The organism is Novosphingobium sp., from assembly GCF_037133355.1.
Classification (GTDB): Bacteria; Pseudomonadota; Alphaproteobacteria; order Sphingomonadales; family Sphingomonadaceae; genus Novosphingobium.
This window is the reverse complement of record NZ_JBAXOI010000001.1, coordinates 1-55,397: the sequence shown is the minus strand read 5'-3', so window position 1 is coordinate 55,397 and position 55,397 is coordinate 1. Positions and strand designations below refer to the sequence as shown.

At 64.2% G+C, this 55,397-nt stretch carries 58 protein-coding genes and 1 tRNA gene (1 of these 59 running past the window's edge); 33 read left to right on the top strand and 26 right to left on the bottom strand.

Annotation, left to right across the window (positions count from 1 at the left end):
- Positions 1-1,217, top strand: the 3' portion of a protein-coding gene (locus WCL10_RS00295; protein ID WP_336893612.1) for a M64 family metallopeptidase. 541 nt of this gene lie to the left of the window's left edge; the window shows 1,217 of its 1,758 coding nt (coding positions 542-1,758); its start codon lies beyond the left edge, outside the window; the stop codon is at positions 1,215-1,217.
- 7 nt (positions 1,218-1,224) lie between these two features.
- Here WCL10_RS00295 and WCL10_RS00290 read toward each other — a convergent pair whose 3' ends face one another.
- Complete coding sequence (locus WCL10_RS00290) at positions 1,225-1,848, bottom strand: HNH endonuclease (RefSeq protein WP_336893611.1); 624 nt, start codon at positions 1,846-1,848, stop codon at positions 1,225-1,227.
- A 212-nt stretch (positions 1,849-2,060) separates the two neighbouring features.
- Positions 2,061-3,485: a M20/M25/M40 family metallo-hydrolase gene (locus WCL10_RS00285; RefSeq protein ID WP_336893610.1), complete on the bottom strand. Its 1,425-nt coding sequence runs from the start codon at positions 3,483-3,485 to the stop codon at positions 2,061-2,063.
- Between the two features lie 162 nt (positions 3,486-3,647).
- On the opposite strand from WCL10_RS00285, the gene gyrB reads away from it, so the two are divergent.
- From gyrB to WCL10_RS00265, 4 genes are all read left to right on the top strand, one after another.
- Complete coding sequence (gene gyrB / locus WCL10_RS00280; protein ID WP_336893609.1) at positions 3,648-6,185, top strand: DNA topoisomerase (ATP-hydrolyzing) subunit B; 2,538 nt, start codon at positions 3,648-3,650, stop codon at positions 6,183-6,185.
- A complete protein-coding gene (locus WCL10_RS00275) occupies positions 6,185-6,439 on the top strand; it encodes a hypothetical protein (RefSeq protein ID WP_336893608.1) in 255 nt (84 codons plus the stop codon). Before gyrB ends, WCL10_RS00275 begins: the two co-directional genes overlap by 1 nt.
- Before the next feature lie 166 nt (positions 6,440-6,605).
- Complete coding sequence (locus tag WCL10_RS00270) at positions 6,606-6,995, top strand: DUF3592 domain-containing protein (RefSeq protein WP_336893607.1); 390 nt, start codon at positions 6,606-6,608, stop codon at positions 6,993-6,995.
- A 742-nt stretch (positions 6,996-7,737) separates the two neighbouring features.
- Positions 7,738-8,103: a DUF559 domain-containing protein gene (locus WCL10_RS00265; protein ID WP_336893606.1), complete on the top strand. Its 366-nt coding sequence runs from the start codon at positions 7,738-7,740 to the stop codon at positions 8,101-8,103.
- 79 nt (positions 8,104-8,182) lie between these two features.
- Here the strand turns inward: WCL10_RS00265 and WCL10_RS00260 are convergent, their stop codons facing one another.
- From WCL10_RS00260 to WCL10_RS00245, 4 genes are all read right to left on the bottom strand, one after another.
- Positions 8,183-9,241 (bottom strand): ribonucleotide-diphosphate reductase subunit beta, encoded by a 1,059-nt coding sequence (locus WCL10_RS00260; protein ID WP_336893605.1) that lies wholly within the window; start codon positions 9,239-9,241, stop codon positions 8,183-8,185.
- A 132-nt stretch (positions 9,242-9,373) separates the two neighbouring features.
- Positions 9,374-9,877 (bottom strand): PepSY domain-containing protein, encoded by a 504-nt coding sequence (locus WCL10_RS00255; protein WP_336893604.1) that lies wholly within the window; start codon positions 9,875-9,877, stop codon positions 9,374-9,376.
- A 33-nt stretch (positions 9,878-9,910) separates the two neighbouring features.
- Positions 9,911-10,324, bottom strand: a complete 414-nt coding sequence (locus WCL10_RS00250) for a membrane protease subunit (RefSeq protein WP_336893603.1) — start codon at positions 10,322-10,324, stop codon at positions 9,911-9,913.
- 35 nt (positions 10,325-10,359) lie between these two features.
- Complete coding sequence (locus WCL10_RS00245) at positions 10,360-12,279, bottom strand: ribonucleoside-diphosphate reductase subunit alpha (RefSeq protein WP_336893974.1); 1,920 nt, start codon at positions 12,277-12,279, stop codon at positions 10,360-10,362.
- Between the two features lie 753 nt (positions 12,280-13,032).
- Between WCL10_RS00245 and WCL10_RS00240 the strand changes: the two genes are divergently transcribed.
- The gene (locus WCL10_RS00240; protein ID WP_336893602.1) at positions 13,033-13,275 is read left to right on the top strand and encodes a GlsB/YeaQ/YmgE family stress response membrane protein; all 243 of its coding nucleotides are present in this window, start codon (positions 13,033-13,035) and stop codon (positions 13,273-13,275) included.
- A gap of 22 nt (positions 13,276-13,297) precedes the next feature.
- On the opposite strand, the gene nadB is transcribed toward WCL10_RS00240, so the two are convergent.
- Positions 13,298-14,926, bottom strand: a complete 1,629-nt coding sequence (nadB, locus tag WCL10_RS00235) for an L-aspartate oxidase (RefSeq protein ID WP_336893601.1) — start codon at positions 14,924-14,926, stop codon at positions 13,298-13,300.
- A 216-nt stretch (positions 14,927-15,142) separates the two neighbouring features.
- Here nadB and WCL10_RS00230 point away from each other — a divergent pair, with 216 nt between their 5' ends.
- Positions 15,143-15,331 (top strand): hypothetical protein, encoded by a 189-nt coding sequence (locus WCL10_RS00230; protein WP_336893600.1) that lies wholly within the window; start codon positions 15,143-15,145, stop codon positions 15,329-15,331.
- Positions 15,332-15,354: 23 nt separating this feature from the next.
- Here the strand turns inward: WCL10_RS00230 and WCL10_RS00225 are convergent, their stop codons facing one another.
- Positions 15,355-16,311: an ABC transporter ATP-binding protein gene (locus WCL10_RS00225; RefSeq protein WP_336893599.1), complete on the bottom strand. Its 957-nt coding sequence runs from the start codon at positions 16,309-16,311 to the stop codon at positions 15,355-15,357.
- 114 nt (positions 16,312-16,425) lie between these two features.
- Between WCL10_RS00225 and WCL10_RS00220 the strand changes: the two genes are divergently transcribed.
- From WCL10_RS00220 to WCL10_RS00180, 9 genes are all read left to right on the top strand, one after another.
- Positions 16,426-16,623 (top strand): zinc-finger domain-containing protein, encoded by a 198-nt coding sequence (locus WCL10_RS00220; RefSeq protein ID WP_336893598.1) that lies wholly within the window; start codon positions 16,426-16,428, stop codon positions 16,621-16,623.
- A gap of 47 nt (positions 16,624-16,670) precedes the next feature.
- Complete coding sequence (tldD, locus tag WCL10_RS00215) at positions 16,671-18,098, top strand: metalloprotease TldD (protein WP_336893597.1); 1,428 nt, start codon at positions 16,671-16,673, stop codon at positions 18,096-18,098.
- 160 nt (positions 18,099-18,258) lie between these two features.
- Entirely contained in the window at positions 18,259-18,681 is a 423-nt protein-coding gene (locus tag WCL10_RS00210; RefSeq protein ID WP_336893596.1) for a hypothetical protein, read from the top strand.
- 18 nt (positions 18,682-18,699) lie between these two features.
- Positions 18,700-19,242 (top strand): DUF924 family protein, encoded by a 543-nt coding sequence (locus WCL10_RS00205; RefSeq protein ID WP_336893595.1) that lies wholly within the window; start codon positions 18,700-18,702, stop codon positions 19,240-19,242.
- Positions 19,243-19,275: 33 nt separating this feature from the next.
- On the top strand, positions 19,276-19,836 hold the full coding sequence (locus tag WCL10_RS00200) for a GNAT family N-acetyltransferase (protein ID WP_336893594.1): 561 nt from the start codon (positions 19,276-19,278) through the stop codon (positions 19,834-19,836).
- Positions 19,837-19,844: 8 nt separating this feature from the next.
- Complete coding sequence (gene ispG / locus WCL10_RS00195) at positions 19,845-20,978, top strand: flavodoxin-dependent (E)-4-hydroxy-3-methylbut-2-enyl-diphosphate synthase (RefSeq protein ID WP_336893593.1); 1,134 nt, start codon at positions 19,845-19,847, stop codon at positions 20,976-20,978.
- 53 nt (positions 20,979-21,031) lie between these two features.
- Positions 21,032-21,556 carry a TIGR02281 family clan AA aspartic protease gene (locus WCL10_RS00190; protein ID WP_336893592.1) on the top strand — a complete coding sequence of 175 codons (525 nt, stop codon included), beginning with the start codon at positions 21,032-21,034 and terminating at the stop codon, positions 21,554-21,556.
- A 34-nt stretch (positions 21,557-21,590) separates the two neighbouring features.
- Positions 21,591-22,097 (top strand): GNAT family N-acetyltransferase, encoded by a 507-nt coding sequence (locus WCL10_RS00185; protein ID WP_336893591.1) that lies wholly within the window; start codon positions 21,591-21,593, stop codon positions 22,095-22,097.
- Positions 22,098-22,183: 86 nt separating this feature from the next.
- The gene (locus WCL10_RS00180) at positions 22,184-22,741 is read left to right on the top strand and encodes a murein L,D-transpeptidase catalytic domain-containing protein (RefSeq protein WP_336893590.1); all 558 of its coding nucleotides are present in this window, start codon (positions 22,184-22,186) and stop codon (positions 22,739-22,741) included.
- 143 nt (positions 22,742-22,884) lie between these two features.
- On the opposite strand, the gene WCL10_RS00175 is transcribed toward WCL10_RS00180, so the two are convergent.
- Together WCL10_RS00175 and WCL10_RS00170 are read right to left on the bottom strand one after the other, a co-directional pair.
- On the bottom strand, positions 22,885-23,202 hold the full coding sequence (locus tag WCL10_RS00175; RefSeq protein ID WP_336893589.1) for a GIY-YIG nuclease family protein: 318 nt from the start codon (positions 23,200-23,202) through the stop codon (positions 22,885-22,887).
- 216 nt (positions 23,203-23,418) lie between these two features.
- Positions 23,419-24,843, bottom strand: a complete 1,425-nt coding sequence (locus WCL10_RS00170; protein ID WP_336893588.1) for a L,D-transpeptidase family protein — start codon at positions 24,841-24,843, stop codon at positions 23,419-23,421.
- A gap of 142 nt (positions 24,844-24,985) precedes the next feature.
- Between WCL10_RS00170 and WCL10_RS00165 the strand changes: the two genes are divergently transcribed.
- Positions 24,986-25,894, top strand: coding sequence for a DMT family transporter (locus WCL10_RS00165; RefSeq protein WP_336893587.1), 909 nt, complete (start codon positions 24,986-24,988; stop codon positions 25,892-25,894).
- A 7-nt stretch (positions 25,895-25,901) separates the two neighbouring features.
- Here the strand turns inward: WCL10_RS00165 and WCL10_RS00160 are convergent, their stop codons facing one another.
- The gene (locus WCL10_RS00160) at positions 25,902-26,072 is read right to left on the bottom strand and encodes a hypothetical protein (RefSeq protein WP_336893586.1); all 171 of its coding nucleotides are present in this window, start codon (positions 26,070-26,072) and stop codon (positions 25,902-25,904) included.
- Between the two features lie 256 nt (positions 26,073-26,328).
- On the opposite strand from WCL10_RS00160, the gene acnA reads away from it, so the two are divergent.
- Positions 26,329-28,998, top strand: coding sequence for an aconitate hydratase AcnA (gene acnA / locus WCL10_RS00155; RefSeq protein WP_336893585.1), 2,670 nt, complete (start codon positions 26,329-26,331; stop codon positions 28,996-28,998).
- 96 nt (positions 28,999-29,094) lie between these two features.
- On the opposite strand, the gene WCL10_RS00150 is transcribed toward acnA, so the two are convergent.
- The 9 genes from WCL10_RS00150 to WCL10_RS00110 form a co-directional block, all read right to left on the bottom strand.
- Positions 29,095-30,042: a PEP-CTERM sorting domain-containing protein gene (locus WCL10_RS00150; protein WP_336893584.1), complete on the bottom strand. Its 948-nt coding sequence runs from the start codon at positions 30,040-30,042 to the stop codon at positions 29,095-29,097.
- A 220-nt stretch (positions 30,043-30,262) separates the two neighbouring features.
- Positions 30,263-31,303 (bottom strand): Holliday junction branch migration DNA helicase RuvB, encoded by a 1,041-nt coding sequence (ruvB, locus tag WCL10_RS00145; protein ID WP_336893583.1) that lies wholly within the window; start codon positions 31,301-31,303, stop codon positions 30,263-30,265.
- Positions 31,300-31,596, bottom strand: a complete 297-nt coding sequence (locus WCL10_RS00140; protein WP_336893582.1) for a type II toxin-antitoxin system RelE/ParE family toxin — start codon at positions 31,594-31,596, stop codon at positions 31,300-31,302. Before WCL10_RS00140 ends, ruvB begins: the two co-directional genes overlap by 4 nt.
- Positions 31,589-31,837: a type II toxin-antitoxin system ParD family antitoxin gene (locus WCL10_RS00135; RefSeq protein WP_336893581.1), complete on the bottom strand. Its 249-nt coding sequence runs from the start codon at positions 31,835-31,837 to the stop codon at positions 31,589-31,591. The genes WCL10_RS00140 and WCL10_RS00135 overlap by 8 nt, the downstream gene beginning before the upstream one ends.
- 53 nt (positions 31,838-31,890) lie before the next feature.
- On the bottom strand, positions 31,891-32,511 hold the full coding sequence (gene ruvA / locus WCL10_RS00130) for a Holliday junction branch migration protein RuvA (RefSeq protein ID WP_336893580.1): 621 nt from the start codon (positions 32,509-32,511) through the stop codon (positions 31,891-31,893).
- Between the two features lie 55 nt (positions 32,512-32,566).
- On the bottom strand, positions 32,567-33,121 hold the full coding sequence (locus WCL10_RS00125; RefSeq protein ID WP_336893579.1) for a DUF4337 domain-containing protein: 555 nt from the start codon (positions 33,119-33,121) through the stop codon (positions 32,567-32,569).
- 65 nt (positions 33,122-33,186) lie between these two features.
- Positions 33,187-33,663 (bottom strand): crossover junction endodeoxyribonuclease RuvC, encoded by a 477-nt coding sequence (gene ruvC, locus WCL10_RS00120; protein WP_336893578.1) that lies wholly within the window; start codon positions 33,661-33,663, stop codon positions 33,187-33,189.
- A 124-nt stretch (positions 33,664-33,787) separates the two neighbouring features.
- Positions 33,788-34,138: a DUF3147 family protein gene (locus tag WCL10_RS00115; protein WP_336893577.1), complete on the bottom strand. Its 351-nt coding sequence runs from the start codon at positions 34,136-34,138 to the stop codon at positions 33,788-33,790.
- A 13-nt stretch (positions 34,139-34,151) separates the two neighbouring features.
- Entirely contained in the window at positions 34,152-34,916 is a 765-nt protein-coding gene (locus tag WCL10_RS00110) for a YebC/PmpR family DNA-binding transcriptional regulator (RefSeq protein ID WP_336893576.1), read from the bottom strand.
- A 118-nt stretch (positions 34,917-35,034) separates the two neighbouring features.
- Here WCL10_RS00110 and WCL10_RS00105 point away from each other — a divergent pair, with 118 nt between their 5' ends.
- Positions 35,035-35,721, top strand: coding sequence for a CPBP family glutamic-type intramembrane protease (locus WCL10_RS00105; protein WP_336893575.1), 687 nt, complete (start codon positions 35,035-35,037; stop codon positions 35,719-35,721).
- Here WCL10_RS00105 and WCL10_RS00100 read toward each other — a convergent pair.
- The 5 genes from WCL10_RS00100 to WCL10_RS00080 form a co-directional block, all read right to left on the bottom strand.
- Positions 35,718-36,215, bottom strand: coding sequence for an arsinothricin resistance N-acetyltransferase ArsN1 family B (locus WCL10_RS00100; protein ID WP_336893574.1), 498 nt, complete (start codon positions 36,213-36,215; stop codon positions 35,718-35,720). The genes WCL10_RS00105 and WCL10_RS00100 overlap by 4 nt on opposite strands.
- Positions 36,216-36,219: 4 nt before the next feature.
- Positions 36,220-37,548, bottom strand: coding sequence for an amidohydrolase family protein (locus tag WCL10_RS00095; RefSeq protein ID WP_336893573.1), 1,329 nt, complete (start codon positions 37,546-37,548; stop codon positions 36,220-36,222).
- 65 nt (positions 37,549-37,613) lie between these two features.
- Complete coding sequence (locus WCL10_RS00090; protein WP_336893572.1) at positions 37,614-37,850, bottom strand: DUF2312 domain-containing protein; 237 nt, start codon at positions 37,848-37,850, stop codon at positions 37,614-37,616.
- Positions 37,851-37,929: 79 nt separating this feature from the next.
- Entirely contained in the window at positions 37,930-38,601 is a 672-nt protein-coding gene (locus tag WCL10_RS00085; RefSeq protein ID WP_336893571.1) for an RlmE family RNA methyltransferase, read from the bottom strand.
- Entirely contained in the window at positions 38,598-39,872 is a 1,275-nt protein-coding gene (locus WCL10_RS00080) for a Ppx/GppA family phosphatase (protein WP_336893570.1), read from the bottom strand. The genes WCL10_RS00085 and WCL10_RS00080 overlap by 4 nt, the downstream gene beginning before the upstream one ends.
- 156 nt (positions 39,873-40,028) lie before the next feature.
- Here WCL10_RS00080 and WCL10_RS00075 point away from each other — a divergent pair.
- From WCL10_RS00075 to WCL10_RS00060, 4 genes are all read left to right on the top strand, one after another.
- Positions 40,029-40,102: transfer RNA gene (locus WCL10_RS00075), tRNA-Gln, on the top strand.
- Between the two features lie 102 nt (positions 40,103-40,204).
- Positions 40,205-41,941, top strand: coding sequence for a DUF6538 domain-containing protein (locus WCL10_RS00070; protein ID WP_336893569.1), 1,737 nt, complete (start codon positions 40,205-40,207; stop codon positions 41,939-41,941).
- A 54-nt stretch (positions 41,942-41,995) separates the two neighbouring features.
- On the top strand, positions 41,996-43,183 hold the full coding sequence (locus WCL10_RS00065) for a hypothetical protein (RefSeq protein ID WP_336893568.1): 1,188 nt from the start codon (positions 41,996-41,998) through the stop codon (positions 43,181-43,183).
- 113 nt (positions 43,184-43,296) lie between these two features.
- The gene (locus WCL10_RS00060; RefSeq protein ID WP_336893567.1) at positions 43,297-43,944 is read left to right on the top strand and encodes a recombinase family protein; all 648 of its coding nucleotides are present in this window, start codon (positions 43,297-43,299) and stop codon (positions 43,942-43,944) included.
- Here the strand turns inward: WCL10_RS00060 and WCL10_RS00055 are convergent.
- Positions 43,941-44,285: a helix-turn-helix transcriptional regulator gene (locus tag WCL10_RS00055; RefSeq protein WP_336893566.1), complete on the bottom strand. Its 345-nt coding sequence runs from the start codon at positions 44,283-44,285 to the stop codon at positions 43,941-43,943. The genes WCL10_RS00060 and WCL10_RS00055 overlap by 4 nt on opposite strands.
- A 180-nt stretch (positions 44,286-44,465) precedes the next feature.
- Between WCL10_RS00055 and WCL10_RS00050 the strand changes: the two genes are divergently transcribed.
- The 10 genes from WCL10_RS00050 to WCL10_RS00005 all read left to right on the top strand — a co-directional run bounded on the left by WCL10_RS00050 (position 44,466) and on the right by WCL10_RS00005 (position 54,856).
- Positions 44,466-45,053 (top strand): hypothetical protein, encoded by a 588-nt coding sequence (locus WCL10_RS00050; RefSeq protein ID WP_336893565.1) that lies wholly within the window; start codon positions 44,466-44,468, stop codon positions 45,051-45,053.
- A gap of 137 nt (positions 45,054-45,190) precedes the next feature.
- Positions 45,191-45,679: a DUF488 domain-containing protein gene (locus WCL10_RS00045; protein WP_336893564.1), complete on the top strand. Its 489-nt coding sequence runs from the start codon at positions 45,191-45,193 to the stop codon at positions 45,677-45,679.
- Positions 45,680-45,930: 251 nt separating this feature from the next.
- Positions 45,931-48,654 (top strand): DEAD/DEAH box helicase family protein, encoded by a 2,724-nt coding sequence (locus tag WCL10_RS00040; RefSeq protein WP_336893563.1) that lies wholly within the window; start codon positions 45,931-45,933, stop codon positions 48,652-48,654.
- Between the two features lie 265 nt (positions 48,655-48,919).
- On the top strand, positions 48,920-50,083 hold the full coding sequence (locus tag WCL10_RS00035; protein WP_336893562.1) for a hypothetical protein: 1,164 nt from the start codon (positions 48,920-48,922) through the stop codon (positions 50,081-50,083).
- A complete protein-coding gene (locus WCL10_RS00030; protein WP_336893561.1) occupies positions 50,080-50,679 on the top strand; it encodes a hypothetical protein in 600 nt (199 codons plus the stop codon). The genes WCL10_RS00035 and WCL10_RS00030 overlap by 4 nt, the downstream gene beginning before the upstream one ends.
- A 12-nt stretch (positions 50,680-50,691) precedes the next feature.
- A complete protein-coding gene (locus WCL10_RS00025) occupies positions 50,692-51,699 on the top strand; it encodes a hypothetical protein (RefSeq protein ID WP_336893560.1) in 1,008 nt (335 codons plus the stop codon).
- Positions 51,700-51,714: 15 nt separating this feature from the next.
- Positions 51,715-53,166 carry a class I SAM-dependent DNA methyltransferase gene (locus tag WCL10_RS00020; protein WP_336893559.1) on the top strand — a complete coding sequence of 484 codons (1,452 nt, stop codon included), beginning with the start codon at positions 51,715-51,717 and terminating at the stop codon, positions 53,164-53,166.
- A 95-nt stretch (positions 53,167-53,261) separates the two neighbouring features.
- On the top strand, positions 53,262-53,630 hold the full coding sequence (locus WCL10_RS00015; RefSeq protein ID WP_336893558.1) for a hypothetical protein: 369 nt from the start codon (positions 53,262-53,264) through the stop codon (positions 53,628-53,630).
- Between the two features lie 120 nt (positions 53,631-53,750).
- Complete coding sequence (locus WCL10_RS00010) at positions 53,751-54,275, top strand: hypothetical protein (RefSeq protein ID WP_336893557.1); 525 nt, start codon at positions 53,751-53,753, stop codon at positions 54,273-54,275.
- On the top strand, positions 54,272-54,856 hold the full coding sequence (locus WCL10_RS00005) for a hypothetical protein (protein WP_336893556.1): 585 nt from the start codon (positions 54,272-54,274) through the stop codon (positions 54,854-54,856). The genes WCL10_RS00010 and WCL10_RS00005 overlap by 4 nt, the downstream gene beginning before the upstream one ends.
- The last annotated feature ends 541 nt before the right edge of the window (positions 54,857-55,397 follow it).

Below are 55,397 nucleotides of genomic sequence, written 5' to 3'. Positions count from 1 at the left end.
TGGACAGCGTCCACGTCGCCGCGACCAATGATCCGGCCAAAGTGCCCTGGAAGGAATGGCTCGGCTTCAAGGACGGGCTGGGCACAGTGGGTATCTATGAAGGCGGCTACTACCGCTCGACGGGCGTATGGCGCGCGACGCAGCAATCGAAGATGCTCTACCTCGGCACGGCGTTCAGCTCGCCCGAAAAGGAAGCCTTCATCGACCGGTTCTACGCGGTGACGAGCGGCCTTGTGGCATTGCCGAGGCAGAAGCTGCTGACCACGGCGCTGGCCTCCACGCCGAACAACAGCCTCTTCGCTTTCGCCTGGACCTTGGGCGGCAAGGCGGCGGGCGGCAATGCCGCGACGCTTGATCTCAAAAGTACGATCAAGGGCTCGGCAGACGGGACCGTGACGCTCGACCTCGGCGTCACGATCAAGGACGCCACCGGCCTGGTGCGCAAGGCATCGGTGCTGGCGGACAGCCAGGAGACGGTGACCGGGCAACTCGTGTTCACCAAGACCACGCTCGACAGCGCGCACACCGCGTTTTCGGCCAGCGATACCGGGAACCACTACGTTGTCGGCTCGGGCCTTGCCGACACGATTTCGCTCGCCGGAACGCTCGGCACCTTGACCTGGGTCGAGGCCGGGAGCGGCAACGACAGCATCACCGGCAAGGGTGGTGCCGATCTTTTCAGCGGCGGCAACGGCAACGATCAACTCTCGGGCGGGGCGGGCAACGACCAGTTGCTCGGCGGCGCGGGCGACGACCGGCTCGACGGCGGCGACGGCACGGACCTGCTCGACGGCGGTGCCGGAGCCGATCAGCTGAACGGCGGGGCGGGAAGCGACACGCTGCTCGGCGGAACCGGGCGCGATTTCCTCACCGGAGGCGCGGGCAACGACCGCTTCGTGTTCCGTGGCGGCGATTTCGGCGGAGCGACCAAAACCACCGCTGACGTGATCATGGACTGGAATGCGGGCGACCGCATCGACCTTTCCAAAGTCGATGCCGATATCCGCGCTGTGGCCGATGCGGCGGGCAATCAGGCTTTCGCGTTTCTCGGCACGGCCGCCTTCAATACCGCCGACAGCAAGATCGGCGAGCTGCGCTATGAAACGAGTGCGACGGGCGTGATCGTTTATGGCGACCAGAACGGCGATGGGGTTGCCGATTTCGCGCTGCGGGTAGACGGGGTTTCCAGCCTCTCGGCTGGCGACTTCCTGCTCTGAGCTCGCCTCAGGTTTCGAGCTCGACGTCCCAGTAAAGCCAGTCGCGCCAGCTTTCATGAAGGTGGCCCGGCGGGAACAGGCGGCCGCGTTCCTGCAAGTGCCACGAGGTGGGCCGGATCGGCTGTGTGATGAGGTGCATCTGCGCCTGCGCCGGGGTGCGCCCGCCTTTGCGCATGTTGCAAGGTGCGCAAGCCGCCACGACGTTTTCCCAGGTCGTGCGCCCGCCAAGGCGGCGCGGCACGACGTGGTCGAAGGTCAGCTGATCGGGGCTGCCGCAGTACTGGCACTGGAACTTGTCGCGCAGGAACAGGTTGAACCGTGTGAAGGCCGGAAACTCGCTGGGCCGCACGAATTGCCTCAGCGCGATGACCGACGGGATCTTCATGTCGAGCGAGGCACTGTGCACCTCACGCTCGTAAGTCGCGACAATATCCACGCGTTCGAGGAATACCGCCTTGATCGCGGTCTGCCATGGCCAGAGGCTCAAGGGATAGTAGCTCAGCGGCGTGTAATCCGCATTCAGCACGAGCGCCGGGCAATTCGAGAGATGGCGGTCATGGCCAAGGATGGCGGTATCACCGCCGTGGGGCCTGGCCGCAGCCGCCCGCTCGATCAGCGCCTTGTGAAGCATGCTCCGATATGGCCCTTTCGCGTCCCTGCGTCCCGGCTCGTGCCTGGAGCCGTTTGGGGGACGCGGATGACCACTTCGTGACGCATGCCAGGGAGTGAACACGAGCGCGACTCGCGCGTCAAGAGGCGGATGCGAGTCCTGTCCACAGGTGGATGGCCTTGTGGACAGGACCGGGATAAAATTGTGGAAAGCGCATGATTACAGTAAGATGACTACTTGGTGTAGGCCTTCACCAGTTCGTAGAGATAGGCGCGCCCGGTCATCAGCGACTTGACCTCCATGTACTCGTTGAGGCCATGCGCCCCGTTGAGATTGGGATCGATCCACGCTCCCGGCGCGCCATACGTTGGGATGCCCACGGCGGCGAGGAAGATGCCGTCGGTACCGCCGGTCGACATTGTCGGCACCACCGGCACCCCGGGGAAGTACTTGGCCGAGAGCTTTTCCATCGGCCCGAGGATCGCCGGGTCGAGCGGCGGCGTCTTGGCGGCCGGGCGCAGCGGCGGGGCGAGCGTGATGGCGACGCCGGTATCGGCGACCACCGCCTGCAGTTCCTGCTGCACTTCCTCCACCGTGTGGCCGGGGAAGATGCGGCAGTTGATGTTGGCGCCCGCGCGCTGCGGCAAGGCGTTGTTGGCATGGCCGCCATCGATCAGCGTGGCGACGCAAGTCGTGCGCAGCATCGAGTGGAACGTGCGGTCCTGGTTGAGCACGGCTTCGGCCGCGCTGTCGGCGGGGTTGGCGGCGATTGCCTGCATCGCCTTGCCCATCGCGTCGCCGCGCACTGCACCGGCCTTGGCAAAGAAGGTGCGGGTGGTGTCGGACATCTCGAGCTTGAAATCGTAGGCCTGCAGCTTCACCAGCGCGGCCGCCAGCTCATAGATCGCGTTGTCGCGCACCGGCACCGAGCTGTGACCGCCCTCATTGCGTGTTTCGAGCCGGAAGTTCTGCACGCCCTTCTCGCCGACGTGGATCGTCTGGGTGACCAGCTTCCCGCCCTGGGACAAGCCCTTGCCATCGGTGCGCCCGCCGCCGCCTTCATTGAGCGCGAAGGCTGCATCGATCAGATCGCGCTTGTTGTTGGCAAGGTATTGCGCGCCGTTGAAGGCGTAAGTTGTCTCCTCGCCGCAGGTCAGCGCAAGCTTGAGCGTGCGCCTGGGCTTGTAGCCCTCCTGCTTGAAGCGGATGAGTGTATCGACCCAGACCGAGGCCATCGCCTTGTCGTCAAAGCTGCCGCGGGCGTAGAAGTAGCCGTTTTCCTCGACCAGCTTGAACGGATCGCGCACCCAGTCCTCGCGCTTGGCCTCGACCACGTCGATGTGCGCGAGCAGGAGGATCGGCTTCTCCGTTTTCGAGATGCCGGGCATGACGGCGACGAGGCCGCCTTCCTTGGGCTTTTCGGGCACCGCGAAGATCGTCAGCTGATCATCGGTGAAGCCCGCAGCCTTGAGGCGCGCGGCCATGCGCTCCGCCGCCAGGGTGCAGCTGCCGGACGACAGCGTAGTATTGGTTTCAACGAGTTCCTTGTAGAGGCCGCGAAACGCGTCCTCGCCGGCATAGGGATCGGCCGCCGGCGCGGCGAGCGCCGGAGTGGCCAGTACGGCGGCACAGACGGCGCCGGTCAGCAGCTTGCGCATGGGGCAGAAAGTCCTTCGCATGGGGTACGCCCGCGCGTTTCAGCACGATTGCGCATGGTCCGCCAGCCCCGCGCCGTTCAGGGGGTGAAACAGGGCTCTCCCTTGTGCAAAACAGGCCGGATTCGCTTGGGAAAACTGCGCCGAATGCCTATGCGTGACAGCATGGCCAGTACGAACGAAAACATCCCCAACGCCAACGAATATGGCGCCGATTCCATCAAGGTCCTGCGCGGGCTCGATGCGGTGCGCAAGCGCCCCGGCATGTACATCGGCGATACCGACGACGGCTCGGGCCTGCACCACATGGTTTTCGAGGTTTCCGACAACGCGATCGACGAGGCGCTGGCCGGGCACTGCGATCTCGTGCTCATCGAATTGAACCCGGATGGTTCGGTCTCGGTGGAAGACAACGGGCGCGGCATCCCCACCGGCATCCACGCGGAGGAAGGCGTTTCCGCCGCCGAAGTGATCATGACCCAGCTCCACGCGGGCGGAAAGTTCGAGAACACCAGCGAGGACAACGCATACAAGGTTTCCGGCGGCCTCCACGGCGTCGGCGTCTCGGTGGTCAACGCGCTTTCGGAATGGCTCGAGCTTACGATCTGGCGCGATGGTCAGGAGCACTGGATGCGCTTCGAGCATGGCGATGCGGTCGCCCCGCTCAAGGTGAACGGCCCGGCTCCGGCGGACGGCAAGGGCGGCGTCAAGAAGGGCACGCGGGTGACCTTCTCTGCGAGCCACGACACCTTCAAGAACGTCACCGAGTTCGATTTCGACAAGCTGGAGCACCGGTACCGCGAGCTCGCGTTCCTCAATTCGGGCGTGCGCATTCTGCTGCGTGACAAGCGGCACGAGGATGTGAAGGAGCACGACCTCTATTACGTCGGCGGCATCGCGGCCTTCGTGAAGTACCTCGATCGCAACAAGCAGCCCCTGATGCCCGATCCCATCGCGATCAATGCGGACAAGGACGGCATCGGCATCGACGTCGCGCTGCAGTGGAACGACAGCTACTACGAGAACGTCCTCACCTTCACCAACAACATCCCCCAGCGCGACGGCGGCACGCACCTCGCCGCCTTCCGCGCGGCGCTGACGCGCACGCTGAACGGCTATGCCGACAGGTCCGGGATGCTCAAGAAGGAGAAGGTCAGCCTCACCGGCGACGACATGCGCGAAGGCCTCACCGCGATCGTCTCGGTCAAGCTGCCGGACCCCAAGTTCTCCTCGCAGACCAAGGACAAGCTGGTCAGCTCCGAAGTGCGCCAGCCGCTCGAGGCCCTGATGGCCGACAAGATGAGCGAATGGCTGGAGGAAAACCCTGCCCACGCCCGCTCCGTCATCCAGAAGGTGATCGACGCCGCCGCCGCGCGCGAGGCCGCCAAGAAGGCCCGCGAGCTCACCCGGCGCAAGGGTGCGATGGATATCGCCAGCCTGCCCGGCAAGCTGGCCGATTGCCAGGAACGCGATCCCGCCAAGTGCGAGCTGTTCCTCGTCGAGGGCGATTCCGCAGGCGGCTCGGCCAAGCAGGGGCGTGACCGGCACTTCCAGGCGATCCTGCCGCTGAAGGGCAAGATCCTGAATGTGGAGCGCGCGCGGTTCGACCGGATCATCGGCTCGAAGGAAGTCGGCACGCTGATCCAGGCCATGGGCACCGGCATCCGTGACGAGTTCAACCTCGCCAAACTGCGCTATCACAAGATCGTGATCATGACCGACGCCGACGTCGACGGCGCGCATATCCGCACGCTGCTGCTGACGTTTTTCCACCGCCAGATGCCCGAGATCATCCGCGAGGGGCACCTCTTCATCGCCCAGCCGCCGCTCTACAAGGTGACCAAGGGGCGCAGCGAGGTCTACCTCAAGGACGGCCCGGCGCTTGATCGCTACCTCGTCGAGGCGGGCCTCGCGGGCCGCGTGCTGGAGACGGCGGGCGGGGCGCGCAGCGGGGCGGATCTGGCGGGGCTTGTCGAGCATGCGCTGCGGTTCCGCAACCTCATGGCCTTCGCCCCCAAGCGCTATGATCCCACGATCATCGAGGCGCTGGCGCTGGCCGGCGCGCTTGAGCCCGAGCTTGGCACCGAGGCGCGCGCGGCAGCATTGGCCGCCAGCGTGCGCTGGATGGACCGCGGCGAGCGCGAGGCGCGCTGGACCGCCGAAGTGGCGGCCGACGGCGGCTACCGCATCCAGCGCCTGTGGCGCGGGGTAACCGACCAGCACGCGATCGAAGTGGGTTTCCTCTCCAGCGCCGAGGCGCGCAAGCTCGCCCGCCTCGCCGGGGAGCATGCCGATGTCTATGCCACGCCCGCGCGTCTGGTGCGCACGAGCGCGGCGGTGGCCGAGCCCGAGCCCGAAGTGGTGGTCGAAGAGCAGGAAGGCGAGGCTGAAGCCGCCGCGCCAGTGCGCTCCACCGGCAAGGAAAGCGCCGGGATCACGCGCCCGTCCGAACTCCTCGCGCAAGTGCTGGCGGCTGGCCGCAAGGGCCTCGCCATCGCGCGCTACAAGGGGCTGGGCGAGATGAACGCCGATCAGTTGTGGGAGACGACGCTCGATCCCTCGCAGCGCTCGCTGCTGCAAGTGAAGATGGAAGACGCCGACGTGACAGACGAGATCTTCACGCGCCTGATGGGCGACGTGGTCGAGCCGCGCCGCGACTTCATCCAGGAAAACGCGCTCAACGTGGCGAACCTGGACGTCTGATGGCCGGCGCGACCTTGGCCGGGATCCCGTGGGATCAGGCGGCAACGATGATCGATCTGGAAGGGCGCGTGCCGATCATCGGCACGATCCGCGAATGTGCGCTGCACTTCACGCTCTACAAGCCGCATGCGCGGGAGAATGCGAGGCTGCTGCTGACTGTCCCGGTCCACCGCGAAGGCCGCGCGACGCGGACGTGGCTGCTCGAGCCGGGGGAGATCGCGGTGCTGGCGGCGAGGCTGAAGGAAGAAGAGTAGGCAGGGGTCAGCGGCCCCTGCGCCCCGTTCGTTTGGGGTTTTCCGCCCCTCGTTCGTGTCGAGCGAAGTCGAGACACCACACACCGCGCATGGTGTCTCGACTTCGCTCGACACGAACGGGGAGGGGGAAACGCGGACTTAACCCGCCCCTGCCATCCTCCCAGCGATGGAATTGTTCTTCCTCCTCGCGGGGCAGGCCTTGTGCCTCTTCAGCCTCTGGGCGCTGGCGCACCGCGACTGGGTGCGGATGACGCGGCCCGCCATGCGGGTGAGCGCCGTGGTGACGGGCTATCGCTCGACATGGAACGAAGGCAGCCGCAGCTACGCGCCGGTCTACCGCTTCACCAGCGAGGGCGGCGAGCACGAGGTGGTGGAGGCGGTCTACAGCGGCGCGCAGAAGCCGGATCTGGGGACCTTGGTGGCGCTCAGCCATCCGGCCGGGCGGCCTGATCTGGCGCAAGTGCCACGGCCGCTGATGTGGCTGGCGGTTTATGGTCTGCTGGCCTTCATGGAAGGCATGCTGCTGGCGAAGATGATGGGGTGGATCGGAGGCTGACCTTGCGGCGCACGCTTGCCCTCCTCCCCTCGTCATTCCCGCGAAGACGGGAATCCAGGGCGGCGCAGCGCTGGGGGGCTCTGGATCCCCGCCTTCGCGGGGATGACGAAGGTGGGGAGGCGGGCGCTGTTGGATTTGGCGGCGCGGTGGCAGAGCATCCGGGCAAGCCCGGCCGTGGGGGGAGATCGCGCGGCCGGTGCGGCGCCTGCATAACCCTCCGGGAGGGACTGCGGGGCGGCACGCCAAAAGCTGCATCGCTTGCGAATGGCCGGATGGGGCAGGACCTGACCCGGCTCGACCTTATGCCGTCAGTGTCCGGACCCGGGGGCGGCTCGCATACCAGCCGGGATCCTGCAGCGCTTGCGCCGCTGGGCACTGAACGGTGCTGGCGTGGTTGATGCCTGGCCAAGGTGTTCGGGACTGGTCCCGCCTTGAACCCGCAGCCCACACCGGCCGCGCTGGCCTTCTGCGCGCCAGAATGATCTGGGGGGCTTCGGGCCAGAAGAGCGAGGGCGAGGCTGGCCTTGCCGGCTCCCGATCTGGGCGGGGTGCATAACCTATTTGGTTTGTTTTGTCAAGGCGGCGATGGTGCGGTGGTCTGAAGCGTTGCTGGCCCATCCCTGACCCCTCCCGCAAGCGGGAGGGGGAATGTTTCCGATAGAGCCACGGTGGATGCAGTCAGCGCGGCGCTTGGCCCCCCTCCCGCTTGCGGGAGGGGTTGGGGGTGGGCATTCTCGGTGCGATGGCAAAGTTCAAACCTCGCGATACCGAGCGGGCGCGTGCGTTGCGCAACCAGGTGACCCCGGTAGAACGGTTGTTGTGGCGCTCTTTGGCACGGGGGCAGCTAGGCGCGAAGTTCAGCCGGCAGATGCCGGTGGGGCCATACTTTGCCGATTTCCTGTGCCGTGAACTCATGCTGGTCGTCGAGATCGACGGGTTCAGCCATGAAATGCGGCAGGAGGTCGATGCGGTTCGGACTCGCGCGATCGAGGCGGCGGGTTATCGGATAATCCGGTTCACCAATGCCGATGTGCTGGGGAATGTCGAGGGGGTGGCTCGTGCCATTCAGGCGGTGGTGCGCGAGGCGAGGTCGCAGGCCCACCCCTGACCCCTCCCGCAAGCGGGAGGGGGATGCGAACGCCGTGTCTTACCCCCCTCCCGCTTGCGGGAGGGGTTGGGGGTGGGATTTACTCCGCCGCGATCCCCGCCGCCTTGAACATATCGGCCTCAACCTCTTCCACCAGCTCGTTCGCCGGCTCTGCCGCCTTCGCCTTGCGGCGCGAGTCAAAGCTCGACCACACGGTGTTCCAATCGCCGCGGGTGGCGGCCTTGGAGTATTCGGTGGCGCGGGTTTCGAAGAAGTTGGCGTGTTCGACGCCGTTGAGCAGCGGGGTGAGCCAGGGGAGGGGGTGTTCCTCGATCATGTAGATCGGCTGGAAGCCCAGCTGGCCGAGGCGCCAATCGGCTATGTAGCGGATGTACTTCTTGATTTCCTTCGGGCTCATGCCCGGGACCGGGCCCTGCTCGAAGGCGAGATCGATGAAGGCGTCCTCGAGGCGGACGGTCTTCTGGCAGCAATCGATGATGTCTTCCTTCACCGCTTTGGTGAGGCAGCCGCGCTCGGCCACGAAAGCGTGGAACAGCTTGGTGATGCCTTCGCAGTGGAGCGATTCGTCGCGGACGGACCACGAGACGATCTGGCCCATGCCCTTCATCTTGTTGAAGCGCGGGAAGTTCATCAGCATGGCGAAGCTGGCGAAAAGCTGGAGGCCTTCGGTGAAGCCGCCGAACATCGCGAGGGTGCGGGCGATGTCTTCATCGGAATCGACGCCGAACTGCTGCAGGTAATCGTGCTTGGCGCGCATTTCCTCGTATTCTAGGAACATGCCGTATTCGCTTTCGGGCATGCCGATGGTGTCGAGCAGGTGGCTGTAGGCGGCGATGTGCACCGTCTCCATGTTGGAGAAGGCGGCGAGCATCATCTTGATCTCGGTCGGCTTGAACACGCGGCCGTACTTGTCGTGGTAGCAATCCTGCACCTCGATATCGGCCTGCGTGAAGAAGCGGAAAATCTGCGTTAGCAGGTTGCGCTCGTGGTCCGAGATCTTCTGCGCCCAATCGCGGCAATCCTCGCCCAAGGGCACTTCCTCGGGCATCCAGTGGATCTGCTGCTGGCGCTTCCAGAAGTCGTAGGCCCAGGGATATTCGAAGGGCTTGTAGGAGTTGCGGGCTTCAAGAAGGGGCATGGAACGGATCCTGTACGGCAAGAAAGCGGAAGATAGGCGCGTGAAGGCCCGCGCGGAAGCGGGCCGCGCGGGGCAAAGGCTGGGTGGCGGAGAGTTTTCCACCACCGGGAAGAGCAGGTGCGGCGGCGGGCGCTACTTCCAGAACCAGCGCGGGGTGAGGCCCCGGCTGCTGCGATTGCGCCACATCTGGATATAGAGCCACATGCCCGAAAAACTGAAGAAGATCATCGCGAAGCCGGAGAGCGTCGCGATCACTACGCCCACGGGTCCGAAGCTCTCGCCCGAGTGCAGATGGTGCAGCAGGCCGACCAGCGCGCGCGGATCGCCCGGCTTGGGCTTGGGCCGGCACAGATAGTCGGGCGGGCAAGTGAAGGCCGGTTTGGCGGCGGCCTGCTCTGTTTTGGGCTTCTCGCCCTCGCCGCCCGCCATCAGCGGAACGATCTGGCTGAGCGTGCCCGTCACCGCGATCCACAGCAGGAACACCCCGAAGAAAACCGAAATCCAGCGGTGAAACTTGCGCATTCTCGAGCACCTCTTGCGATTGCGAATTAATCGCAAGTGTAGACTTCTGCAGGCATGCCGGGCAAGCCGCCAATGTGTCGCGGCTTGTCGCAGCGTAGTGGAGCGGCGGCTCACACGGGGCAGTCGCCGATACCGAACCGACGATCGTCATTCTGCCGGCGCCAGTCGGCGGGCTTCGGTGACGGGCAAGCCCGCCTCGGTCGGCACATAAATCAGTTGTGCCTTCGAATCCTCCAGCGCCTGGATCTGCAGATAGCGCAAGTAGCCTTCCGGCCCGCCGAGCGAGTTCTGCAGGATCTGGTTGGCCTTGGCCGCGCCCTCGGCACGGATCACCTCAGCCTCGGCCAGGGAAACCGCGCTTTCCTTCTTGGCGCGTGCTTCGAGGATCGCGACCTGACGCGAGCTCTGCGCCTCGGCCAGTGCGGCCTCGCCGGCAAGGCGCTGCGAGTAGACCCGATATTGCGGCCACACGACCAGCAAGCCGACGAGCAGCACGCCAGCGATGCCCAGTCCGAGCATCGAGCAGCCAGCGTTGGCTTCAAGCGGATTCCTGTAGGCCACTCGCGATTACCTCCTGCACGCTTGCCCGGCTGCCATCACTGGCAGGCGAGGCATTCCTCGTAGTCGGTCTGCGCGGCGAGTTCGATGACGGGCGCGACGGCGGTGTTGTCTGCTTCTACCCCGCCGGCGAAACCGGCGCGCTGCACCGACTTCGAGCGGAGGTAGTAGAGCGACTTGATGCCCTTCTCCCACGCCTGGAAGTGCAGCATCATGAGGTCCCACTTGTCGACATCGGCCGGGATGTAGAGGTTCAGCGACTGCGCCTGATCGATATAGGGCGTGCGGTCTGCGGCAAATTCGAGCAGCCAACGCTGGTCGATCTCGAAGCTGGTCTTGTAGACGGCCTTTTCCTCTGGGCTGAGGAAATCGAGGTGCTGGACCGAACCGCCGCGCTCGAGGATCGAGTTCCAGACGTTGGTCGAATCCTTCGACTTCGACTGGAGCAGCTTCTCGAGATAGGGGTTCTTGACCACGAAGCTGCCCGAGAGCGTCTTGTGGGTGTAGATGTTCGCCGGGATCGGCTCGATGCAGGCGGAAGTGCCGCCGCAGATGATCGAGATCGATGCGGTGGGCGCGATCGCCATCTTGCACGAGAAGCGCTGCATCACGCCCATGTCTGCCGCGTCGGGGCAGGGGCCGCGTTCCTGCGCGAGCATGAGCGAGGCCTCGTCCGCGCGCTCGGCGATGTGGCGGAACATCTTGTGGTTCCACGCTTTCGCCATCGCGCTTTCGAAGGCGATGCCCTTGAGCTGCAGGAACGAGTGGAAACCCATCACGCCCATGCCGACGCTGCGCTCGCGCATCGCGGAATACTTGGCGCGCGCCATCTCGTCCGGCGCGCGGTCTATGTAGTCCTGCAGCACGTTGTCGAGGAAGCGCAGCACGTCCTCGATGAACTTGCGGTCACCCTGCCATTCGTCCCAGGTTTCGAGATTGAGCGAGGAGAGGCAGCACACGGCCGTCCGGTCGTTGCCGAGGTGGTCGCGCCCGGTGGGGAGCGTGATTTCCGAGCAGAGGTTCGAAGTCGAGACCTTGAGCCCGAGATCGCGGTGATGCTTGGGCATCATGCGGTTCACCGTATCGTTGAACACGATATAGGGCTCACCCGTGGCAAGGCGGGTCTCGACGAGCTTCTGGAACAGCGAGCGCGCATCGACCGTGCCGCGCACCGAGCCGTCCTTGGGGCTGCGCAAGTGGAACTCGGTGCCATCGCGCACCGCTTCCATGAACGCGTCCGTCAGCAGCACGCCGTGGTGCAGGTTGAGCGCCTTGCGGTTGAAATCGCCCGACGGCTTGCGGATCTCGAGGAACTCCTCGATTTCCGGGTGCGACACATCGAGATAGCAGGCGGCCGAGCCGCGGCGCAGCGAGCCCTGGCTGATCGCGAGGGTGAGGCTGTCCATCACGCGGACGAAGGGAATGATGCCGCTGGTCTTGCCGTTGAGGCCCACGCTTTCGCCGATACCGCGCACCTGGCCCCAATAAGTGCCGATGCCGCCGCCGCGGCTGGCGAGCCAGACGTTCTCGTTCCAGGTGCCGACGATGCCTTCGAGGCTGTCAGACACCGAGTTGAGGTAGCACGAGATGGGGAGGCCGCGCCCGGTGCCACCGTTCGAGAGCACGGGGGTGGCGGGCATGAACCACAGCTTCGAGATGTAGTCGTAGAGCCGCTGGGCGTGGCCCTGATCATCCGCATAGGCATCCGCGACGCGCGCGAAAAGATCCTGATAGCGTTCGCCGGGCAGCAGATAGCGATCGTCGAGCGTGTCCTTGCCGAAGGCGGTGAGCAGCGCGTCGCGCCCGGCATCGGTGACAATCGTGAAGCGGCGCGCGTTGATCGTCTTGGAATCCCCGGTCGGCCCCGCCGCCGTCTTGGCCGCTGCGGCAAGCGCGCCGGCGGCGCCTGCAGCCATTGCCGCAACCAGTGCCTCGCTGCCCTTGTCGTCCGCATTCATGCCAATCGCCTTCTCGTTTCCGCCTGCCGGGGCCGCCTTCGCGGCGAGGCCCAATTCGCTCTGGCCGAAGTCATCGCGACCCGTCTCGTCCTGCACCACAGCGCCGTCCCCAGTCCTGAAATCCACGCGACAAACCCCTGTTCCGTTCGCCGGCAATCGTGCGCCGGCCTTTCCTGCAAACCCGGGAACCACCGCACCACGGCGCCGGAACCCACTGCCTGATCGCTGCCGACGCCCGTCTGCCGAAGCCGAATCGAGGCGTGGTAACGATCTTACGCCTGGCGGAACAAAAGGAGAATAAAAATCCCCTCACGTCCGGGCAGGCGCCCTATCACAAGGTCAAGTCAAGGAGCGGCGGCAAATCAGCCACCGTTGCCGCGGACAATCGGTCCGCTGCTGCTCTTAACTAGGTTTAGAGGTTCCCCCAGGACCCGACCACTACCCATAGTGCCTCAACCGGAATCAGACACAAGAGGGTAAACGCTGCATTATCGATTCGGCTCGTCGCATGTACGATTCGCTTCATCGTCATGACAGTCATGCTGCAGCGCAGCGACGCGTGCTGGAAGCGGCATTTCAAGCCCCAATCTGCATCGCGCGAAAATTATTTGGCGTCTGCGCCCGATCTTGTGGACAAGATCGCTGTCCAGAGCCCGAACACAATTGTGAACCTGATTATCCACTGGCGTGTGGGGTGCCGCGCGCGATATGCCGTGAGCGGATCAGTTGATCCGGAAATGCGGGAGCCGCTCCATGTTCAAACTTCTCTCGATCGTCGCCAGCGGTTTGATTGTCGGGCTTGCCGCGCGCTTCCTCTATCCGGGAGCCGTACCGATGGGGCTGGGGCGCACGATCCTGCTGGGCATTGCGGGCTCGCTGGTAGCGGGTCTGGCAGCGAGCCGAGGCGGCAAGGACAGCGGCGGGATCAGCCGCGCCGGGTGCCTCGCCTCGATCCTGGGCGCCATGGTGCTGATCTTCATCGGCCGGCATTTGTAGCGCGGGGCCGTCCGGTCCGGCTTCAGCCGGGCACCAGCACCGTATCCCGCGCGGCGGGCTGGGTTTGCGGGTAGTCCTCGTTGAAGTGGAGGCCGCGGCTTTCGCGCCGCGCGCGGGCGCTTTTCACGATAAGCTCGGCGGTCTGCAGGAGATTGCGCAGCTCGATCAGGTCGGCGGTCACGCGGAAGTTGCCGTAGTACTCGTTGACCTCGTTCTTGAGCAGCTTGATGCGGTGCGCCGCGCGTTCGAGGCGCTTGTTGGTGCGCACGATGCCGACGTAGTTCCACATGAAGCGCCTGAGCTCGGTCCAGTTCTGCTTGATCACCACTTCCTCGTCGGAATCCGAGACGCGGCTTTCGTCCCAGGGGCGCAGTTCGGGCGGAGCGGCAAAGCTGTCCCACCGCGCGATGATGTCATTCGCCGCGGCATCACCGAACACGAAGCATTCGAGCAGGCTGTTGGAGGCCAGGCGGTTCGCGCCGTGGAGCCCGCTTTCGGAGCATTCCCCGACAGCATAGAGCCCGTCGAGATCGGTGCGGCCGGCAAGGTCGATCAGCACGCCGCCGCAGGTGTAGTGCTGCGCGGGCACGACCGGGATGGGCTCGCGCGTCATGTCGATGCCGAGGCCCATGAGGCGCTCATAGATGTTGGGGAAGTGGCTGCGGACGAAGTCCGGGTCCTTGTGGCTGATATCGAGGTGGACGTAATCGAGCCCGAGGCGCTTGATCTCGTGATCGATTGCGCGCGCGACGATATCGCGCGGGGCCAGTTCCTCACGTGCATCGAAGCGGGGCATGAAGCGCTCGCCGCCGCCCGGCACGCCCGGCGGCAGTTTCAGATGGCCGCCCTCGCCGCGCACAGCCTCGGTGATCAGGAAGTTCTTGACCTCGAGGTTGTAGAGGCAGGTGGGGTGGAACTGCATGAATTCCATGTTGGAGACACGGCAGCCCGCACGCCATGCCATGGAGATGCCGTCTCCGGTCGCGCCGCGCGGGGCGGTGCTGAACAGATAGGTGCGGCCCGCGCCGCCGGTCGCGAGGATCGTGGCGCGCGCGGCAAAGCATTCGACGCGGCCCGTGCCCGCATAGAGCGCGTAGGCGCCCCAGACGCGGTGCCCGGTGCCTTCATCGCGGGCCCGGTCCACCCGATGCCGTTCGGTGACGAGATCGATCGCAACCATGTCGGGGCGAAGGGTGATGTTGGGATGAGCCGAGGCCGCGGCGATCAGCGCCTGCTGGACGGCCCAGCCGGTGGCGTCGTCGACATGGACGATGCGCCGATGCGAATGCCCCCCCTCGCGCGTGAGATGGAGCGCGCCGGCGTCGGCATTGAAGGGCACGCCGAGACCGGCGAGGCGGCGGATCGCCTCGGGCGCGTTCTCGACCACGAACTCAACCGTCTCGCGCCGGTTGAGCCCGGCGCCAGCGACCATGGTGTCGCGGATATGATCGTCGAAGGTGTCACCCTCATCCAGCACGGCGGCGATACCGCCTTGCGCCCAGGCGGTCGAGCCGCCGTCGAGCGCGCCCTTGGCAAGCACGAGGACCCGGCACCGCTCCGCGAGCACGAGTGCGGCGGTAAGCCCCGCGGCGCCCGAGCCGATGACGAGGACATCGTGGCCGGGGGAAGCTGTCGCTGCCGGAGAGGTCATCGCAGTGCCAACCCTGCGGCTTGCGCGCGGCTCGGGCGCGCCTGGATAAGACGAACTGTCACGCGCGCTCCTTGCCCGTGATTGGCACCATTTGAAAGTCTCAAGGCACAACTGCCCGAAGATGAAAATTTGCAAATGATGCACTTGGGGGTTTGTTCTCGCTGGTGCGAGATGATATCACTCGAAGGGTCAAAAAGGGTTCAAGGAATCGTGGCTATGCCATGGCGCAATATGATCTGCCTGTTCAATCGCCACCGCCCCGATTCGCGCAGCGTGTCGTGGAACGGCACCCACCACGTCAGCCGTTGCCGCGATTGCAATCGCCCGGTGCGCCGTTCGATGCGCGGTTACTGGAAGCGCCTCGATGCCGGAGTGCCACTATTGACTGACAAAAGAGAGGGTTAAATGTCCCGCGCCAGCCTCGCCGCCTAGACTGCGGCGCCTGCCGGCATGCTGGTCAGCTTGACGAACACGTCTTCCAGATCAGCTTCGTCCGTCGAGACATCGACGATGCCATAGCCCAGCGACTGGACCAGCGCGAGCACCTCGCCTGCATTCATGCGGTCCTTGTTGTAGGTCACGCGCAGGTCCCGTTCGCCGGAAATCACGCATTTTACAAAGGCTTCATGCTGCGGTGCAGCAGTGATCGGCCGGTCGAGCGTGAGAACCACGATCTTCTCGCGCATCATGCCTACCAGCTCGCGAGTCGGCTGGTCGGTGATCAGCCGGCCGTGGTTGATGATCGCGATCCGGTCGCACAGCTGCTCGGCTTCCTCGAGGTAGTGCGTGGTCAGCACGACGGTGACGCCCTGGTTGTTGAGATCGACCACGAGTTCCCACAAGAGGCGCCTCAGTTCGACATCGACGCCTGCTGTCGGCTCGTCGAGCACGAGGATCGGCGGGGTGTGGACCATGGCCTTGGCGATCAGCAGGCGGCGCTTCATCCCGCCGGAAAGCGAACGGGCATAGGCATTGGCCTTGTCTGCCAGATGTACCGAGCGAAGCAGCTCCATCGAGCGGCGCGCGGCGGGCGGCACGCCGTAGAGCCCGGCCTGAATATCGAGCACCTCGATCGGCGTGAAGAAGGGATCAAACACGATCTCCTGCGGCACGATGCCGATCGAGGCCTTGGCATTGCGCGGCTCGCGGTCGATGTCGAAGCCCCAGATCTCGACCGAGCCGGAGGTTTTCATCACGAGGCCGGCGAGCGTGTTGATCAGCGTGGACTTGCCTGCGCCGTTGGGGCCGAGCAGGCCGAAGATCTGGCCTTGCGGCACATCGAAGCTGACCCCGCCGAGCGCGAGCTTGCCTTCGCCCGATTTGCTGCCGGCAGGGGCGTAACGCTTGACGAGATCGCGGATGCGGATGGCGGGGGTGGAATCCATGACCGCTTCCCTGCCCCTTGGCGGCGCGCAGGTAAAGGGGGTGCTTGGCACACGTCCCCGATCCGCGAAACCGCGCGCTTGTCGGCGTCGCCCCGGTTTGCTAACCGCCCGGCCATGAGCACCACCACGGTTCCCGAAACAATCCTGACCACGAGCACGCGCGTTCGCTGTGACGGCGCGGACGGTATCCGGGGCGGCGCGGCGCTTGGCCACCCGCGCGTCTGGCTTGAGATCGACGAGCGCGGCTTTGCCGAATGCGGTTATTGCGACCGTCGCTTCGTGCTCAAGGGCGGGCCGGCCGATCAGGGTTGAATTAAACCCGTTGGCGTGAACGGGCCGGGCTGCCTATATCCTGCTGTATGACCCAAACGCCCGATCCCCGCTCGCTGCTCTATCGCCCCGGCCTGCTTGACCCCGACACGGCAAGGCAGCTGACTGCCTCCGCGCTTGGCGCCTGCGAGGATGGCGAGCTGTTCCTCCAGTTCATTGCCAGCGAGAGCTTCGGCTTCGACGACGGGCGGCTCAAGACGGCCGACTATTCGCGCGATGCCGGCTTCGGCCTGCGCGGGGTTTCGGGCGAGATGACCGGCTTTGCCCACGCCAACGAGATTTCCGCCGCCGCGATTGCCCGCGCCGGAGAGACGCTGAAGCTGCTCGACCCGGCCAAGGGCGCGCCCGCGCCGCCGCCGCGTCAGAACAACCGGCACCTTTATACCGATGCCTCGCCGCTCGATGCCGTGCCGTTCGCGGCCAAGGTCGCGCTGCTCGAGGCGATCGATGCTGCGGCCCGCGCCCGCGATCCGCGTGTGGCGCAGGTTTCGGCCAGCCTCGCGGCAAGCTGGTCGGTGGTCGAGATCGTGCGCGCGGACGGCTTTGTCGCGCAAGATGTGCGTCCGCTGGTGCGGCTCAACGTCTCGATCGTGGCCGAGCACAACGGCCGGCGCGAGACCGGCAGCTTCGGCATTGGCGGGCGCCGACTGTATGACGATCTGTTCGATCCGGCGACGTGGAATCGCGGGATCGATTCCGCGCTGGCGCAGGCGCTGGTCAATCTCGAATCAGTCGATGCCCCGGCCGGCGAGATGACCGTGCTGCTCGGGCCCGGCTGGCCCGGCATCCTGCTGCATGAGGCCATTGGCCACGGGCTCGAAGGCGATTTCAACCGCAAGGGCACCAGCGCCTTTTCGGGCAGGATCGGCGACCGGGTGGCCGCACCCGGCGTCACCGTGGTCGATGACGGTTCGATCCCCGGGCGGCGCGGCTCGCTCACTATCGACGATGAGGGTACGCCGACAGAAGAGACCGTGCTGATCGAGGACGGGATCCTGAAAGGCTATATCCACGACCGCATGAGCGCGCGGCTGATGGGCCTCGCCCCCACCGGAAATGGCCGCCGCGAAAGCTACGCCCATGCGCCGATGCCGCGCATGACCAACACCTTCATGCGCGGCGGGAACGATGATCCGGCCGAGCTGCTCGCGCGGGTCAAGAACGGCATTTTCGCCAAGTCCTTCGGCGGGGGCCAGGTCGATATCACCAGCGGCAAGTTCGTGTTTTCCTGCACCGAGGCCTACCGCATCGAGAACGGCAAGCTGGGCGCCCCGATCAAGGGCGCGACATTGATCGGCGACGGGCCGAGCGTGCTGACGCGCGTGACCGGGATCGGCGGCGACATGGCGCTCGACGAGGGCATCGGCGTGTGCGGCAAGGGCGGACAAAGCGTGCCTGCGGGCGTTGGTCAGCCGACCCTGCTGGTCGAGGGCCTGACGGTGGGCGGTACGGCCTGACCCGGGCCTGTCTCGAAACGTGACGTCAAGGCAAGGGTGCGGGCATTGGCGCGCGTCCTGCCGCTTCGAATAAAGCGCCATCCGTGAAACTACAGTCAGCGGCGGTTAAGCTGGCGCGGGGCAGCTTGATCCCATCAAAACAACAAAAGAGGCGCACGTCATGAACCGCATTGCTTCCAAGCTCGCGATGGCCGCCGCCGGGGTGCTGCTCCTGGTCGGGGCTGCCGCCGATGCCCGCCCCCGCCTGACCGGCGAGGAACAGCTCGCCAAGCTGCTCGAGGGCCGCGTTGCGGGCAAGCCGGTCAATTGCATCACGTTGACCAATGTCCAGTCCTCGACCGTGATCGACAAGACCGCGATCGTCTATGGCAGCGGCAGCACGATCTATGTCCAGCGGCCCAGGGTCGGCGCGGCGTCGCTCGATTCGAACGACATTCTCGTTACCCAGTTGACCAGCTCGCAGCTCTGCAGCATCGACACGGTGCAGCTGCGCGACCGCAACGGGCATTTCTGGCGCGGTTTCGTGGGGCTTGACCAGTTCGTTCCTTATACCCGCGCGCCAAAGGTCGCGCCGGCCAGCTGAGGCTGACGGGACGGTTCAATGCGCCGCTGGGCGCAGGATTTGCGGCATTTCTGGTTCCATGAACTGGGGCCGGCGCACTGGTTTTCGCGCGACGATAGCGTGGACCGCGAGATTGCGCGGCGCTTTGGCCCCGTGCTTCGGGCGATGGCGCCGAGGCCTGCGAGCGAGTTCCTGAAGGATGCCGGAACCGCGCAGGCGGCGATCCTGCTGTTCGATCAGGTGCCGCGCAACGTGTATCGCGGCTCGGCCCAGGCCTTTGCCCATGATGCCAAGGCGCAGGCCCTTGCGCGGGAGGCGCTGCGACGGGGCTGGCTGAAAGGCCTCTCGGGCAATGCAGGCCAGTTCGTGCTGATGCCGCTGATGCACTCCGAAGCCATCGCCGATCAGCGGGCAAGCTGCGCGCTGTTCACCGCGCACGGGTCACGGCGGAACCGCAGCTTTGCCATCGCGCATTGGCGGATGATTGCGCGCTTCGGGCGCTTCCCCCACCGCAACACGGTGCTTGGCCGCACCAGCACGCCGCCGGAATTGCGCGCGTTGGCGGCTGGCAACAGCTGGTAGAATTCTGCCGCGCTCCGCTTTATGGGTCGGGGCATGACGATTGAGCTCCGCCTTGCCACGCCCGCCGATACCGCTGCGCTTGCCGATCTTGGCCGCCGCGCGGTTACCGCCAAGTTTGCCCACCTCTACAAGCCGGAGGACTTCGCCACGTTCCTCGGGCAGGCACACAGCGAGGAGAAGGTGGGCAAGGAGATCGCCGATCCGGGCATGCGGGTGGCAGTGCTCGAGGATGCCGGCGTGCTGATCGCCTTCTGCAAGCTGGTGCTGAAAAGCACGCTGCCCGCCGAGTTCAGCGATGCGCGGGCGCCGCTGGAATTGAAGCAGCTCTATACCGATCCGGTGAGGATCGGCGGCGGGCTGGGGTCGCGGCTGATGAACTGGGCGCTCGACGAGGCGCGCACGGTGGGCGCAGACGAAATCCAGCTGACGGTTTACAGCGAGAACCCCGAGGCGCAGCGGTTTTACCACCGCTACGGCTTTGCCAAGATCGCCGACATCGAGTTCTGGGTGGGCAATCACTGCGATCCGGAATTTCTCTTTGCGCTGCCGCTGCGGCCGGAAGGCCATGGCCTTGCCGCGGCCGAGCAGGTATAAGCCCCCTCATGTCATCCGTACGCCCCTGGCGCGATATCGCGCGCCGCAAGAGCCGCCAGATCATGGTCGGGTCCGTCCCCGTTGGCGGCGACGCGCCGATCACGGTGCAGACCATGACCAACACGCTGACCAGCGATCCCGTTGCGACGATCAACCAGATCCGGCGCTGCGAGGATGCGGGGGCCGATATCATCCGCGTGTCCTGCCCGGACGTGGAAAGCACCGCAGCGCTGGGCAAGATCGTGCGCGCGGCGCGCATCCCGATCGTGGCGGACATCCACTTCCACTACAAGCGTGCGCTGGAAGCGGCGGACGCGGGCGCGGCCTGCCTGCGCATCAACCCCGGCAATATCGGCTCTAACGAGCGCGTCGCCGAAGTGGTGCGCGCGGCCAAGGCCAACGGCTGTGCGATCCGCATCGGCGTGAACGCGGGCAGCCTCGAGAAGGACCTCCTCGAAAAGTACGGCGAGCCTTGCCCCGAGGCCTTGGTCGAAAGCGCGCTGGATCATATCAAGCTGCTGCAGGATCACGATTTTCACGAATACAAGGTGGCGGTGAAGGCCTCCGACGTGTTCCTTGCGGTGGCAGCCTATATGGGCCTTGCCGAAGCGGTCGATTGCCCACTGCATCTGGGCATCACCGAAGCGGGGGGCCTGATCGGCGGCACGGTCAAGTCTTCCATCGGTATCGGCAGCCTGCTCTGGGCCGGGATCGGCGATACCGTCCGCGTCTCGCTCTCGGCAGAACCCGAAGAGGAAGTGCGCGTCGGCTTCGAGATCCTGAAGTCGCTCGGCCTGCGCACGCGCGGGGTACGCGTCGTCTCCTGCCCCAGTTGCGCGCGGCAGGGCTTCGATGTGATCCGCACGGTCGAGGCGCTGGAAAGCCGCCTGAGCCACATCAAGACGCCGCTTTCGCTTTCGGTGCTGGGCTGCGTGGTCAATGGCCCGGGCGAAGCGCGCGAGACCGATATCGGCCTCACCGGCGGCGGCAACGGCAAGCACATGGTCTACCTCTCGGGCGTGACTGACCACACCGTGCAGAGCGAGGATATGCTCGACCACATCGTCGCGCTGGTGGAGGCCAAGGCCGCCGAGATGGAAGCCGCCACGACCGACGCGGGCAAGGCGGAAGTGCCGGCGTAACGTCTGCGCCTTCGCTATTTGCTAACCCCTGTGCAGGCAAAGTGCTGCCTGCCATGAACCGCTTTTTCGTCATCGCCGGCCTGGTGCTGGCCAGCAGCGCGCTGCTTGCGCCCCGGCTCAAGGTCGAGTCGGAAGGTTCGGCGCATGGCGCGCGGCCGGCAAAGGCCTCGCCGTGGAGCAAGGATGCGCCGCTGCCCGCGCGCGGCGCCGATGCCGGGCCGGTCGAGATCGCGCGTGATGGGCAGGGGCAGTTCCACCTTGAAGTCGATGTCGGCGGCGAGCCCGTTCGGTTTCTTGTCGATACCGGCGCCGATGTGGTGGCGCTGACCGAGGACGATGCCGATCGGCTGGGTCTCAAGCCTGATCCCGGCGCCTACCGCCCCATGCTCCAGACCGCCTCGGGCACCGGCCTTGCCGCGCCGGTGGAGATCGAGCGGCTGACTATCGGCGGGCGCGATCTGACCTCGATCGAGGCGGTGGTCGTGCCCGATCTGCCCGTGAGCCTGCTTGGCCAATCGGCACTGCGGCGGCTGGGCAGCGTTACCTTGCAGGGTGACCGGCTGATCATCACGGGCTAAGGCCCGCGCATGAACCCCAACCGCGAGCCCGTGCATGCCCCTTTCCATTCGCCCTGCCACGCCTGACGACCTGTCACTGATCGCCTCGCTCATCCGCGCGCTCGCCGACTACGAGAAGCTGGCGGACGAGGTGCGCTTCGACGAAGCGGTGCTGGGCGCCAAGCTCTTTGGAGCCCGGCCCTATGCCGAAGTGATCATCGGCGAGATCGACGGTGCGCCGCAGGGCTTTGCCTTGTTCTTCCACAATTTCTCGACTTTCGAGGGGAAGCCGGGGATCTATCTCGAAGACCTGTTCGTGCGGCCCGAGGCGCGCGGTAGCGGGCTTGGCAAGGCGCTGCTGGCGCGCCTGGCCGCGCTGGCGGTGGAGCGGGACTGCGCGCGGCTCGAATGGTCGGTGCTCGACTGGAACGCGCCTGCGATCGGCTTCTACAAGAAGCTCGGCGCGCGGTTGATGGATGAGTGGACGGTGATGCGGGTCGACGGCGCAGCTTTGGGGCAGCTTGGCGCCCAATCGGACACCGAGTCTGGAAAAACGCCGTAAAACGCCGTACAAGCATTCGTATGCCGAATTTGGTGAACAGACGCGGGCTCTTGAAGAGCGCGGCAGCCACAGCTGTTGTTGCGGCCTTGCCGGCGCGCGTGTTTGCCCAGCCCTACAGCATCACCGAACAGAACCGCCGCATCCTTGACGTAGCGCGCGCGCAGATGGAGCGGGTGCGCTCGGTGCTGTGGCGCACCGATATCGTCGGCGTGGCGGATTTCGCATTGCCCTCGGCCATGCCGCGGCTCCATTTCGCCGATCTTGAAAAAGGCGAGGTGCGTTCGTTTCTGGTTGCGCACGGCAAGGGCTCGGACCCGGAGCACGACGGGTTCCTCAAGACGTTCTCCAACGAAGTGGGCAGCCTTGCCACCTCGCGCGGGGCGTTCATCACTTACGAGTGGTACAAGGGCAAGTACGGCACCTCGATCCGGCTCGGCGGGATCGATCAGGAGAACAGCAATACGCTCGACCGCGCGATCGTGATGCACCCGGCGTGGTATGCAAACCCCGATATGCTGGAGAAATGGGGCAAGCTGGGGCGCAGCGACGGCTGCTTCGCGATGAGCGAGGCCGATTTCAACGAAGCGCTGTGGCACCTTTCGGGCGGGCGGCTGCTCTACGCCGACCGGTTGGGGATTTATTGAGCGGGGCGGGAAGGCCCCTACGCCCCCGGTCGTCATCCCCGCCTTCGCGGGGATGACGAAGGTTGGGGGATGACGAGGGGTGTGCGGTGGTGAGTCGGGTTTGGGACGCTCGGCATTGGTGAAGCGTGATCTCGGATTGACGATCACATTTCGCCAAGCGGCGGAAACCCGAAGTCCTCGGCCAGATCGCGCCAGGTGGGATTGTCCTTTTCGAACAGGTTGAGCTTCCACGCGCGCTCCCACTTCTTCAGGCGCTTCTCGCGGATGATCGCGTGCTCCATCGTCGCGTGCTGTTCGAACCAGACCAGGCGGTGAACGGTATGCTTCCTTGTGAAGCCACCGAATGTGCCTTCGCGGTGCTGATGGATGCGCTGGAGCAGGTTCGAGGTGACGCCGATGTAGAGCGTGCCGTTGCGGCGGGAGGCAAGCAGATAGACTGTTGGCTGGAAGTTTTCTCGCACGCAAGGATGCTACTGGATTCCCGCCTGCGCGGGAATGACGAAGGTGGGATATGATTCAGATTCGAACCAATAGTTCGTCATCCCCGCGAAGGCGGGGATCCAGGGCGGGGTGGCGCTGCGGGGCTCTGGATCCCCGCCTTCGCGGGGATGACGAGGTAGGGGCGGGGATGACGAAGGTGGGTGAGGACGGACAAGGAAGGCCGCTGCCCGCCAACCCTACAGCGGGTTGTCCAGCTTGATGATTGCCTCGTTGCTCTTGCGCTGGTCGGTGTGGAGTGCGCGCGGCTTGGTGAAGCTGGCGATGACCGGGGCGTCGCGGCTGTAAAGGTCGGCGAAGCTGCGCATCAGGCCGTTCACGTCGCGCGCGACGGTGAAATAGGTGATGTAGACCGGCCAGGGCTTGGTCATCGGCACCTTGGTGTACTTGCCCGAGAGATTGTACTGGACCGCGGTGTCTTTCGGCAGGTCGGCGCCGAGGATCGCCATGGTCATGGCGAGCTCGGTGGCGCGCTCGGCGCGGATGCAGCCGTGGCTGAGCGCGCGCGCCGGGAGCGCGAAGAGGGTGCGGTTGGGCGTGTCATGGATGTAGATCGCGTGCTCGTTGGGCATGTCGAGCTTTACCCGGCCGAGCGAATTGGTGTCGCCCGGCTGCTGCACCACGGTGATCATGCCGTCGGCGCCCTTGGTCGCGACATAGCCTTCGCGCAAGGCCTGACGCGGGTTGGCGAGGAGGCGCGCGCCGAGGCCTTCGCCGACCACGATCGACTGCGGCACGGTCCAGGTCGGGTTGAACACCACGTTCTTGACCTGCTCGGCAAGTTGCGGCGTGGCGGTCTTGCCCGGCTTGCCGACGATGGCGCGGTAGGAGCGGATGATCTTGTTGTTGACCGTGAGCCTGAGCTCCTGCTCGGGCACGTTGATGATGAGGTATTGCAGCCCCATGTCGCGCGCCAGCCAGCGCCAGCGGTCCATGTTGGCCTTGATCATCGCGATCTGGCGCGGATCCTTTGCCTTGGGCAGCATGTCGCGCAGCAGCGCGTAATCGGGGTGCGTGGGGGTGAGCGAGGCGAGCACGCCGGGCACGTCGTGCGTCTCGGTCGCTTGCGCGAGGAGCTGGGAATTGGGGTGCAGGTCCTGATCGGGATCGACGGCGAACCACTGCACGCGCGCCGCCATCGGCGTGCGTCCGTCGCGCAGGTCCTCGGCCAGCCAGACGAAGAGGCGGCTGGCCATCGCGTCGAGATCGGCGCTTTCGCCAAGGGCGATCTGGGCAGCAAGCTTGGCCGGCTCGTAGTCTGCCGGAGCCAGCCCCTCACGGCCGATGCCCTTGATCGCGGCGAGGAGCGCTTGTGCATCGGCCAGAGTGAAGTGCGCCAGCGGCGGCGGAGCAGGCGGCAGTACCGGGGCCGACGTGGGAGTGGCTGTTGCGGCCGCACCGGGCGCAGCCGGTGCGGGCGCCGTTGGCGGCGTGGCGGTGGGCTTGGGCGCGGGAGCCTTTACTGCGGCCGGTTTGGCTGCGGCGGGTGTATCGGCCGGGGCGGCCGGGCTCTGCTGCGCGGCAGCGGGAGCGGCGAGGACCGCCCAGCCGAGTGCCGCGCTGCCAACCAGGCCACCGAGGCTGGTCCGATGGATCATGCGCATTGTCTAAGCTCTTTCCCTGTGTGCCGCCCTGCCTTCGGGCGAATCCTGCCCGAAGCCGGCGCTGCAATCAAGCAAGGCGGCTGACTGGTTGCTGAATCCGGTGGGCTTTGCGCTCGGGCTGCCGGGTCGCTATGGGCAGGCGATGAAGCGTCCAGCCCCCTTACTGCCGATCCTTGCCGCGCTTGCCGGGCTTGCCTGCTTCGGCGTGATGGACGGGTTCATGAAGGCCGCCGCAGTGGCCTTGGGCGCCTATGCCGCGCTGTTCTGGCGCAATCTGGTGGGCTCGCTCATCATGCTGCCGATCTGGCTCATGCGCGGCAACAAGGATGGCAGCCGCGGTCTGCCCGGCCCTGCCGCCATGCGGCTGCACCTCATGCGTTCGGGCGTATGCGGGGTCATGGCGGTGCTGTTCTTCTATGGCCTTGCCCGCACGCCAGTGGCCGAGGCCATGGCGCTTTCGTTTATCGCGCCGCTGCTCGCGCTTTATCTAGCGGCGGTGACCTTGGGCGAGGAGCTTTCGCGGCGCGCTGTGACGGGTTCGGTGCTGGCGCTGGCAGGAGTCGGCGTGATCGCGGCAGGCAAGTTCGATGGCCGCTATGAGGCCGAAAGCGTGCACGGGCTGATCGCCATCCTGCTTTCTGCGGTACTCTATGCCGTGAATCTGGTGCTGCAGCGGCGCCAGTCGCAGCTGGCGGGGCCCGAGGAGATCTCGTTCTTCCAGACGTTCCTGATCTTCTGCCTGCTCGGTCTCGGCGCCTGGTGGTTTGCGCCCTTCCCGCCGGCAAAGGAATGGCTCGTGCTCACGGCTTCGGCGGTACTCTCGACCGGCTCGCTCATGCTGCTGGGCTGGGCCTACGCCCGGGCCGAGGCACAAGTGCTGGTGCCGCTGGAATACACCGCGTTCATCTGGGCTGCGCTGGTCGGCTGGATCGCCTTTTCCGAACCCCTGACCTTGCGCACGCTGGCGGGCGTGGTGCTGATCGTGGCGGGCTGCCTGATCGCGTTGCGGCGTTCGGCGACGGCGGCTGAAGCGGCCGCCGAACGCGCCTGAGCCCGGCTCAGTTCACCAGTGCGCTTCCGAATACCTTGAACGCCGCACCGGCAATCACTGCAAACGACAGCGCCGCGATGATGAGCTGCGCGCCAAGCTGCGGGGAATGGATGCCCGACGGCGCCGGGCGGGGCGCGATCGCCGGGTGGCGGCGGTGCATGGGGGTACGGTTGGGCATCGCTTCGGCTCCTTTGCGTTGAACGGCAGAACCTGAGTTTTCTACGCCATAAGTCAGATTCCAGGAAATCTTAAATTTAACCGACATCTTATTGTAACATTTGGCAAGCGCCCGGTGCGCTCTGGCCATGCACGTCATGCATTTCATGCGCTCCGCAAGCCTTGACGCGAAAGCCGTCTCGGCGCATCGGACAGGCGCCCTCGGGGGCGGCTCCGGCGCGGCAAACGGTATCAACTATAAGGGATTACGCTCAGCCATGACCCAGGTCGGACAGGACACGCTCGGCGCGCGCAGCACGCTCACCGTCGGCGGCAAGGACTATGCCTACTACGCACTCGGCAAGGCCGCAGCGGCTTACGGCGATGTCTCGCGACTGCCCTTCTCGATGAAGGTCCTGCTCGAAAACCTGCTGCGCTTCGAGGACGGCGGCTTCACCGTTTCCACCGACGACATCAAGGCGCTGATCGACTGGCAGCGCGATCCTTCCAGCAGCCGCGAGATCCAGTACCGCCCGGCGCGCGTGCTGCTGCAGGATTTCACCGGCGTGCCCTGCGTGGTCGACCTTGCCGCGATGCGCGATGCGATTGCCAAGCTTGGCGGCGATACCAGCAAGATCAATCCGCAGGTGCCGGTCCACCTCGTGATCGACCACTCGGTCATGGTCGACGAGTTCGGCCACCCCAAGGCCTTCGAACAGAACGTCGAGATCGAGTACTACCGCAACGGCGAGCGTTATGACTTCCTCAAGTGGGGCTCGAAGAGCCTCGCGAACTTCAAGGCAGTGCCTCCGGGCACCGGCATCTGCCATCAGGTCAACCTCGAGCACATCGCGCAGGCGGTGTGGACGAGCGAGGGGCCGGACGGCCATGTCGTCGCCTATCCCGATACCTGTGTCGGCACCGACAGCCACACCACGATGATCAACGGCCTCGGCGTGCTGGGCTGGGGCGTCGGCGGGATCGAGGCCGAAGCGGCGATGCTTGGCCAGCCGGTTTCGATGCTGATCCCTGAAGTGGTCGGCTTCAAGTTCACCGGCGAGCTCAAGGAAGGCGTGACCGCGACCGACCTCGTGCTGACCTGCACCAACATGTTGCGCAAGCATGGCGTGGTCGGCCGCTTCGTCGAATACTACGGCCCCGGCCTTGCCGCGCTCACGCTGGCGGACCGCGCGACGCTTGCCAACATGGCGCCTGAATATGGCGCGACCTGCGGCTTCTTCGGCATCGACGACAAGACGCTCGACTACATGCGCCTGACGGGCCGCGAGGAAGACCAGATCGCGCTGACCGAAGCTTATGCCAAGGCGCAGGGCTTCTGGATCGATCCCGCGATCGAGCCGGTGTTCACCTCGACGCTCGAGCTCGACCTTGCGACGGTGGTGCCTTCGCTCGCCGGGCCGAAGCGCCCGCAGGACCGCGTCTCGCTGCCCGACGTCGACGACGTGTTCAATGCCGACATGGCCAACACCTACAAGAAGGCCCAGCAGCGTGTTCCGGTCGAGGGCATGGACTTCGACATCGGCGACGGCGATGTGACCATCGCGGCGATCACCAGCTGCACCAACACCTCGAACCCTGGCGTGCTGGTCGCGGCGGGCCTCGTCGCCAAGAAGGCCAACGAGCTGGGCCTGAAGCCCAAGCCCTGGGTCAAGACCAGCCTCGCGCCGGGTTCGCAGGTCGTCACCGACTATCTCGTGCGGGCCGGACTGCAGGAGCATCTCGACGCGGTCGGCTTCAACCTCGTCGGCTATGGCTGCACCACCTGCATCGGCAACTCGGGCCCGCTGGCCGAACCGATCAGCAAGGCGATCAACGAGAACGGCCTCGTCGCCGCCGCGGTGATCTCGGGCAACCGCAACTTCGAGGGCCGCGTCTCGCCGGACGTGCGCGCGAACTTCCTCGCCAGCCCGCCGCTGGTTGTCGCCTACGCGCTCAAGGGCACCGTGATCGAGGACTTCATCGCGACGCCGATCGGCCAGAGCAAGGACGGCGTGGACGTCTACCTCAAGGACATCTGGCCGACCAACGCAGAAGTCCACGAGACCATGGCCGGCTGCATGGACCGCGCGATGTTCCAGGCGCGCTATGCCGACGTCTACAAGGGCGACGTGCACTGGCAGGCGATCAACGTGACCGGCTCGGAAACCTACCAGTGGCGCGCGGGTTCCACCTATGTGGCCAACCCGCCCTACTTCGAGGGCATGAGCATGACCCCGGCGCCGGTGGGCGATATCATCGACGCCAAGCCGCTCGCGATTCTCGGCGATTCGATCACCACCGACCACATCTCGCCGGCCGGCTCGATCAAGGCTGACAGCCCGGCGGGCAAGTGGCTGATGGAGCACCAGGTCGCCAAGGCGGACTTCAACTCCTACGGCGCGCGGCGCGGCCACCACGAAGTGATGATGCGCGGCACGTTCGCCAATATCCGCATCAAGAACGAGATGGTGCCCGGCATCGAGGGCGGCATGAGCCGTTATGGCAGCGATGTCGGCGCGATCTACGACGTGGCGATGCAGCACAAGGCCGACGGCACGCCGCTGGTGGTGATCGCGGGCAAGGAATATGGCACCGGCTCCAGCCGCGACTGGGCGGCGAAGGGCACCAACCTGCTCGGCGTGCGGGCGGTGATCGTCGAGAGCTTCGAGCGCATCCACCGCTCGAACCTCGTTGGCATGGGCGTGTTGCCGTTGCAGTTCCTCGAAGGCGAATCGCGCCAGACGCTGGGACTCACGGGTGACGACACCTTCACCATCCACGGCGTGGCGGGCCTGAAGCCGCGGCAGGACGTGGATGTCGAGGTCACGCGCGCCGATGGCTCGACCTTCACTTTCAAGGCGCTGTGCCGCATCGATACCGCCAACGAGCTGGAATACTTCCTCAACGGCGGCATCCTGCACTACGTGCTGCGCAACCTGGCGGCCTGATCGGCCGCCGGACCTGCTACCCCGCCGGAATCAGAAAGGGCGGCCTCCCCCCGGAGGCCGCCCTTTCCTTATGCCCGCGTGGCGGGAACTGTTCGATCAGGCAGCCTTGGCCCTGATCCCCTGACGCCGCCGTGCGACGAGACCGGCGGCCGCTGCGCCGAACAGCAGGATCATCGACGGTTCGGGCACCGGCGTGCCGCCATTGGAGGTGCCGCCGTTGGAAGCGCCCGAGCTGGTCGAGGTGGAAGTGCTGCCGTTGGACGAAGAGGAGGTCGAGCTGCTGGTGCTGCTGGAGGTCGATGACGAGGTGGACGAGGACGTCGAGGAACTGCTCGTCACGTTGCCCGAGCTGCTCGAAGTCGAGGAGCTGGTCGAGACGTTGCCCGAGCTGCTTGAGGTCGAAGAGCTGGTCGAGACATTGCCCGAACTGGTCGAAGTGGAGGAGCTGGTGGAAACGTTGCCCGAGGAGGTGCTGACATTGCCGCTGGAGGTCGAAGTCGAGATGTTGCCGCTCGAGGTGGAGGTGGAGCCGCCCGAAGTGGAGGTCGAACCGCCGGACGTGGACGTGGAGCCGCCCGAGGTCGAGCTGCCGCCGGTCGAGCTGCCGCCGGTCGAGGTCGAACCGGTGCTGGTCGAGGAGACCACCACGCTGCCGCCGCCGCTGCTGCCGCCAAAGAAGCCGCCGAAGAACCCGCCGCCGAAGCCGCCGATCCCACCGCCGCCGATCACCACCGGCACCGCGCCGCCACCGCCGCCGCCCATTTGCTGGGGCGGCATCGGCGCCATGTAGGGCACAGGGGCATAGGCCATCTGCTGCGGGGCCTGACACGACCTCGTGATCGTGGTCTTGACCACGCGGCGCATGCGTTGGACCGGTCGCTTGGCCACATAGTGGCGAACCTTGACCTGCTTGACCTTGATCGGCTTGACGTGGTGAATCTCGGCCGCCGAAGGTGCTTCCGAAACGTGGACCGCGCCGCCACCAAGAACCGCGCCGCCCGCTGCGCAGGCCGCCAGTTTTGCCAAAGCCATCCGAACCGACATGATCGTTGCTCTCTGTTATCCCCAGAGCCGGCATCTATCCCCGTAAAGGTGGACAAACCCTCTCCTGACAGATCGAACAACGCAGATCAGACCCGCGCCCGCAATGCCGTTAACCGCCTTTGACCCCGCTTGAGGGGCCCGAATTGGGTCAGTTCGGCGCATCCGGACCGGTCTGTCCCAAACTGGAACCGAATTGGGCGGCAGGGTTACAGACGCAGCGTTAACCTTGTTCGCCGTCGTCCCCCGCGAACAGACCGGGCAGGCCCTCCGCCGGCGGGGGTAGCCCAAGATGCCGCCAACCGCGATCGTTGAGGCAGCGGCCGCGCGCGGTGCGGGCCACAAGGCCGAGCTGGATGAGGTAGGGCTCGATCACGTCCTCGATCGTGTCGCGCGGCTCGGAAAGCCCGGCCGCCAGCGTTTCCACGCCCACCGGGCCACCCTTGTAGATATCGGCGATCATGCTGAGGTAGCGCCGGTCCTGCAGATCGAGCCCGAGCGAATCGACTTCGAGCCGGGTGAGTGCGCTGTCCGCCGCCGCGCGCGTGATCGTGGCTGCGCCTGCCACTTGCGCGAAATCGCGCACGCGGCGCAGCAGCCGCCCCGCAACACGCGGGGTGCCGCGCGCGCGGCGGGCGATCTCGCCCGCGCCGCCCCCGTCGATCCCGATGCCGAGAAGGTGCGCCCCGCGCGTGACAACGCGCTCCAGTTCCGCGACCGAGTAGAACTGGAGCCGCACCGGAATGCCGAAACGGTCTCGCAGCGGCGTGGCCAGCAGGCCGGCGCGGGTGGTCGCGCCGATCAGGGTGAAGGCGGGCAGGTCGATCCGCACCGAGCGCGCCGAGGGCCCCTCACCGATAATGAGATCGAGCGCGCGGTCCTCCATCGCGGGATAGAGAACTTCCTCGACCACGGGATTGAGGCGGTGGATCTCGTCGATGAACAGGACATCGCCCGCCTCGAGATTGGTGAGCAGCGCAGCCAGATCGCCCGCCTTCGCGATCACCGGGCCGGAGGTGGCGCGAAAGTTCACCCCCATCTCGCGCGCGATGATCGCGGCGAGCGTGGTCTTGCCGAGGCCGGGCGGGCCATAGAACAGCACATGATCCATCGCCTCGCCGCGCTGGCGCGCGCTTTCGATGAACACGGAGAGGTTTTCACGCGCGGCTTCCTGGCCGACGAATTCGGCGAGCGTCTTCGGACGCAGCGCGGCGTCCTGGTCTTCGGCCTGGCGGCGCGGGGTGAGCATGGGGTTGTCGGTCATGACAGGTGCGAGCGCCGCACGTCACGGGAATGATGGAAAATGCGCAAGATCTGCACCAGATCCGGTTTCACGATATAGAATATCCGATGCTTGCGATGCACGATGCACCGTATCCCTTTGCCTAACTCTGGTCGGACTGCTCCTGCCAACGGATGCCGCCGGAGCAAATCAAACACATCATGAAATCCGCGCGAATATTCATCCGCGACCGAAGGTCCGAATTCCCACGCTCCATGCTCATCAATGTCGGCCAGATCATAAATGGCCAGGGCATTCAGCCTGACCTCAGCCATTCCGTGCGCGCCGCGCGGCGATAATCTCCTCGATCACGTCCTCCGGTTCCTTGTCGATCATCCCGGAGGCGAGCCCTTCTGCGATCTGTTCGCGCAGCCACTCGGTTTCCTTGGCTACTTCCTGTTCACGGCGGACGAGGTCGCGCAGATAATCCGCCACATCCACATAGTCGCCCTGGGCAACGCGCTGTTCGAGCCAATTCAGCATGGCCGGAGGGACAGAAAAGCTGAGGTCGGTCATGCCAGTTTTATCCTCCAACTCGGCGGGGGCGGCAAGCGGGTTTGCTCATGGAGTTAACCCGCCGCCCTCTTCAATGCCACGCGCACCAGATCGTTGAGCCCCGCATCATCGCCCAGTTCCTTCACTGCAGCTGCCACCGCCATGCTGGCAACGCCGGGCTTGAAGCCCAGATTCTGCAGCGCCGAGATGGCATCCGCGCTCACCGAGCCCGCAGGCACCGCGCCGAGGCCTTCGATTGGCGGAGCGCCGGGACCGGCGGAAATCGGGGCTATGCCGCCCGCCTTGTCCTTGAGTTCGTTGACGATGCGGCTGGCGAGTTTGGGGCCGACGCCCTGCGCGCGGGCGACCATTGCGGCATCGCCGCTGGCGCAGGCGCGCTGCAGGTCTTCGACAGAAAGCGCCGAGAGGATCGCGAGCGCGACCTTGCTGCCCACGCCCTGCACCGCCGTCAACAAGCGGAACCAGCCGCGTTCGCCCGCGCTGGCGAAGCCGATCAGGCGCTGATCGTTTTCGGAGACTTGCAGTTCGGTGTGAACCACCACCTTGTCACCCCGAATGCCGAGCCGTTCGAGCGTCTTGGCCGAGCAGTGGACGAGGTAGCCGACGCCGTTCACGTCGATGATGGCCCAGTCGGGGCCGAAATCGTCGAGCAGGCCGGTGAGCTTGGCGATCATGGTTTGTTCTCTATGGCAGCGAACCGCGCGGTCCGCCAGCCCCCAAGCGGAGGCTTTACCCGAGAAAGGTGCTCAGCACCGAGGGGTGGAAGCTGCCGCCGAGGAAACCGTTGAGACCCATGAACAAGCCGAAGGCGCCAAAGGCCCATGCCGCCCAGAGCAGCAGGCCGGTTTCGACCAGCGCCGCAACAGCAGCGAGCGAAATGGCAGTGGAAATCGCGGCATCGGCGGCGTCGAACTGGTCGTCGTGAACATTGAGCGCATCATAGAGGTCGCCCTGCGCCTTGGCGGCCTTGGCCAGATCGGGGGCTTCGGCCTTGTATTTGGCGATGTCCTTGTCGAGTCCGGCAATCGCGGCGTCGGCCTTGCCGGGCGCGGCGAGCAGGGCCAGCTGCTGGCGTTCGCCTTCGGCAAGGTGGAGCTTGGTCTTGGTCGCCTGATACTGGTTCCAGGTATCGACCGAGGCAGACTGCGCGGCCTGCATCGCCTGGACAATATTGCCATCCTTGATGTTGCACAGCCCGGTGAACACGGAGAGCACCACCACAGTGATCGCGACGAGGCGGTTGAGCCGCTTGTCCTTTGCTTCGGCGCTGACTTCGATTTCCATGGGGCTATTGGTGCCCATGCGTGGGAACAGTCAAATGAAGGTTCGGTAAGGCTTGGCGCCAGACCTCAACGATGGCTGCCGATCATGTTGGCGTGGGTGATCGCCACGGCCAGCGCATCCGCCGCGTCCTCGCCCGCAAGCGTGACGCCGGGGAGCAGCACCTTGAGCATGGCCTGAATCTGCGCCTTCTCCGCGCCGCCGGTCCCCACGAGCGCCTTCTTGATCACCTTGGTGGGATACTCGGCGACGGAGAGGCCTGCGCGCGCCACCGCCAGCATGGCCACTCCGCGCGCCTGCCCGAGCTTGAGCGTCGATTGCGGGTTCACGTTGACGAAGACTTCCTCGACCGCGCCCGTATCGGGGCGATGCTCGGCGATCACGGCGGCGAGGCCGGCATCGAGCTCCACCAGCCGCTCGGCCATGGAGGCCTTGGCGTTGGTGCGGATATGACCGTTGGCGACGTGGCTGAGGCGGCTGCCGGCCTTGGCGACGATGCCCCAGCCGGTGCAGGTGAGGCCTGGATCGATGCCGAGGATGATCATATCGGCTTTTGAATGTCCGGCCTTCCCCCTCCGTTGGTGTCGAGCGAAGTCGAGACACCGGGCGCGGCGCATGGTGTCTCGACTTCGCTGGACACGAACGGGGAGGGGGCTGGAATGGGAGGCGTCACAGCTTCAAGCCGAACCGCGGGCCGATGTGCATCATGCCGAGGTAGAGCGCGACGGTAAGCGCGCAGCCTGCCGCAAGCGCGATCCAGAACGACACGCCGTGGCGCAGCAGGGCCGGGATCACGAGGAACATCGGCAGGCTGGGCAGCACGTACCAGAAGGTCGCTTCGGCATGGATGGCCATGTTCTCCGCATCGGGCCGCGCCCGCCAGAGCAGGATCATGCCCAGCACCGAGACGAGCGGAAGCGATGCGACGAGGGCGCCGACCGTCGGCAGTTTGCGACCTATCTCGGAAATGAGCGCAATGAGGATGCCCGAAAGCAGCGCCTTGATGGCCAGAGGTATCATGCGCTGCAGGGCATCAGCCCAGCTTTTCCATCACCTCGTCCGGGATCTCATAGTTGCCCCAGACGGTCTGGACGTCGTCGTCATCCTCGAGCACGTCGATCAGCTTGAGCAGTGTCGCGGCGGTCTCGGCATCGACCGTTGTCGTCATGTTGGGTTTCCACGCGAGCTTGACGCCCTCGGCCTCGCCCAGCGCCTTTTCAAGCTCGCGCGCGACCGGGTGGAGCGCATCGATCGCGACCCAGATCTGGTGGCTGCCGGGGTTCTCGTCGCCGTCGCCCATATCGCTCTCGACATCGTCGGCACCGGCTTCGATCGCGGCTTCGAGGACTTTTTCCTCATCGCCCACCTTGCCCGGATATTCGATCAGGCCGAGTCGTTCGAACCCGTGGCTGACCGCGCCCGACGCGCCGAGGTTGCCGCCGTTCTTGGCAAAGGCGGTGCGCACGTTGGTGGCGGTGCGGTTGCGGTTGTCGGTCAGCGCCTCGACGATGATCGCGACGCCGCCCGGGCCATAGCCCTCATAGCGCACTTCCTCATAGTTGCCTTCGTCGCCCTTGCTCGCCTTGTCGATTGCGCGCTGGATATTGTCCTTCGGCATCGACTGCGCCTTGGCCGCGTTGACCGCGGCGCGAAGGCGCGGGTTCATGTCCGGATCGGGCATGCCCATCTTGGCCGCGACGGTGATTTCGCGGGAGAGCTTGGAAAACATCGCCGAGCGCTTTTTGTCCTGCGCGCCCTTGCGGTGCATGATGTTCTTGAATTTGGAATGGCCTGCCATGGTCTGCTGCTTAGCGCTTTCAGGGTTAGGTTTGGCCGCTCCCCTAGCCGAGACGCGGCTGCTCGGCAATCGGGGGCGGCAAACGCGGTTTTAACCCGTCATGGGCCAAAGCTGCCCCATGACCCCGCTGCTTCGCGATTTTGCATCCTACCTCACCCGGCCCCGACTGGTTTCCCCGAGCGGCATCGGTGCGCCGGGTGCGTGGCGACGCCTGCTGGAAGTGCTGGCGCTGCATCTTGCGGTGCTGCTGCTGGTAATCTCGCCGCTGCTCGGCCTCTACCAGACGGGGATGCACCTGCCCGCGCCCGAGGCGTTTGGGACGGTTTCGAAGGTCTGGCTTGTGCCGCTGGTGGTGCTGATCGCGCCGGTGGGCGAAGAACTGGCGTTTCGCGGCTGGCTGACAGGACGAGTGCGCGCGTTGTGGCTGCTGGCCTGTGGGTTCGTGACCGCCGGGCTGCTGGCCATGGTGAACTACAAAGTGGCCGAAGTCCCGGCGAGCTTTGCGGTGCTGGCCATGGGGCTGGTCGCGCCGATCGGCTGGTGGCGGCTGCGCCGGCGGGGTGTGCTCCTCGGGTTCGAGCGCGCCTTCCCGGTGTTGGTGTGGCTGTCGATCGCGATCTTCGGCCTTTCGCACCTGAGCAACTATCCGCGATTTACCTGGGCGCTGGTGCCCATGGTGCTGCCGCAGCTCTGGGCCGGGTTGATCCTGACTTACACGCGCATGCGGATCGGCATCTATGCAGCGATGCTGATCCATGCGGCCGCAAATGCAGCGGCGATCAGCCTTGCCTTGCTGGGCGGCTAGAGAACCCGCTGCCACCAGCCCACATCGCGCCACGCGCCCATCTTCCAGCCGACTTCGCGGTAGATGCCGACGGGCGTGAAACCGCAGGCTTCGTGCAGCGCGACGCTGGCGGGATTGGGCTGGGTAATACCGGCGAAGGCGGCGTGGAAGCCCTTGGCCTTGAGCCGCGGGAGCAGTTCGCCATAGAGCGCGCGGCCAACCCCGCAGCGCGGGAAGGCGGCACTCGCATAGATCGCCACGTCGCAGGATGAGGCATAGGCGGCGCGCGTTCGGTGCGGGCTGCCATAAGCGTAGCCGGCAATCGCACCATCGCGTTCGGCCACGAGCCAGGCATGGCTTGCGCCATAGTCCGCGATGCGGCGGGCCATCTCCTCAGCGTCCGGTGCGTCCAGCTCGAAGCTCACCCAGCTTTCGGTGACGTGGGGGCGGTAGATCGCGGCGCAAGCTTCGGCGTCTTCGGGGCGAGCATCGCGGATCGTCAGCGTCTCGGCCACGCGATCAGGGCACCTGCTTGATCACCGTGCCCCGCTTCATCACGAAATCGACGTGTTCGAGGCGGGTGACATCGGTGAGCGGATCGCCGTGCACGGCGATGATGTCTGCCGGCATGCCCGGCGCGATGCGGCCGACCGTGTCGGTGCGGCCGAGCGCTTCCGCAGCGTTTACCGTGGCGGCGGCGATGGCGGCCATCGGGCTCATCCCGGCCTTGACCATTAGCGCAAATTCGCGCGCATTGTCGCCGTGGCGCGAAACGCCTGTATCTGTACCGAAGGCGATCTTCACGCCCATCTTGATGGCGAGCGCATGCGACTTGCGGGCTGCCCCTGCCGTCTCTTCCGCCTTGGCCGCGCTTGCTGGGGGCAGTTTCCCGGCGCGCGCCTGCCCCAATGCCGTGTCGCTGGCCAGCATGGTCGGCACGAGCCAGGTGCCATGTGCGAGCATGGCTTTCACCGTCGGCTCATCGAGGAACGTGCCGTGGTCAATGGTGTCGACGCCTGCGTTCACGGCGGCCATCGTGCCCCCCGCAGCATGGCTGTGGGCCGCAACCTTGCGGCCGAAGTCATGCGCCGTATCGATCAGGGCCTTCATCTCCTCGCTGGTCATTTGCTGGCCGATCCCGCCCGCCACGTTCGAGAGGACGCCCCCGGTCGCGGCGAACTTTATGACCAGCGCGCCGAGGCGGATCTGTTCGCGCACCGCGCGGCGGCAATCGTCAGCCCCGTTGCACAAGTTGTTGTAATCGTGCGGCGCCAAGGCTTCGTAGGTTTCCTCGTTGAGCCCGCCGCCATCACCGTGTCCGCCCGAGACCGAGATCATCTTGCCCGCATTGATGATGGTTGGGCCAGGTATTTCCCCAGCTTCAATCGCATCGCGCAGTGCACGGATGCCGCGCGGCGGAGCGCTGAGATCGCGGACCGTCGTGAAGCCGGCGTCCAGCGTCTGCCGGGCGTGGAGCGCGGCAAGATAGGCCGCGTCTTCGCGGTCACGGGTCGAAGCTTCCAGCCGGGCGCGCAGCGGATCGCCATCGCTGAAAAGGTGGACGTGCAGATCGGTGAGGCCGGGGAGCACGAAGGCATCGCCGAGTTCGACCGTGGTCGCACCCGTCGGGGCCGGTAGCGTGCCGTCGCTGACGCTCGTGACCACGCCATCGGTGATCACCACGGTGGAGGCGCCGCGGGGCGGCTTGCCGGGCTGATCGAGCAGCCGGCCGGCGTGGAGATAGACGACCTTGGGCTGCGGCTTCGCGGGCGCTTCCGCTGCTGCCGGAGCGGCGAGAGCGAACAGCACGGCAAAACCAGCGAGCAGGGCGGGGCGGGCATGGCGCATCGGTCAAACTCCGGCTGAAACGTTTCGCCGCAGCCTAGCGCCTCACCGCCTCGCGTCCAGTGACCCTACTCGAGGCCGAGCGCGTTCTTGTAGGTATCGAGAATCGCTTCCATCTCGCGCCGGTCGTCGGGCTTCAGCTTCCGCAGGCGCACGATCTGGCGCATGATCTTGGGATCGTAGCCGACCGCCTTGGCTTCGGCGTAGACGTCCTTGATATCGTCGCCGATGCCCTTCTTTTCTTCTTCGAGGCGTTCGATGCGCTCGATCAGGAGGCGCAGGCGGTCGTCGGCGGAATCGGCCATGGAAGGTACTCCGGTGAAAATGTGTTGGCCCCGTTAGGGCCGACCTGCCGATTCGCGCAAAACCCTGCCTGTGGAAACTTTAGCCTTCCGCACGGCCCTTGAAGCCTTGTGCGATCACGTACCATTCGGACGAGTCCTTGCGGCTGGCGGGGGGCTTGGCGTGCTTCACCGTCTTGAAATTGCGCTTGAGGATCGTGAGCAGTTCCCCGTCGGTCCCCCCCGCAAAAACCTTCGCGACGAAAGCGCCGCCGGGAGCAAGCGTCTGGACCGCGAAGTCGACCGCTGTCTCGACAAGGCCCATGGTGCGCAGATGGTCGGTTGCCTTGTGGCCCACTGTGTTGGCGGCCATGTCCGAGAGCACGAGATCGGGCGCGCCGCCCAGCGCGCCGGTGAGCGCGGCGGGCGCGTCGTCGGCCATGAAGTCCATCTCGAAGATGGTCACGCCCTCGATCGGTTCCACGGGCAGAAGATCGATGCCGACAATCTCCGCGCCGGGCGACTGCTTGCGCACCACTTGCGCCCAGCCGCCCGGCGCAATGCCGAGATCGACGACGCGGCGCGCGCCCTTGAGCAGGGCGAAGCGGGTATCGAGCTCGATCAGCTTGAACGCGGCGCGGCTGCGCCAGCCTTCGGCCTTGGCCTGTTTGACGTAAGGATCGTTGAGCTGGCGCGCTAGCCAGCGATTGGACGAGGCGGTGCGCCCCTTCGCCGTCTTGACCCGTTCGCCCGGGTCGCGGCCGCTGCGGCTCACAGGTCCGCGGCCTTGGCAGCCTGCGCGCCGTCGCCGCGCCGCTCGCCGAGCCCGCCTGCGGCCATCAGGCTGCGCAGGATGCCCTCGCGGATGCCCCGGTCGGCAATGCCGAGCCGGTCGGCGGGCCAGATGTCGAAGATCGATTCGAGGATCGCGCAGCCCGCCACCACAAGGTCGGCGCGCTCGCGCCCGATGCAGGGCACGGCGACGCGTTCGGCCGGCGAAATGTGGGCGAGGCGCTGGCTGATCGCGCGCATCGAGTCCGTCGGCACGATCAGCCCGTCGACCGCGCTGCGGTCATACTGCGGCAGGCCAAGGTGAAGGCTGGCGAGCGTGGTGACAGTGCCGCTGGTGCCGAGGAGGCGCAGGCCGTTACCGGCCGCCGCTGCGGCGCGTGCCGGGGCGACGCGCTCGGAAAAGCCGGCAAAGCCATCGACAATCCGCGCGCGCATCTCGCGATAGGCGGCGGCGCGGGCTTCTGCCGCAAGCTCGATCGGCCCGATGCTTTCAGTGAGCGAGACCACGCCCCAGGGCACCGACTGCCAGTCAAGGATGCGCGGGACCGCGTCGCTGGTATCCACCAGCACCATCTCGGTCGAGCCGCCGCCGATATCGAAGATCATCGCCGGGCCCTCGCCGGGCTCGAGCAGGATGTGGCAGCCCAGCACGGCGAGCCGCGCTTCTTCCTCGGCGGTGATGATGTTGAGCCGGATGCCGGTTTCGCGGTGGACGCGCTCGATGAACGCCTCGCCGTTGGTGGCGCGGCGGCAAGCCTCGGTCGCTACCGAGCGGGCAAGGTGCACGCCGCGCTTGCGCAGCTTGTCGGCGCAGATGTGCAGCGCACCGAGCGCGCGATCCATTGCCGCATCGGAAAGACGGCCCGACTGCGCAAGGCCCTCGCCCAGCCGGACCACGCGGCTGAACGCGTCGATCACCATGAAGTGATCGCCCGAGGGCCGGGCGATCAGCAGGCGGCAGTTGTTGGTGCCGAGGTCGATCGCGGCATAGGCCTGGCGGTGGAACGGCGGCGTCTTTTGCCAGGGCTGGCGCGGCGCTTCGAGTGGAGCGGTGACAGAGGCGGCAGATGGGGTGGCCGTGCTCATCGCAAGGCTGGCGGCGGGCCTTTCGGCATGGGCGCTGTCAGGATTGCTGGCCGGTGCCTGATGGGCAGGACGCGGCGGCATCGGCTTGCTGCGGGACGCCGCCCTGTGCCCCCGCCGCTTGCCCGGCCGCGCCTTGCGCTTCTGCGCCGGCGGATCGAATTCCGCCATGACTACCAATCGCTTATGTTTTCCCGCCAAGTGAATGCCCGGCAGGTACTTGACACGCACTCTAGCGTTCCTGCGGCTCCGGAGCAAGCGGGCCGCAGGGCAAGGCCTCCCTCGCCTTGACTCGCGCCAACGCGCCGCCTAAAGGCGCGCCTCCCTTGCCCCGTCGTCTAACGGCAAGACTACGGATTCTGATTCCGTCTATCGAGGTTCGAATCCTCGCGGGGCATCCATTTTTCGGGCATTTGTGAAATATATCACCGACTTAGTCGGAAACGCGGAACTGTGTCCGTGTCTGCTGTCACACACCCCTGCGACACGCTCGGAGGTGACTTGTGACCCGCCCTCTCCACCTCGAACGGCGGGGCGCAGTTTATTATGTGCGGATCAGGGTGCCTACGATATATATTCAAGCCCTTGAAATAAAAGACTTTAAGCGGTCTCTCGCCACGAAAGACTACGCGACCGCCAAAAGAAGATGTAATGAGGCGGTCAGGTGGTTTCAAGAAGCGGTCGAGCGGATGGCGGGTTCGGGAGTTCTGGATCGAAATAGGCTGGAAGAGGCTGCCAACGCCTACTTCGCGCAACTGCTTCGGCAGGTTGACCAGCCACGCGATCTGCCCAAGGACGATTTCGACAATGCGCTAGCCATGCAGATTGAGCAAACCGAAGCAGAAATTGAGCGGCTGGAAGCGATCCTGAAAGTTCACGACTATAAAGCGGCTGGTTACGCGGAGGCCGCCCGGACAATGCTCATCCCTATGGGGATCGACTTCGACGCGCTTGACCCTGATGCCCAGTTTGATGCCAAGAACCATGCAGCACGGGCACTATTCCAGCAGATGCGCTATCTGCTGCATAGCCTTCAAACCCCAGCGAGACGGTTCGCGCCGGACGATGAGCTATTCAGCCTCCGACCTCCTGCGCCGATCATTCAGCAAGCCATCACACCAGCCGCACCGGTTCCCAAGATCATACGTCCAGAGCTTACGCTTGAAAGCACAGTGACCGAGTACAACGCGTACCTTGTCAGGACCGAGCGGCAGGGTTCAACCCGGGACGAGACCGCACGGGTGCTTCGGTGGCTTCAGGAAGAAATCCCCCCGGCAACGCCAGTGTCCCAGATCACCCACGACCACATGCGCGAGTTCCGCAACTGCCTGCTGGAACTCGGCACGGGGGCGCAGGGGAAGAAGCTCCCCTTTCGGCAACGACTCGCCTTGCCGGGGCAGGAGAACCTCAGGTTCGTCACCCGGCAGCGGTACTGGCGCTTCACGACCAAGTTCTTCGGCTGGCTCCAGGCGGAATACCGCATCGCCAATCCCGCAAAGGACCTGCTGTTCGAGGGCGGAAAGAACGAACTGCGCCACTCTCCCGAACCCTTCTCTACCGAGGAACTGAAACGCTTCCTGCGAACGCCTCTGTTCACCGGGTACAAGTCTCACAACCGGATGCTGGCCGAGGGCGACTGCCTGATCCGCAATGGCTACTGGTGGTCGGCGGTGCTGATGATGTTCACCGGCGCCCGGGCGGGCGACATTGCCCAGTTGCTCCCCAGCGACTTCCGGTTCGATGAGCCGGTTAAGCACCTCATCATTCAGCCCGGCACACTGCCTGAGGGGTTCCCGAAGCGCAGCAAGTTCGGCCCCCGGACTCACACAATACCGCTTCATCCCAGTCTGCTAGAATTGGGCATCCGCGAGTTTGTGGAAGCCCGGGCCAAGCGCCATGCCGGTAAGCGCCTGCTGTTCGAGATCGGCTTAGGCGGGCATCGCATGAGCACCGGCATGACCAAGTTTTGGTCCCGCTATCTCCATGCCTTCGACCTGTTTAGGCCCGGACGGGCAACTCATGTCCACAGGCACACTATGACGGCGCGACTCCGGGCTGCGGGCGTATCAAACGAGGATAGCGGCGCGGTGCTCGGGCACTCGGATGGATCGGTCACGGCGGGGTATGGCGGCGATCAGGGCTTGGTGCGCAAGCTGGCCACGCTGGAAAAGCTAGATCATGGGTTTGATGTGGTCGGGGCGCTGGGCGGACCATACGATCCCAAGGTGCACCGGTACTGATAGACTCGGCAGTGCTAATCGGCTAGGAGGACCTTGGTCCATGTCGCTGGACAGATGCCCCGCTTCCATCCCGCGCTGGATGGTTCAATTGCAAAGGGGCGATTGCAAGTGCCGGTCACTTTCCACGGAAAAGCGGAAAACTCTCTAATAAGCCCACCGGCACCGATACCGACACCACCATCACCGTTGTTCACGAAGCACAAGCTATCAGATGGACGACAGATCTGGATATCAGCACCTCAGCCTGACAGGCTGTCCTTCATCATCCCGATCAGCAAATATGTATACGCTAAGTCCATAGCGCATACCGTATCGGGGCCGGAGTTCATGGTGGGGTTCCTTGCCCATTTGTTGAACCCGCCGTTCCCGGTGGAGGTGCTTGAAGGGACCAAGTACGTTAACAAGTCCACCAAGCTCGAAGACTGGCGGGCCAGCCGTCTGACGTTCGGCAAACGGGAGTCGGTGATCCATTTCTCCCGGTACAAGCACCCCAAGCTGGGCCTGACGCTTCGGCTGGAGATGAACCCACGCAAGCTCGGCGCTGACGGGTTCAAACAACTGGCCAATCTCATGGCCCCGTGGTTCGACATGGCGGGCGTCGCGAATGCGGCTCGGGTGACTGGACTGGACATTGCCGTTGATGTTGTCGGCCTCTGGGTTGGCGAGGTAATCGCTCGGCACAAGCAGCAAGGCCAGCGCGTCCAGTTCATCGGCACCGATGGGTTGCTCGAAACGGTGTACATCAACCGCAAGTTGCCTGCCTACAAGCCGAAGGTCGATCAGTGGGGGGTGAAGAAGCCCAAGGCGCTCTCTCACCCTGCGGGCAAGCCGCTGCTCAAAATCTACGACCGGGTGCGGGAGCGCGAGAAATACGGCAAGCCGCCACCCTATGGCGAGGCTCCGGTTACGCGGATTGAACTGGTGCGGGGGAACTTCAAGAAGCTGCGTCTGGAGGACCTGCCCGGCATGAAAGACCAATTGTCGGACGTATGGGCCGGATACGGCCCCAGTCAGACCGACGTGATGCCCAAGGTCTGGCGGCGCTTCTGGGCGATGGCGCGCACCGAACGTTCGCCGGAAGCAGCCGGTCTCCTCGACTTGCCGCCCAAGGTGGCCAAGAGCTTCGAGAAGGCGCTTAGAGTTCCTGCCCCGGATTTGGTAGCACCGAACACCACCTGGGCGACTTGGGACGTCGCGTTGAAGTCCTCGGGGCTGCTCGCGCTGAGCAAACCGGGCAAGTAGGAAGCGTCAGATCGTATCGGGTGGGTTCAGCGGATTTCTGCCGATTTGGGCTGTACCGCTGCCCTCTCAAGAGGCAGGCTTAACAGGTAAACCAACCTCAACCTGTTCAGATCATGCAATTTTACTCGTATCTACGCGTCTCGACTACCAAGCAGGGCTTTGACGGCCTCGGGGTCGAAAGCCAGCGCGAAGCTGTCCGGCGATACTGTGATCAGGTCCAAGGCGAACTGCTCGGGGAGTTCGTCGAGGTCGAGTCAGGCAAGCGGAACAACCGCCCTGTGCTGGCGGAGGCGCTTGCCGCGTGCCGGACCAAGCGAGCCACGCTAGTGATCGCCAAATTGGACCGGCTCGGTCGGAGTGTCAGCTTTATCGCAGGACTGATGGACACGAAGGTGCCATTCGTTGCAGTGGACATGCCGTTTGCCACCCCGTTGCTGCTTCATGTCATGTCGGCATTCGCTCAACACGAGAGGGAGATGATCTCAGCTAGAACGCGGGGCGCACTGGCCGCAGCAAAAGCCCGGGGGGCTGTCCTCGGCGCAAATGGCAAGGTCCTCGCCGCAAAGAACCGGGCTGATGCAATGGCTCATGCTGAGACTGTCCGGCAAGCTATCGTACACGCCCGCGAGGCAGGTTGCGTGTCACTGCCTCAGATAGCCGCATTTTTGACCAAGCACGGCCACAAGACTGCGGCTGGGGGGAGATGGTATCCCACGACGGTTCGACGCGTCTTGGCAAGAATGCAGGCTCCAGACGCCTAGCGCCGAAACTTGAGAGCTACGTCGATCAACTGAGACACCAGATGCAATTCCGCATCCGACAGGGCTGCAAGCCGTGTGGTAAGCTGGTTGAGACTTGAACGTGCGAGCTTGCCGCTGGGCACCTCGGACGTGAACAGTTCCGCTGGATCGACCTGCAAGGCATCTGCAAGGTGCTGAATGTTGGGGAAACGGACGCCGGTCCCCCCACCTTCGATCCGAACGATCATGTCCACGGAGATGCCGCAGGCTTCAGACAGCGCCACCTGCGTCATGCCCATGCGCTTACGGTGGCGGGCCACAAGCCCTCCGAACCGCTCCATGAGTTCCGTTACATCGCCCATCGTGACCTCTCCGCCACACAATAGGGCGGGAGGTCACAGGACGTGTGCGCAGTTACTTGCAGATAAAGGTTCAACCTTGCAATCACTTGCAAATTCAGATTGAAGTGAAACTCGGAAATCACTTCCGGGTCCAAGGGTCGCAAGATCGCAGGTACCGAACGCTAACCGAAGAGGATTATCATGAAGGCATTGATTGCGGGTCTGACGGTATTGGCGCTTGCCACTCCGGTTTCTCTGCCCGCCGCTCCCGCACACCGCCCGACAGGAACTCCCGCGCCGAAGCCAGTCGCAATCGCTCCGGTCCCTAAGCCACCTGTCCAACTACCGGTATTTGAGTTCATGGGCCAGACGACTGAAGCCCCGCCAACGATGACCGAGTTGCAGGGGGCGAAATGCGTCACTAGCAACTCTCGATACACCTGCACCAACGTCAGCTTCCCCACGGTTGCCGGCCGTCCGATGCGCTATCTGCAAATCGCCTTCTTCAATGAACGGCTCTATGCGGTGTCAGCGGCATTCGGCGAACTGGCCTATCAACCTGTGTTGGAAGCCTTCACGGCAAAATACGGTAAGCCGGACAAGGTAGAGGTCCGCAAATGGCAATCGAAGGCCGGGGCCACGTTCGACAATCAAGTCTCGATCTGGAACTTCAGCGGCGGCGGAACTCTTGAGCTTCAAAGCATGGGTAGCCAGGTTGGCGAAGGGCGCTTCGACTTTATCAGCACAACGAACGCGCCCCCCACTGAGGCTCCGAAGGTAGACTTCTGACCCCCCATCGGTCGCGTCATGGTCGGCGGCAACGTAGGCTTGAGGTCCGAAAATCGCCGAGTTTTCAGCGGATTTTGGCTGTTTTCACCCGCCATACGTGACAGTTTTCCAATGGAAACAAACCATTGGAGGACGAAATGCTTTGGACAGTCGGCTACAGCGACAGGAGCTTGCCGCAGTTCCTGCGCGAATTGGAACGGCGGGGGATCACGCAGCTTTGGGACGTGAGGTCCTCGCCATGGTCACGCAACCAGCCGTTCAACGCCAACCAGATCGAGCGATGGGCAGAGCGCGGAGGTATTCTTTATCGCCAATATGGAGACATTCTCGGCGGGCGGGCCGATATCGCGCTGGACCATCCCGACTACCTGATTGCGCTGGATAGGCTTCTCGATGCTGCGAGCCGCGAACCGCTGGCGATCATGTGCGCCGAGGGACGGCCTGAGGACTGCCATAGGACGACCGATATAGCGGCCAGCCTCCTCGCAAGATATGGCGTGGTGGCCCGCAGCATCTGTCGGGACGGCTCAGACGAGGACGTGACCGACACCCTCCAGCGGGTTCCGGCCTCCCGTATCGACCCGGTGATCCGCGCCCTGCTCGACGCTCAGCCGCGCCTCTTCTGAAGCCACGCACAAGCGACCTATGTCAAAGTTTAGTCAAAATAACTCAGAAAGTTAGATGACGGCGCAGAGTCGAGAAATCGACGCGTCCCTGACAAACCTTGCCTGCAAATGCCCCCGGAATGCCCTTCCAAGGGGAGCTACAGCGGGGCTAGTCGCAGAACCCACCAAATCCCCTCGACCGGGGTATCGAGCGCCCACGCGGCCGTTCAATTCCTTTGCGATCATTCGCGTCTCTGCCATAGATTGGCGCGATGGCGACCCCGGAACAGAAGGCCCGTGAACTGATCGACGCGCAACTTTGCGCGGCGGGGTGGGTTATTCAGGATCGGGAAGACATGAGTCTCGGAGCGGGGCTTGGCGTTGCTGTTCGCGAGTATCCGCTGGCAACGGGACCTGCCGATTACCTGCTGTTCGTTGATCGCAAGGCTTGCGGTGTCGTCGAGGCGAAGCCCGAGGGCGTCACCTTGTCCGGTGTTGCCGACCAAGCCAGTCGCTATCAGCACCAGTTGCCCGCTCACCTCTCGGCCTGGGGTGATCCGCTCCGGTTCGACTACGAGGCCAGCGCTTCGGAAATCCTGTTCAGCGACCGCGTCGATACCGCCCAGCGCTCCCGCTACCTCTTCGCCTTCCACCGGCCAAAGACGTTGCACGAGTGGCTTAAGGCTGGTTCCTCGCTGCGTACCCGGCTTGCCAGCCTGCCACCGCTCATCACGGAAGGGCTGCGCGACTGTCAGGTCGAGGCAATCACGGCGCTCGAACAATCGCTGGCCGAGGGCAAGCCCCGTGCGCTCGTGCAGATGACCATGGGTGCGGGCAAGACCTTCACCGCCGCGACCCAAGCCTATCGGCTGCTGGCCCACGGCGGGGCCAAGCGCATCCTGTTTCTGGTGGACCGCAACAACCTCGGGCGGCAGACGCTCAAAGAGTTTCAGGCATACCGACCACCCGGCACCGGACGCCTGTTCACCGAGCTTTACAACGTCCAGCGCCTTGGCCCGAACGGTCTCGATCCCAATGCTTCGGTCGTTATCTCCACGATCCAGCGGGTCTATGCCCAGCTTGCCGAGGAGGAGCTTTCCGAGGAGGACGAGGAGGCCAGCGGCTACGAGACCGACAACGCCCCGGCGAAGCAGGTGGTCTACAACGCCGAGCTACCGCCAGAGACGTTCGATTTCGTGATAGTCGATGAGTGCCACCGCTCGATCTACGGCAACTGGCGGCAGGTGCTGGAGTATTTCGACGCCTTCACCATCGGCCTCACGGCCACACCATCGATCCACACGCTCGGCTACTTCCAGCGCAACCTCGTCGCCGAGTACCCCTACGAACGCTCGGTAATCGACGGGGTCAACGTGCCGTTCGAAGTGTTCCGCATCCGGACCGAGATTGGCGAGCGCGGCGGCAAGATCGATGCCGGCTACTCCGTCGCCCGGCGTGACCGGCACACCCGCCGCCAGCGTTACGAGGAACTGGCCGAGGACCTTGTCTACGCCCCGACGGACCTTGATCGTTCGGTGATCGCGCCCAACCAGATCAGGCTGGTGCTCCAGACCTTCCGCGACACGCTGCCGACCGAGTTGTTCCCCGGTCGCACCGAAGTGCCTAAGACGCTGATCTTCGCCAAGGACGATCACCATGCCGAGGAGATTGTCCACATCGCCCGCGAGGTTTTCGGCAAGGGCAACGATTTCGCCAAGAAGATCACTTACGCGGCGGACGATCCCGAGAAGCTGATTTCCGAGTTCCGCAACAGCTATAACCCGCGCATCGCCGTGACCGTGGACATGATCGCCACCGGCACCGACATAAAGCCGCTGGAGGCGCTGATCTTTCTGCGCGATGTGCGCTCGTCGCTCTATTTCGAGCAGATGAAGGGCCGGGGCGTCCGCTCGCTGGGCTTTGCCGATCTCAAGACAGTGACGCCCGATGCCAGCGCCCGGAAGGAACGCTTCGTCCTGATCGATGCAGTGGGCGTGACCGAGAGTGTCAAGCAGGTGGCGCGGCCTCTGGAGCGCAAGCGCAACGTCAGCTTCGAAAAGCTGCTGGAGCATGTCGCCAGCGGACGCGCCGATGCCGATCTGGTCTCTACTCTGGCCGGGCGGCTGGCCGCATTGGACCGGCGGCTGACGGCGGAGGACCATGCGCAGATCACAGCGGCGACCGGCGGGCAGACCCTGCACGATATCGCCTCCCGGCTGCTGGACAGCATCGACAACGACAAGGTCGAGGCCGAGACCCCGCCCCCCGTCACCGACACAGTCATGGAAGCGACCGGCAAGCGGATGCGCGAGGAGGCGCTGCGCGTACTGGCCGACGGCCCCAAGTTGCGGCGGCTGCTGGTTGACCTCAAGCAAATGTCCGAACTCTATATCGACGAGTTCACTCGCGACGTAGTGCTGTCCACCGGCTTCGATGAGCGGGCGGCGCGGGACATGGTGGGGAAGTTCACCGACTTCCTTACGCAACATCAGGACGAACTGACTGCGCTCACCATCCTCTATGGCAAGCCCGCCCGTAACCAGCGGCTGACTTATGGGAGCATCGAGGAATTGCGCAACGCGCTGGCGAAGCCCCCATGGCTGCTGGAGCCGGTGTCGATCTGGGGGGCGTACAAGCGTCTTTCCGAAGGCAAGATCACGGCGGACCCGGCACGAGTGCTTACCGATATCGTGGCACTGGTGCGCTATGCGCTGGGCCAACGGGAAACGCTCCAGCCCATGTCGGCGGACATGGCCGGGCGCTTCAACCTGTGGCTGGGGCGCGAGAAGACGGCGGGCCGCGACTATGGCCCCGAACAGCTTGGCTGGCTGGAGGCGATCCGCGATCACCTTGCCGCCAACATTGACCTTTCCCTGCGCGACCTTCAGGAGCAGCCCAGCTTTGTTGAGCGCGGCGGTGTGATTGCCGCTCGCCGTGCCTTCGGGGATCGCCTGAACACGATTATCGATGAATTGCCGGAAGCACTGGTGGCATGATCCGTCGGCATAGTGGGGGTTGAAGTTGGCACGGGGGCGGAAGGCAGCGGCGGTTGAGATTGAGCCGGTTGACGGTCCTTGGGACCTGCCAGATGATTGGCGCTGGGAGAGGCTGAGTGAAGTTGCCACAGAGCCGCAGCGAGGCTCACCCGCAAGCAGGTTTGGCGAAGCATTCCGCTATCTGGACGTAAGCAGCATAGATGGTCCTCGGATCGATCCCAAATGCCTTGCGACCAGCGAGGCACCTTCCCGAGCACGCCAGTTCGTGCAGACCGGGGACACCGTGCTATCAGGCGTCCGTGTTTATCTGCGCAACATCGTCATGGTGCCGGCAAACACAGTTGACGTAGCCTCCACTGCGTTTTGCGTTCTGCGTCCCGGGCCTGACCTCGACGCACGCTTCATGCACCGTTGGATCAGCTCGGACTGGTTCATAAACGCCCTGATCCCGTTGCAGCGTGGCAATAGTCCGCCAGCAGTTCTGGATGCTGACGTGCGAAGCCAGCCAGTTCCGGTTCCCCCACTTAAGGTGCAAAAAAGGGTTGCTGATCGTATCGACTCGCTGTTCGCCGAAATCGACGAAGGCGAGGCGGCGCTGGCTGAGGCACGGGCCGGGGTGGAAACCTATCGCAAGTCCCTGCTCAAGGCAGCGGTGACGGGCGAACTCACCGCCGACTGGCGAGCGGCCAACCCGCAGCAGGAAACCGGCGAAGACCTCCTCCAACGCATCCTCGCCGACCGCCGCGCCCGCTGGCATGCCGACCGGAAGAATGCCCGCAAGACTTACATTGAGCCTACCGGACCAGATACCGACGACCTGCCCGCACTGCCGGAAGGGTGGGTGTGGGCGAGCGTGCAGCAGCTTTCCACGCTCGTAACGAGCGGGTCGCGGGGCTGGTCCGAGTATTATGCGGACAGCGGTTCTCTTTTCATCAGGGCCGCGAACCTGAACCAAGACCGTCTCGACCTCTCGGAAGTCGCGTTCGTGCAAGTACCCACCAATTCAGAAGGCGCTCGCACCAAGGTTCAGCAAGATGATTTCCTGATCACGATCACCGGTGCGAATGTGACCAAGTGCGGGGTCGTGACGGATGCACTCGCCGATGCCTATGTCAGCCAACATGTCGGTCTCGTTCGGCCTGTTACGGCTGAGATCGGGCGCTATCTCTATCTGTGGTCCCGTGCATATGGCGGCGGCAAGCAGTACCTTGAAGATGCGGCATACGGCGCAGGCAAGCCCGGCCTGAACCTTCCGAACATCTATGAAATGGCTGTTGCGCTGCCTTCGTTCGCCGAGATTGCCGAGATTGAACTGAGGGTACAGCACGCGCAGGACCGCGTTCCCGAGGCAGATTTTATTGGCTCGCTGGGAAGCCAACTCCGCCAATCCATCCTCGCCGCCGCGTTTCGGGGAGAGCTTGTCGCATGACAGACGTTCCAGAAGATGAGCAGCCGCTTCCCGAACCGGAAGCACAGACACTATCGCGCCGCCGCTGGCCGTTCGTGCTGCTTGGCCTGCTGCTGGCATTGCTGGGTTGGAATGCCGTCATCACCATTCCTGTATCCCGCGCCCTTTCTGATGAGGAGGGTTCGACAACCGTCGCCTATCGAAGGTGGCTGATCAGCCCGAACCAGATCGTCTTTGATGTGTGGTCGGTCGATGGGTCGCAATCGATGGTCGCCATGGACCGGCGACTGTTCAAGGCGGCGGAAGCCTTGAAGGACAGTTCCTACGAAAGCGTCGTCCTGGCCTATCACGGGCAGACCCGCCTGCTGATGGACGGCAAGACCTTTCAGGAGATCGGTGCCAACCGCCAGACCGAGAACCCGATCTATACCATGCGCACCATGCAGGAGCACATCTACAACCCGGACGGCTCGCCTGCCTTTGGCACATGGACTGGCGGCTGGCTGGGCGTGATGGGCAAGCAACTGGAAGACCACAACGAGTTCCACAAGCGCTGGTGGGTGAACGATGCTATCGGCTCGGCGGCTGCCATGCCCAACAGCGCCACGGCGCAATGAAGGGGGTGAGCGTTGTTCGACGTTGAACTCTACAACCGGAAATATGATTGGCTGGCGGCCTCACTGCTGGCGGTGCCCTTGGTCTGGCTGTTTTATGGCTGGGATGCCACTCTCGTCGCCACTCTGCTATTCGCACTGATCGGCGCGCTCAAACCGCTGACCCGATGGCTGGGGTATCAACTGGCGGCAGGCGTGTTTGCCGCCGGAGTGGTTCTGCTACTCTCCCCGCTGCTGCAATTCGGGTTCTACAATAGCTTCTGCTACGGCGGGGCGTGGAGCCCTGCGGCGGGGCTTAGCCGCTTCCAACAGCCGGATTATTGCCTGAACGAGTGGTTTGGCAACTTCGCTCAAGGGGTGTGGAAGGGGCCACTCCGTGATCTGGCAATGCCGGTGGCCGGCTTCGGCCTGATGCTCCTCGCGCTCCCACAGCAGCACCAATCCGATCTGGATGCCGATGGGCAGGAAGTCGCTCTTTCTCCCTTTTCCTTCAGCCAGATTGTTGCCCGCTGGGGTGGGCTGATCTTTGCGCTATCACTCTGGATCGGCGGCTCTTGGTACAACTACCAAGCGGAGCAAGCCGCTCTGGAAGAAAGGTTGGCGGCATACGAGGCTCAGCAACGTCAGGACGAACGCATCGCTGCGGAACAGGCCAAGCGCGACGCGGCTGAGGCAGCGGCCCAAGCCTCACAGGCAGCCGTCGAAGAGGCCGCCAAGCGCGTGGATGCCAACTGGCTGATCGGTGGCTGGGCAGTGGTTCAAGACTACGGCGGCAAGCCCGATCCTTCGCTATATTGCGCCACGGATACCGGCTACACCTTCAAGAAGGGCGGCAAGTACATCGGCGCTTCTCACGAGGGTACGTTTTCGGTGAAAGCCAACGTGGTCACGCTGTCCAACCGCACCAGCTTCGAGATCGGCGATCCAGATTATCAGTCCGAGCATATGCCGCCGCTCGATCTGAAGGTCGAACGGCGCGGCGATAAGTTGATCATCGACGGGGAAACATATGGCCGATGCTAAAGGGGGCGAAAGCCAGTGAACGAACAGACCCTCGTCTCGAAAGTCTGGAATTACGCACACGTCCTGCGGGATGAGGGCATCGGCTATGGCGATTATGTCGGCCAGATCAGCTTCCTGCTGTTCCTCAAAATGGACGAGGAGCGCACCGCTTACCTCGGCGAGCCGTCGCTGATCCCGGCGGAATACCAGTGGTCTACGATCCGGGGGAAGACCGGTGAGGCGCTGGACCAGCACTACAAGAAGGCGCTGACCGAGCTTGCCAAGCGCACCGATTTCGTCGGCACGCTGTTCCTCAAGGCCGAGAGCAAGATTAACGATCCGGCCCGGCTGCAACGCCTTGTCACTCTGATCGACGGCGAGACGTGGATGGGCGTCAATGTCGATGTGAAGGGCGCGATTTACGAAGGGTTGCTCGAACGCAACGCGGGCGAGGTGAAGAGCGGCGCGGGCCAGTATTTCACCCCGCGCCCACTGATCCAGGCTATGGTCGAAGTCGTCGATCCATCGCCCACCGAAAGCGTGTGCGACCCGGCCTGCGGCACCGGCGGCTTCCTCCTCGCCGCCTACGAGCATATGAAGCGCAAGCCTGCCGCTGCTGACCGGCGGGTTTCGGCGGCGCTGCGCGAAGAGAAGTTCCGTGGCTACGATATCGTGCCCGAGGTGGTGCGTCTCTGCGCCATGAACCTCTACCTGCACGGCGTCGGCGGCAGCACCTCGCCCGTGATCCCGGCGGATGCTCTGGCGAATGATAACGGCGAACGCTTCGATATCGTGCTGGCGAACCCGCCCTTCGGCAAGCGCACCTCCTATCGCACCGTCAACGTGAAGGGCGACATGGAGACCGAGCGGCAGGACTATGTCCGCGAGGACTTCACCGTCACAACTTCGAACAAGCAGCTTAACTTCCTCCAGCACATCATGACCGTGCTGAAACCGGGCGGCACGGCGGCGGTGGTTCTGCCGGACAACGTGCTGTTCGAGGGCGGCGCAGGAGAGACGATCCGCAGGCGGCTGCTCAAGGACTTCAACTTCCACACCTTGCTGCGCCTGCCGACGGGCATCTTCTACAAGCCAGGCGTGAAGGCGAACGTCCTTTTCTTTGAGAAGGTCGCGGCAAGCGAGCGGATCGCGACCGAGGAACTATGGGTCTACGATTTCCGCACCAATCAGCGCTTCACGTTGCGGGAGCGCCCACTGAGCCGCGCCGACCTCGACGATTTCGTCGCCGCCTATCGCCCCAACCACCAGCGCCACACACGTGAGGACAGCGAACGCTTCCGCCGGTTCAGCTATGAGGAACTGGCAGCGCGGGACAAGCTGAACCTCGATATCTTCTGGCTGAAGGACGACGGCCACATCGACCCCGACAGCCTGCCCCCGCCAGACGAGGTGGCAGCGGAGATCGTCGAGAACCTTGAAGCGGCGCTGGAACGGTTCCGCAAGGTTGCGGCGGAGCTTGCGACTTGAGAAACAGTAGATAGAATACTGGGCATATCTCAGCCTACGCACGCGCTGAGTTTTCAAAAAATTACCCGCGTGTTCGTTCAGCCGAAGGAGGGTCAATGCCCGCGAAGTACTTCGATATTCATTATCGTAAGGCGTCGGCAATACCGGCAGGGGCGACGTCACTTGAGGATGCCGTGAAATCAGCACTATCCCGTGCAGATGCCTTAAACCAGCCCTTGTGGCTTCGGGCTGAAGACCGAATAATGGATATGGCGGATCACTCTGATGCAGAGAAGCTCCTATTCAACACACCAGCCGATGTAGCAAAGGGTATCGCTGGAGAACTGTGTCTATATAGGCAAGGTGCGGTTCAACCAATTCTAGCTTTCGAGCCAAAGACGGTTAAAACCTCTAGTATATCTGTGGCTCAGATTTTTGCATTAATTGAACAAGAGGCCCCAGAAAAGAGAGAGTTTATTACATGAGTATGTTATTGGCTTGTAATTGAGAATCATGTCCTGTTTGTTACTCTGCGTGGGTTTCCCAAGGATTATGTGCGAGACTTTTTTGCTTGGCTTACAGCGTCAGGTTCATCGGATAGCCCGGTGTTAACTGCTGAACTCGATCCAGCCGAAGTGGCGGGGAACCTTGGAAGGATCAGTAAGTTTGTTGTTCGCGGCTCTAACGGTAAACCCAAATTCGCAGTGACCCCAGCCGACAGTGAAGGCCAATTGCGCGTGCGAAAGGGTCGATTGGCGGTGCCGTGGGACAAGGCCGAGGATGCCATCGCCCTCACAATTGGCGAAAGTGCGCTCACGCGTTTAAAGGACAGCTTGACCGATAAAAACCGACTCTTCGCCGAAACGGAATGGGGAGTGATCGGACCCAGGAGTAAGAAGCTCAAAGAGACGCTGTCCGCCCTAGCATCTGAAGCTGCGAACTCGACCGACGGGGAGGTCAGCGTGATGGGCAAAGATGGGGAGATAAAGGATGGAAGCGCGATCCTTAAACTACGGATGCCGTTCAACGTCGAACGTGATGGACATTACCTCCTCGATTTTGCCGAGGCAGTAGGGCAACTGAATGAAGCATTCCGACGCTTCTCATCCGATGGCAAGCTGGTCACATGAACCTTCGCCTATTCACTGTCGTGTCTGTCGTCGGCTGCGCGGCGTTGGCAGGATGGCTTGTTCCGATTGATGAGTGGGTTGCCGTCGCAAAGTCGGTCATGACTGTCTTAGCCATCCTTGCTGCCGCCATATTGGTAAGACTGAACAGGGGGATGCCGACAATTGACTGGTCTAAGGTAAAGGCTGAAGATCGGGTAAAGCTCGTTAGCGAAATTCAAAAATTGGCGCGTGAATATGGTGTTACGCTGCTGTTCGTTGGCAGCGCGCTTGTTTTGTTCCTTATTCTTGATCGTTCGGGAGCGTCATCCCCGCTTGGAGCTTTCATCGCAACCAAGCCTCATGCCGTGTCCGTAGTCATTAGTGCAGCGGCTGGGGCCATCAGTGCATTTGCTCTGATTAGGATTGGTTACGTTGTGTGGCGGGATATTGACATAGTTGACCTACAAGCTGGTGTGATTGCCCAAGCTGCGAACGCTGACTTGTTGGACCGGAGGAACGGGATAGCGGACGCAATTGCGCAATCTGGAGTGGTCGATCCTCGCAAATCGGTCGTGGAGGACTCCTCGGCAAAGATGGACTAGCGGGGGCAGGTTGCTGTCCCACACTGTCACACAAACATGTGGCACCTGAGGCATCCATGTTCTACAGTATGTCTATAAAAAACAATACTCTAAGGATGGCCATGCACCTGACCTTCCTCTCCTCGCGGGGCATCCATTTGCGGGAAGTTAATCGGCCTAAATCGATTGCTTGCCAGCGGCCGTCAAATTTCCTCCCCACTCTGTTCCCAACATTTGCTTCTGGACTTGGGCGTGTGCAGGCACACGCTTACGGACTCGCGCTTCCTTCCCCGCTCGTGACCGAGTCTCTTGCGGGTTACGGCAACGAATTGGATCAGAGCGGCTGCGCTTTCCAGTTTCAATGAGTCCTAGGGGAGCCAAGGCTCCACAGCTGATCAATGCCCAAAAGCTCCGGATGTCCGGGCCGAGCCGGAATCCAATTCGCGAAGCAATACTCTCACTTTCCAATATTTAATTGGACGGTTGGGGCGTACGTCCATCAATCCATATGACCTGCCCCCCGAAAGATCCCTCGATCTGATGTAGAGTCTGCCCATTGGAA

What these genes read in the sequence shown, in the direction of transcription:
- WCL10_RS00115 (WP_336893577.1), bottom strand. Translation starts at nt 34,138, where the DNA reads ATGATACCTCTGGCCATCAAGGCGCTGCTTTCGGGCATCCTCATTGCG.
- WCL10_RS00205 (WP_336893595.1), top strand. Translation starts at nt 18,700, where the DNA reads ATGCGCCGCTGGGCGCAGGATTTGCGGCATTTCTGGTTCCATGAACTG.
- ruvC (WP_336893578.1), bottom strand. Translation starts at nt 33,663, where the DNA reads ATGATCATCCTCGGCATCGATCCAGGCCTCACCTGCACCGGCTGGGGC.
- WCL10_RS00050 (WP_336893565.1), top strand. Translation starts at nt 44,466, where the DNA reads ATGAAGGCATTGATTGCGGGTCTGACGGTATTGGCGCTTGCCACTCCG.
- WCL10_RS00015 (WP_336893558.1), top strand. Translation starts at nt 53,262, where the DNA reads ATGCCCGCGAAGTACTTCGATATTCATTATCGTAAGGCGTCGGCAATA.
- WCL10_RS00190 (WP_336893592.1), top strand. Translation starts at nt 21,032, where the DNA reads ATGAACCGCTTTTTCGTCATCGCCGGCCTGGTGCTGGCCAGCAGCGCG.
- ruvA (WP_336893580.1), bottom strand. Translation starts at nt 32,511, where the DNA reads ATGATCGCCAAGCTCACCGGCCTGCTCGACGATTTCGGCCCCGACTGG.
- WCL10_RS00265 (WP_336893606.1), top strand. Translation starts at nt 7,738, where the DNA reads ATGGCAAAGTTCAAACCTCGCGATACCGAGCGGGCGCGTGCGTTGCGC.
- WCL10_RS00080 (WP_336893570.1), bottom strand. Translation starts at nt 39,872, where the DNA reads ATGGCGGAATTCGATCCGCCGGCGCAGAAGCGCAAGGCGCGGCCGGGC.
- WCL10_RS00140 (WP_336893582.1), bottom strand. Translation starts at nt 31,596, where the DNA reads ATGGCTGAGGTCAGGCTGAATGCCCTGGCCATTTATGATCTGGCCGAC.
- WCL10_RS00090 (WP_336893572.1), bottom strand. Translation starts at nt 37,850, where the DNA reads ATGGCCGATTCCGCCGACGACCGCCTGCGCCTCCTGATCGAGCGCATC.
- WCL10_RS00110 (WP_336893576.1), bottom strand. Translation starts at nt 34,916, where the DNA reads ATGGCAGGCCATTCCAAATTCAAGAACATCATGCACCGCAAGGGCGCG.
- WCL10_RS00285 (WP_336893610.1), bottom strand. Translation starts at nt 3,485, where the DNA reads ATGCGCAAGCTGCTGACCGGCGCCGTCTGTGCCGCCGTACTGGCCACT.
- ruvB (WP_336893583.1), bottom strand. Translation starts at nt 31,303, where the DNA reads ATGACCGACAACCCCATGCTCACCCCGCGCCGCCAGGCCGAAGACCAG.
- ispG (WP_336893593.1), top strand. Translation starts at nt 19,845, where the DNA reads ATGTCATCCGTACGCCCCTGGCGCGATATCGCGCGCCGCAAGAGCCGC.
- WCL10_RS00230 (WP_336893600.1), top strand. Translation starts at nt 15,143, where the DNA reads ATGCCATGGCGCAATATGATCTGCCTGTTCAATCGCCACCGCCCCGAT.
- tldD (WP_336893597.1), top strand. Translation starts at nt 16,671, where the DNA reads ATGACCCAAACGCCCGATCCCCGCTCGCTGCTCTATCGCCCCGGCCTG.
- acnA (WP_336893585.1), top strand. Translation starts at nt 26,329, where the DNA reads ATGACCCAGGTCGGACAGGACACGCTCGGCGCGCGCAGCACGCTCACC.
- WCL10_RS00060 (WP_336893567.1), top strand. Translation starts at nt 43,297, where the DNA reads ATGCAATTTTACTCGTATCTACGCGTCTCGACTACCAAGCAGGGCTTT.
- WCL10_RS00005 (WP_336893556.1), top strand. Translation starts at nt 54,272, where the DNA reads ATGAACCTTCGCCTATTCACTGTCGTGTCTGTCGTCGGCTGCGCGGCG.
- nadB (WP_336893601.1), bottom strand. Translation starts at nt 14,926, where the DNA reads ATGACCTCTCCGGCAGCGACAGCTTCCCCCGGCCACGATGTCCTCGTC.
- WCL10_RS00220 (WP_336893598.1), top strand. Translation starts at nt 16,426, where the DNA reads ATGAGCACCACCACGGTTCCCGAAACAATCCTGACCACGAGCACGCGC.
- WCL10_RS00030 (WP_336893561.1), top strand. Translation starts at nt 50,080, where the DNA reads ATGACAGACGTTCCAGAAGATGAGCAGCCGCTTCCCGAACCGGAAGCA.
- WCL10_RS00225 (WP_336893599.1), bottom strand. Translation starts at nt 16,311, where the DNA reads ATGGATTCCACCCCCGCCATCCGCATCCGCGATCTCGTCAAGCGTTAC.
- WCL10_RS00260 (WP_336893605.1), bottom strand. Translation starts at nt 9,241, where the DNA reads ATGCCCCTTCTTGAAGCCCGCAACTCCTACAAGCCCTTCGAATATCCC.
- WCL10_RS00245 (WP_336893974.1), bottom strand. Translation starts at nt 12,279, where the DNA reads ATGAATGCGGACGACAAGGGCAGCGAGGCACTGGTTGCGGCAATGGCT.
- WCL10_RS00125 (WP_336893579.1), bottom strand. Translation starts at nt 33,121, where the DNA reads ATGGAAATCGAAGTCAGCGCCGAAGCAAAGGACAAGCGGCTCAACCGC.
- WCL10_RS00290 (WP_336893611.1), bottom strand. Translation starts at nt 1,848, where the DNA reads ATGCTTCACAAGGCGCTGATCGAGCGGGCGGCTGCGGCCAGGCCCCAC.
- WCL10_RS00095 (WP_336893573.1), bottom strand. Translation starts at nt 37,548, where the DNA reads ATGCGCCATGCCCGCCCCGCCCTGCTCGCTGGTTTTGCCGTGCTGTTC.
- WCL10_RS00170 (WP_336893588.1), bottom strand. Translation starts at nt 24,843, where the DNA reads ATGCGCATGATCCATCGGACCAGCCTCGGTGGCCTGGTTGGCAGCGCG.
- WCL10_RS00270 (WP_336893607.1), top strand. Translation starts at nt 6,606, where the DNA reads ATGGAATTGTTCTTCCTCCTCGCGGGGCAGGCCTTGTGCCTCTTCAGC.
- WCL10_RS00240 (WP_336893602.1), top strand. Translation starts at nt 13,033, where the DNA reads ATGTTCAAACTTCTCTCGATCGTCGCCAGCGGTTTGATTGTCGGGCTT.
- WCL10_RS00275 (WP_336893608.1), top strand. Translation starts at nt 6,185, where the DNA reads ATGGCCGGCGCGACCTTGGCCGGGATCCCGTGGGATCAGGCGGCAACG.
- WCL10_RS00040 (WP_336893563.1), top strand. Translation starts at nt 45,931, where the DNA reads ATGGCGACCCCGGAACAGAAGGCCCGTGAACTGATCGACGCGCAACTT.
- WCL10_RS00185 (WP_336893591.1), top strand. Translation starts at nt 21,591, where the DNA reads ATGCCCCTTTCCATTCGCCCTGCCACGCCTGACGACCTGTCACTGATC.
- WCL10_RS00065 (WP_336893568.1), top strand. Translation starts at nt 41,996, where the DNA reads ATGCCCCGCTTCCATCCCGCGCTGGATGGTTCAATTGCAAAGGGGCGA.
- WCL10_RS00160 (WP_336893586.1), bottom strand. Translation starts at nt 26,072, where the DNA reads ATGCCCAACCGTACCCCCATGCACCGCCGCCACCCGGCGATCGCGCCC.
- WCL10_RS00105 (WP_336893575.1), top strand. Translation starts at nt 35,035, where the DNA reads ATGACCCCGCTGCTTCGCGATTTTGCATCCTACCTCACCCGGCCCCGA.
- WCL10_RS00055 (WP_336893566.1), bottom strand. Translation starts at nt 44,285, where the DNA reads ATGGGCGATGTAACGGAACTCATGGAGCGGTTCGGAGGGCTTGTGGCC.
- WCL10_RS00210 (WP_336893596.1), top strand. Translation starts at nt 18,259, where the DNA reads ATGAACCGCATTGCTTCCAAGCTCGCGATGGCCGCCGCCGGGGTGCTG.
- gyrB (WP_336893609.1), top strand. Translation starts at nt 3,648, where the DNA reads ATGGCCAGTACGAACGAAAACATCCCCAACGCCAACGAATATGGCGCC.
- WCL10_RS00200 (WP_336893594.1), top strand. Translation starts at nt 19,276, where the DNA reads ATGACGATTGAGCTCCGCCTTGCCACGCCCGCCGATACCGCTGCGCTT.
- WCL10_RS00135 (WP_336893581.1), bottom strand. Translation starts at nt 31,837, where the DNA reads ATGACCGACCTCAGCTTTTCTGTCCCTCCGGCCATGCTGAATTGGCTC.
- WCL10_RS00165 (WP_336893587.1), top strand. Translation starts at nt 24,986, where the DNA reads ATGAAGCGTCCAGCCCCCTTACTGCCGATCCTTGCCGCGCTTGCCGGG.
- WCL10_RS00150 (WP_336893584.1), bottom strand. Translation starts at nt 30,042, where the DNA reads ATGTCGGTTCGGATGGCTTTGGCAAAACTGGCGGCCTGCGCAGCGGGC.
- WCL10_RS00045 (WP_336893564.1), top strand. Translation starts at nt 45,191, where the DNA reads ATGCTTTGGACAGTCGGCTACAGCGACAGGAGCTTGCCGCAGTTCCTG.